This window comes from Rhodopseudomonas sp. AAP120 (genome assembly GCF_001295845.1).
Taxonomy (GTDB): Bacteria; Pseudomonadota; Alphaproteobacteria; order Rhizobiales; family Xanthobacteraceae; genus Rhodopseudomonas.
This window is the reverse complement of record NZ_LJIC01000129.1, coordinates 55185-101831: the sequence shown is the minus strand read 5'-3', so window position 1 is coordinate 101831 and position 46647 is coordinate 55185. Positions and strand designations below refer to the sequence as shown.

At 65.8% G+C, this 46647-nt stretch carries 41 protein-coding genes (1 of these 41 cut by a window edge); 22 read left to right on the top strand and 19 right to left on the bottom strand.

Features of this window, described 5'->3' with window-relative positions; translation table 11 throughout:
• Positions 1–85 precede the first annotated feature (85 nt).
• The gene (locus tag IP86_RS29460) at positions 86–1348 is read right to left on the bottom strand and encodes a cyclin-dependent kinase inhibitor 3 family protein (RefSeq protein WP_245290681.1); all 1263 of its coding nucleotides are present in this window, start codon (positions 1346–1348) and stop codon (positions 86–88) included.
• A gap of 266 nt (positions 1349–1614) precedes the next feature.
• Between IP86_RS29460 and IP86_RS20090 the strand changes: the two genes are divergently transcribed.
• Complete coding sequence (locus IP86_RS20090; RefSeq protein WP_054164207.1) at positions 1615–2265, top strand: hypothetical protein; 651 nt, start codon at positions 1615–1617, stop codon at positions 2263–2265.
• Between the two features lie 112 nt (positions 2266–2377).
• Here the strand turns inward: IP86_RS20090 and IP86_RS20085 are convergent, their stop codons facing one another.
• The 4 genes from IP86_RS20085 to IP86_RS28825 all read right to left on the bottom strand — a co-directional run bounded on the left by IP86_RS20085 (position 2378) and on the right by IP86_RS28825 (position 6238).
• A complete protein-coding gene (locus IP86_RS20085; protein ID WP_054164197.1) occupies positions 2378–2800 on the bottom strand; it encodes a type II toxin-antitoxin system VapC family toxin in 423 nt (140 codons plus the stop codon).
• A gap of 9 nt (positions 2801–2809) precedes the next feature.
• The gene (locus IP86_RS20080; protein ID WP_054164196.1) at positions 2810–3118 is read right to left on the bottom strand and encodes a type II toxin-antitoxin system Phd/YefM family antitoxin; all 309 of its coding nucleotides are present in this window, start codon (positions 3116–3118) and stop codon (positions 2810–2812) included.
• 265 nt (positions 3119–3383) lie between these two features.
• On the bottom strand, positions 3384–5096 hold the full coding sequence (locus IP86_RS20075; RefSeq protein WP_054164195.1) for an AIPR family protein: 1713 nt from the start codon (positions 5094–5096) through the stop codon (positions 3384–3386).
• Between the two features lie 287 nt (positions 5097–5383).
• A complete protein-coding gene (locus IP86_RS28825) occupies positions 5384–6238 on the bottom strand; it encodes a hypothetical protein (RefSeq protein ID WP_156332569.1) in 855 nt (284 codons plus the stop codon).
• 590 nt (positions 6239–6828) lie between these two features.
• On the opposite strand from IP86_RS28825, the gene IP86_RS20070 reads away from it, so the two are divergent.
• Positions 6829–7143 (top strand): hypothetical protein, encoded by a 315-nt coding sequence (locus tag IP86_RS20070; RefSeq protein WP_054164194.1) that lies wholly within the window; start codon positions 6829–6831, stop codon positions 7141–7143.
• Positions 7144–7444: 301 nt separating this feature from the next.
• Here IP86_RS20070 and IP86_RS20065 read toward each other — a convergent pair whose 3' ends face one another.
• The gene (locus IP86_RS20065; RefSeq protein ID WP_054164193.1) at positions 7445–8152 is read right to left on the bottom strand and encodes a DUF1013 domain-containing protein; all 708 of its coding nucleotides are present in this window, start codon (positions 8150–8152) and stop codon (positions 7445–7447) included.
• Positions 8153–8409: 257 nt separating this feature from the next.
• Here IP86_RS20065 and ispH point away from each other — a divergent pair, with 257 nt between their 5' ends.
• From ispH to rnhA, 3 genes are all read left to right on the top strand, one after another.
• On the top strand, positions 8410–9375 hold the full coding sequence (gene ispH, locus IP86_RS20060) for a 4-hydroxy-3-methylbut-2-enyl diphosphate reductase (protein WP_054164192.1): 966 nt from the start codon (positions 8410–8412) through the stop codon (positions 9373–9375).
• Between the two features lie 93 nt (positions 9376–9468).
• Complete coding sequence (locus tag IP86_RS20055; RefSeq protein WP_054164191.1) at positions 9469–10449, top strand: homoserine kinase; 981 nt, start codon at positions 9469–9471, stop codon at positions 10447–10449.
• On the top strand, positions 10446–10910 hold the full coding sequence (rnhA, locus tag IP86_RS20050; RefSeq protein WP_054164190.1) for a ribonuclease HI: 465 nt from the start codon (positions 10446–10448) through the stop codon (positions 10908–10910). The genes IP86_RS20055 and rnhA overlap by 4 nt, the downstream gene beginning before the upstream one ends.
• 147 nt (positions 10911–11057) lie before the next feature.
• Here the strand turns inward: rnhA and IP86_RS20045 are convergent, their stop codons facing one another.
• From IP86_RS20045 to IP86_RS20030, 4 genes are all read right to left on the bottom strand, one after another.
• Positions 11058–11543, bottom strand: a complete 486-nt coding sequence (locus IP86_RS20045) for a peroxiredoxin (RefSeq protein WP_054164189.1) — start codon at positions 11541–11543, stop codon at positions 11058–11060.
• A 270-nt stretch (positions 11544–11813) separates the two neighbouring features.
• Complete coding sequence (locus IP86_RS20040) at positions 11814–13502, bottom strand: long-chain fatty acid--CoA ligase (protein ID WP_054164188.1); 1689 nt, start codon at positions 13500–13502, stop codon at positions 11814–11816.
• A gap of 236 nt (positions 13503–13738) precedes the next feature.
• Positions 13739–15172 carry a D-alanyl-D-alanine carboxypeptidase family protein gene (locus IP86_RS20035; RefSeq protein ID WP_054164187.1) on the bottom strand — a complete coding sequence of 478 codons (1434 nt, stop codon included), beginning with the start codon at positions 15170–15172 and terminating at the stop codon, positions 13739–13741.
• Between the two features lie 170 nt (positions 15173–15342).
• The gene (locus tag IP86_RS20030) at positions 15343–17151 is read right to left on the bottom strand and encodes a glucan ABC transporter ATP-binding protein/ permease (RefSeq protein ID WP_054164186.1); all 1809 of its coding nucleotides are present in this window, start codon (positions 17149–17151) and stop codon (positions 15343–15345) included.
• A 414-nt stretch (positions 17152–17565) separates the two neighbouring features.
• On the opposite strand from IP86_RS20030, the gene IP86_RS20025 reads away from it, so the two are divergent.
• From IP86_RS20025 to IP86_RS19965, 13 genes are read left to right on the top strand one after another with little or no spacing between them, the layout of a single operon-like run.
• Positions 17566–17955, top strand: coding sequence for an NADH-quinone oxidoreductase subunit A (locus tag IP86_RS20025; RefSeq protein ID WP_054164185.1), 390 nt, complete (start codon positions 17566–17568; stop codon positions 17953–17955).
• Positions 17952–18569, top strand: a complete 618-nt coding sequence (locus IP86_RS20020; protein WP_054164184.1) for a NuoB/complex I 20 kDa subunit family protein — start codon at positions 17952–17954, stop codon at positions 18567–18569. The genes IP86_RS20025 and IP86_RS20020 overlap by 4 nt, the downstream gene beginning before the upstream one ends.
• Positions 18566–20311, top strand: coding sequence for an NADH-quinone oxidoreductase subunit C/D (nuoC, locus tag IP86_RS20015; RefSeq protein WP_054164183.1), 1746 nt, complete (start codon positions 18566–18568; stop codon positions 20309–20311). The genes IP86_RS20020 and nuoC overlap by 4 nt, the downstream gene beginning before the upstream one ends.
• Positions 20308–20793, top strand: a complete 486-nt coding sequence (gene nuoE / locus IP86_RS20010; protein WP_054164182.1) for an NADH-quinone oxidoreductase subunit NuoE — start codon at positions 20308–20310, stop codon at positions 20791–20793. Before nuoC ends, nuoE begins: the two co-directional genes overlap by 4 nt.
• A complete protein-coding gene (locus tag IP86_RS20005) occupies positions 20790–22076 on the top strand; it encodes a complex I 51 kDa subunit family protein (RefSeq protein WP_054164181.1) in 1287 nt (428 codons plus the stop codon). The genes nuoE and IP86_RS20005 overlap by 4 nt, the downstream gene beginning before the upstream one ends.
• A complete protein-coding gene (nuoG, locus tag IP86_RS20000) occupies positions 22073–24691 on the top strand; it encodes an NADH-quinone oxidoreductase subunit NuoG (protein ID WP_054164180.1) in 2619 nt (872 codons plus the stop codon). The genes IP86_RS20005 and nuoG overlap by 4 nt, the downstream gene beginning before the upstream one ends.
• Positions 24688–25647 (top strand): NADH-quinone oxidoreductase subunit NuoH, encoded by a 960-nt coding sequence (nuoH, locus tag IP86_RS19995; RefSeq protein ID WP_054164206.1) that lies wholly within the window; start codon positions 24688–24690, stop codon positions 25645–25647. Before nuoG ends, nuoH begins: the two co-directional genes overlap by 4 nt.
• Positions 25644–26165, top strand: coding sequence for an NADH-quinone oxidoreductase subunit NuoI (nuoI, locus tag IP86_RS19990; protein ID WP_054164179.1), 522 nt, complete (start codon positions 25644–25646; stop codon positions 26163–26165). The genes nuoH and nuoI overlap by 4 nt, the downstream gene beginning before the upstream one ends.
• Complete coding sequence (locus IP86_RS19985; protein ID WP_054164178.1) at positions 26162–26668, top strand: NADH-quinone oxidoreductase subunit J family protein; 507 nt, start codon at positions 26162–26164, stop codon at positions 26666–26668. The genes nuoI and IP86_RS19985 overlap by 4 nt, the downstream gene beginning before the upstream one ends.
• A complete protein-coding gene (nuoK, locus tag IP86_RS19980) occupies positions 26665–26973 on the top strand; it encodes an NADH-quinone oxidoreductase subunit NuoK (RefSeq protein WP_054164177.1) in 309 nt (102 codons plus the stop codon). Before IP86_RS19985 ends, nuoK begins: the two co-directional genes overlap by 4 nt.
• Positions 26974–26975: 2 nt before the next feature.
• Positions 26976–29045, top strand: a complete 2070-nt coding sequence (locus IP86_RS19975) for an NADH-quinone oxidoreductase subunit 5 family protein (RefSeq protein WP_054164176.1) — start codon at positions 26976–26978, stop codon at positions 29043–29045.
• Positions 29036–30478, top strand: coding sequence for a complex I subunit 4 family protein (locus IP86_RS19970; protein WP_054164175.1), 1443 nt, complete (start codon positions 29036–29038; stop codon positions 30476–30478). The genes IP86_RS19975 and IP86_RS19970 overlap by 10 nt, the downstream gene beginning before the upstream one ends.
• A gap of 10 nt (positions 30479–30488) precedes the next feature.
• Complete coding sequence (locus tag IP86_RS19965) at positions 30489–31847, top strand: NADH-quinone oxidoreductase subunit N (protein WP_054164174.1); 1359 nt, start codon at positions 30489–30491, stop codon at positions 31845–31847.
• A 61-nt stretch (positions 31848–31908) separates the two neighbouring features.
• Here the strand turns inward: IP86_RS19965 and IP86_RS19960 are convergent, their stop codons facing one another.
• The 8 genes from IP86_RS19960 to IP86_RS19925 form a co-directional block, all read right to left on the bottom strand.
• Positions 31909–32208 (bottom strand): hypothetical protein, encoded by a 300-nt coding sequence (locus IP86_RS19960; RefSeq protein ID WP_054164205.1) that lies wholly within the window; start codon positions 32206–32208, stop codon positions 31909–31911.
• Positions 32209–32274: 66 nt separating this feature from the next.
• The gene (locus IP86_RS19955; protein ID WP_054164173.1) at positions 32275–33582 is read right to left on the bottom strand and encodes an O-acetylhomoserine aminocarboxypropyltransferase/cysteine synthase family protein; all 1308 of its coding nucleotides are present in this window, start codon (positions 33580–33582) and stop codon (positions 32275–32277) included.
• A 391-nt stretch (positions 33583–33973) separates the two neighbouring features.
• Positions 33974–34663, bottom strand: a complete 690-nt coding sequence (locus tag IP86_RS19950) for a helix-turn-helix domain-containing protein (protein WP_054164172.1) — start codon at positions 34661–34663, stop codon at positions 33974–33976.
• 168 nt (positions 34664–34831) lie between these two features.
• Entirely contained in the window at positions 34832–35239 is a 408-nt protein-coding gene (locus IP86_RS19945) for a response regulator transcription factor (RefSeq protein ID WP_054164171.1), read from the bottom strand.
• Between the two features lie 87 nt (positions 35240–35326).
• On the bottom strand, positions 35327–35944 hold the full coding sequence (gene fixJ, locus IP86_RS19940; RefSeq protein ID WP_054164170.1) for a response regulator FixJ: 618 nt from the start codon (positions 35942–35944) through the stop codon (positions 35327–35329).
• Complete coding sequence (fixL, locus tag IP86_RS19935; RefSeq protein WP_054164169.1) at positions 35934–37463, bottom strand: sensor protein FixL; 1530 nt, start codon at positions 37461–37463, stop codon at positions 35934–35936. Before fixL ends, fixJ begins: the two co-directional genes overlap by 11 nt.
• Positions 37464–37618: 155 nt before the next feature.
• A complete protein-coding gene (locus IP86_RS19930) occupies positions 37619–38350 on the bottom strand; it encodes a CBS domain-containing protein (protein ID WP_054164168.1) in 732 nt (243 codons plus the stop codon).
• A 77-nt stretch (positions 38351–38427) separates the two neighbouring features.
• Positions 38428–39261: a universal stress protein gene (locus tag IP86_RS19925; RefSeq protein WP_054164167.1), complete on the bottom strand. Its 834-nt coding sequence runs from the start codon at positions 39259–39261 to the stop codon at positions 38428–38430.
• A 183-nt stretch (positions 39262–39444) separates the two neighbouring features.
• On the opposite strand from IP86_RS19925, the gene IP86_RS19920 reads away from it, so the two are divergent.
• Together IP86_RS19920 and IP86_RS19915 are read left to right on the top strand one after the other, a co-directional pair.
• On the top strand, positions 39445–40275 hold the full coding sequence (locus IP86_RS19920; RefSeq protein WP_054164166.1) for a universal stress protein: 831 nt from the start codon (positions 39445–39447) through the stop codon (positions 40273–40275).
• A gap of 259 nt (positions 40276–40534) precedes the next feature.
• Positions 40535–42301, top strand: a complete 1767-nt coding sequence (locus tag IP86_RS19915) for a PHA/PHB synthase family protein (RefSeq protein ID WP_054164204.1) — start codon at positions 40535–40537, stop codon at positions 42299–42301.
• Here the strand turns inward: IP86_RS19915 and IP86_RS19910 are convergent.
• Complete coding sequence (locus IP86_RS19910; protein WP_054164165.1) at positions 42283–43848, bottom strand: bifunctional aminoglycoside phosphotransferase/ATP-binding protein; 1566 nt, start codon at positions 43846–43848, stop codon at positions 42283–42285. The genes IP86_RS19915 and IP86_RS19910 overlap by 19 nt on opposite strands.
• Before the next feature lie 231 nt (positions 43849–44079).
• Here IP86_RS19910 and IP86_RS19905 point away from each other — a divergent pair, with 231 nt between their 5' ends.
• Complete coding sequence (locus IP86_RS19905; RefSeq protein WP_054164164.1) at positions 44080–44511, top strand: CBS domain-containing protein; 432 nt, start codon at positions 44080–44082, stop codon at positions 44509–44511.
• A 126-nt stretch (positions 44512–44637) separates the two neighbouring features.
• Positions 44638–46647, top strand: partial view of a bifunctional acetate--CoA ligase family protein/GNAT family N-acetyltransferase gene (locus IP86_RS19900; protein WP_054164163.1) — the 5' portion only. The gene runs 714 nt beyond the window's last position; only the first 2010 of its 2724 coding nucleotides appear in the window; it begins with the start codon at positions 44638–44640; its stop codon lies beyond the right edge, outside the window.

Genomic DNA, 46647 nt, shown 5'->3' with positions numbered 1-46647 from the left:
GAGTGCCCTCACCCGGATCGCTGCGCGATCCGACCTCTCCCGCAAGCGGGAGAGGTTGCGCCGTGCTCGGCGCGACCTTAGCCAACTACTCGATCGCCGTTGCCCGCTCCACCACGGCCTGCTGGGCGCGGGTTTCGATGGCGCCGCGGCCGCGGGCGGTGCGGACCTGGTTGATCGCCTCGGTCGGCGGCACGCCGAGTTCGACCAGCAGCCTTGCGGCGATCATGCCGGCGCGGCCGAGGCCGCCCTTGCAGTGCACGACGAGGTCGTTGCCGTCGCGCAGCTGCTGCCGGATGGCGCGGCCTTCGATCGCCCAGCGCCGTTCGAACTCCGCGGTCGGCGGGTGATAGTCCGGGATCGGCAGATGCAGCCAGCGCATCGCGCGGCGCTGCACCTCGTCGCCGAGTTGCGGCACGCGGAGCAGCGCCAGTTCGCTCGGCTCCACCAGCGTGATCACCAGAGTGGCGCCCCAATCCCGGATGGCGTCGAGATCGGCGCCGAGGTCGCGCGCCCAGCCGCCGGTCAGCGCGGTGGCGTCGTGCTTGCCGGGGCAGAAGGTGATGCCGATCCGGCCGTGCGCCGGGCTGGCGCGGACTTCGGCGATCTGCAGCGGATGTGTCGCGCTGGTGCGCAGCCCCGTCGGCCGCCGGCTGCGCGGCGCGCCGCCGACGCGCTGCGCCAGATCGTCGCGCCGCGCGATCAGCAGCGCGGTGGTCGCCAATGCGGCGGGCGTGTCGCCGAGTACCTCGGTCACGACCGCGCCGATCGCCGCGTCATCGAGCTTCGCCACCTTGGCGACCGAGGCGGCCAGCGCGTGCGGCGTCATGGCCCCGAACACGCTCGCCGCCACCGCATTGCTGCGCGGATCGCGCAGCGTGTCGAACTCGGTCGCGGACGGGCCGAAATCGCTCTTCGCCGCGCCGCGCGCCCGATACGCCAGCGCGCCGCCCTGGTCGATCCGCAGCACCGCGCCGCTGCGGGTCACCAGCACGTTGTCGAGATCGGCGCCCAGCACGTCGCGATTGCCGAGCCAGGCATCGACGGCGAAGTCCCGGCACACCGCCGCCGCAATGCCGGCATCCGGGCCGGACAGCGCTTCGCCGAGCGAGGCGCCGCGCACCACGGCGCTCGCCACCGCCAGCGTGCCGCCGCGCACCACCAGCTCGACCTCCGCCACCGCGGTGCCGGCCAGAAGGTACAGCCGGTTGGCCAGCAGCTCGTTGCGCGCATGGTGATCGCTCGGCGGCGTCTTGACGTACCAGGCCCGACCGTCGGCATCGGTCATCAGCGCCGCCGGCATCGACCCGGCCTGCCCGCCGATCACCACCCAGCCGGAAGCATCAAGCAAACCCGGATCTCCGCGCTGATCGACCGTCTCGCGTCATGCGATGCCGCGTCCCGCCATGCCCGGCATTGTCGCCGCCGCTCCGGCGATCTCCGTGAGCTGGATCAAACCGCCCGGGACAAGGCCGGCGAGGGGCTAGGCGCGGCCCGTTAACCCCTTCTTAATCTCCGTTAACCAAGCTCGGTTTGTTTCTGTATGTTTCCAAGCCTGCTGAGTCGCGCGCGGCGCTCCGGCAGATGAGCGATTTTATCGGAGGCGCGGATTGCGCCATGGCTGCGATTTCGTCCACGACCAATCAGATCTCGCCGGCCAACGAGCGGCTGTACGGTCTCAGCCGCCTGGTCGGTGAGTGGAAGGGCAAGTGGGCCGGCAACGGCCAGGATGTCGGCTTCAAGGTCGTCAGCATCCGCGGCGCCACCGCGCAGGTCGAATACACCCATCACGGCCGCACCGAGCGCGGCCTCGCCACCGTCAAGGGCGGCACGCTGACGTTCGGCAACGTCACGATCGGCAGCAAGGACGGCAAGACCGCCGCGCTGGTGTTCTCCGCCGGCGGCGGCAAGGCCAGCGCGTATTTGCAGAAGCAGCAGCCCGCGGGCGAGGCCAACATGCTGGTCGGCAGCTGGGGCGGTTCGTCGGACGATACCCAGGGCACGTCGAGCTTCCGCGTGCTGTCGGTCGACGGCAAGGAGGCGAAGGTCCGCACCACCATCAACGGCATCACCCGCGAAGGCACCGGCATCGTCTACAAGAACGTCATCATGTTCGGTCAGGCCCAGCTCTCCACCCAGGACGGCAAGAAGGGCACGATCATTGTCCAGTCCGGCCTGCGCTCCTTCGCCGTCCCGGCCACCAAGTATCCGCCGGCCGACGCCGCGGCGACGGCGACAACCTCGACGGGCGTCAACAAACTCGTATAGCAGCAGATCGCCGTCGCGACGCGTGCACGAAGCCACCCCAAGCCGCAGCGCACCCCCTCTCCCGCTTGCGGGAGAGGGCCGGGGTGAGGGCCACGGGGGGCAGGGAGTCCATTCAAATCCAAGGATCGATAACCGCGGCGCCGGCCCGCTTGAACTCGCTGGTGTCGCGCGTCACGACTGTCAGCCCATGATGTAGCGCGGTGGCGGCGATCAGCAGGTCCGGCTGCGAGAAAGTGTGGCGCGCCTTGCGCCCCTGCTCGGCGAGCAATCGCCACTTCAGCATCACGTCCTCTGACACCTCAAGCACCCGTTGATCGAACATTGGGCGCACGCGGTGGGTGAGCCAATTGTTCAAGTCGGCACGGCGGGACGCGTCGCCGATCTGCTCGATGCCGAAACGCAGCTCGGCCAGCGTGACGACGCTGACATAGAGCAAGTCGAGCGGCTGTGCCGAGACGAAGGCGACCACCTTGCGCTCCGGCTTCGGCCGGCGAAGCTCGGACAACACGTTGGTGTCGAGCAGCCAGCCGGCCACGACCAGCGTCTACAGGTCGACGTCGCGGACCGGCATCCGCGCGCGCTTCGGGGCCAGTTCAAGCTTGCGGTGCGGCGATGCCTGCATCGCTTCGACCAGCGCCGCGCCGCTACGGTTGCCGCTCAGCCGGCGATAATGGTCCGCCGCAACTACCACCACTTCGTCGCGGCCGTGCACGGTCACGACCTGCGGCCCTTCCTCGCGCGCCGACCGCACCACCTCGCTGAACCGCGCCTTGGCATCCTGGAGTTGCCAGCGGCCGGGCCGGGCCCGCGATGTGCGGGGGGGCGATGGAGGGGGCTGCTTCAATCTGGTCATACTGACCAGATTAGGCAGGCGGAGCGGATTTGCAAGGGGCCCAGCGAACTCCCCGAATGGCCGCAATCCCCCAAGCGCCAAGGTGCTGAAGGCCGTCTATCCCCAAGCCGCAGCGCGCTCCCTCTCCCGCTTGCGGGAGAGGGGGTGCCGCGGGGAGTGAGTGCATTCGGCTATCTTCGTGGGGCGAGTCAGCCGAAGGCGCAACGCGCCGATGCGTGCCGTCAATTAAGGAGGCGGATGAAGCTGCGCTCATTCGCCCTACGAGTTATCGACTCGTCCGAACCGCATCCTCGAAAACGACCTTGCTGTGCGATGGATTTTTGAACAGAACAGCCAGGAATTTGTCTGGAAATTCTCTCTCGATCGAGGCAGTCATTCGCGCGTGAACATCATTGCAGAGACGATAGATTGGCGCCGGATCGTTGATCTCGTTCCTGAAATCGCTGATTGTCTTCGACAATCGGTTCAAGCCGTACAGCCGAAAGACAGCGGCTGAGAGAATCCGGTTTCCATGAACAAGAACGCCCCACGACGGACCATCCTTCTTTGATGAACTCTTCTTTCTTCGTTCGATCCATCCATAGATGTGACGGTTCATGGCCGTTGCGTTAAAGGCACGAGCTCCGCTTGTCGAGGGGTTGTAGATCGCGCGGTACGGAGCTTTCTGAAGATCGTTGAAGAACTTCCCGATTCCGGTTTTTGCCTGCACTGCAAGAAGTGGATCGCCAGATGCGCATGCAAGAGCCACAGTGACTTCCATCAGTTCGCAGCTGCTTGCCGAAGGGCTAACCTCCTCGCTACGCAAGAACTGATAGTCAATGCCTTCGACCGCCATCTCCTCCTTGAGTCGCTTCTGCTCGGGGTCTTGCGCAACGAAATCTCGCGATTCTATTCGATTTTGAAGATTATTTGTGCGTGTAACCTCTTTCCCGAAGCCGGCAGGCGCTGATTCAAGGATGATCACTCGGATTGGTACTCTGACCAATCCGAGGTTTGTATCGTTCTCGATGCGTCCAAGGGAGCTGACAGTTTGGGCGCCGTTAACGATCGAGGCGCCTCGAAAACGAAACTGTCCGGCAGATTGAGTTGCGGCCTTGGCTGGGGCAACAATTGCTTCCTCCGCAATCAAGGTGATTCCATTATTGAAATACCAGAATTTCTCGGGCGAGTTGAGTGCGGTCTGTCGGATTTCATTGTTTACGTCGGTTCCTCCGAGCGAGTGACGAATATTGGAGACGACTAAGCTTTTCCCGTGGCGTTTCCACCACGTCTTAAGCTGGTACCCGTCTACAATACCAAAATACGCGACATATGGAGAATTGATGCGAGACCAATCAAGAATCTGTGCCTCAAGAGTGACGTGTCCTCCTTCTGGATCGCTTGCAAGGCGAGTATAGACTTCGCTTAAACCGAGGATTTCCCACGTGACCAGTTCGTGCGGATCAGCACCGTTGAGATCTGATAGCAGTCGTTCAAAATGCAAAGTACTCGGCTTCGCAAGTTGGCTCAGGCCGGTGGTGACGACTACCAGATGGACCGAAGTGCCGGGCGTATTGATTTGAGCGAAGATGTCTTGAAGGCTGGCGTGTAATCGATTGTGGAATGCATCGACACTCTGTTCGATCGCATCGCGGACACCAGTGACAAAGGTCCCAATATCTTTTGCCTCCGGCTCACCAGTGCCCGCGTTGATCCATTTCGACTGGACAAAGACGACGGATTGATCTGATGGATCAAAGTAGGCTGCGTCGATCCCGTTGTCGCCACTCCCATCCCATACTGACTCTGCGGCTAGTTTTGGTGTGCAGCCAGCGACCGTAGAAACGGCTAGGGCAGCCAAGCATCGCGTTAGTATCTTCTGATCTCGCTCCGCGTCTCGCGGGGAGATGTCAGAGACATTCAGGTGCGGCTCGAACAGTTCACGCAGTCGGGCTTTGATTTGATTCACCTTTAGTGATGACATTGCTAGGGATGACATTGCGCCTCACTCGATTTTCAAAGCTTCGATTGAAACGCTATCGGTGCATATATCGATCTTCAATTGTTAGTTGTGATGAGAAGTTGCAATCGACGACGGTATTCGCGGAGGCTTCAGCCACGCTTGCACGATGGTCGATGGATTGTGTTGCGCTTGCTGAGACCCGCTTCATTCGCTCAGCTGAGGTCAGTTCGTAGGGGCGGGTTAATCGAAGGCGTAATCCGTCAATGCGTCATTGATGAAAGTGGCGGATTTCGCGGCGCTAATCCGCTCTACGGGCTGGGAGCTCAGGCCTTCCGCTTCCCCGTGCCTTTGCGATTAATAGCGTCCACTACCTTGGCTCCACCGATCAGAGCACCGATAGCTGTTGTCGCAATCGTCATATTTGCTCCAGCCCACCCCAATGCAGCTACGCCGCCGACGAAGACGGGCAAGCGAATGGCCCAGTCGATGGCGTCGTGCCCGTTCTCTTTCCACCACTTGTCTAGTTCAATTCCAACTTTCGAAACAGTATTTTGGCTATCTTTGATCGAAATTGATCCATCCGCATTGGGTGATTGCCGTGACAACGATTTCGCAATTTGTTCGAATCCCTCTGCAAAAATTTGGAGTAGTTCGATTTGCTTTATCTGGTGTGCGCGAGTTTCCGGATGATTTGCTGGGGTTGATGAGATTTCGGCGATTTCTGTGCGCGCCAAATTCGCAAGCGAAACGGAGAGATTGTAAATTTCATGCCGACGTCGAGCTAGGGGTGAATCCTGCAGACTGTCGTCCGCTTCCATTTTCTTCCAATCAATGTCGTTATTATCAGCCTGAACTAGACGTTCATTCGAAATGTCTATCATGACCGTTAGCGCGGCCAAAAAGTTGCGCAGTTTCGGATTTCGCTTTTCACGTACTACTGTTGAAAAGAAACCAGGACCAAGACCCGCTCTGGCTGCTATCTCGGGATTGCCTATCCGAAGAACGAAAGATGCGTTCTTTGCGATTGCCCAAAATCGCTCAGCTTCATCAGGCCCGTAGAAGCCTCGCGATACCTTTGATCGTAAAGATTCCGCTTCTCGCCGCAGCTCTCGGACTCTTGCCACTTCATCTAGCTGGTCAGGTCTTAGAATAGCACTTCTACCGGTCTTATAATTCAATCGATGCTCCATCAGAATCGAACTGGTGTTCAGTGGATGGAATGGTAACAGGGCAGGAATCGGTCCCGACGAAGACGATACAATCAACGCTTGACTGGCCAAAGAGAGTGTTTATATTCCTAGTCACTCCGCCCCATCGAGGGGCGCGTTGCCGGGACGCTGGTCGTCGCGGGGCGGGGTGCGGCGCCTGCGGGCGTGGGGCAGACGTTGCCTCGCGCACTCGGGACGCTCTGGGTCGCCGTCCGGCCCCACTACGGGGGTCTGCCACTTGTTAGTTGCCTGGACGCGGCACAGGTGAACGGCGGGAAACCGCCGGGATCAAGCGGTGCGGAGTGCATCGCGCCTGTGCCCGGAAGCACGGCCCTGGAGCGAAAAATCGCCGCGGTGGAGCGTCGAAAGGCGTTCCGCGGGATCATCGGGCCGCCGTGTCGGCGCGAAGGTCCTGCGGCTAACTATCAGTTGCGCCTTTCGGCGCTCCGCCGCCCTCGGCTTGGGCGACGACCTCAGCGACAGCGCAGGACGGACGGCTGCGGCGCATCGGCGCCGGGCGACGCCACCGGCTGCGCGGCATCCAGCAACGGAGAGCGGCGATGACGAAGCGATATCCGAAACGGTTCGAGACCAGGGAGATGCGGCGGCAGCGCGAGACGGCGCTCGCCGACGCGGCCCGCGACGACGAGGTCGCGGAGGCCTGCCGGCGCGCGGTGCGACGCGGCACGGCGGTGCATGCGCGGGCCGAGCGGCATTGTCCGATGCGGGTGTGCCGCCGCGCGCGGGCCTGCGTCAGCGACAGCTTCGCCTGCCTGGCGCAGCTGCGCCGCCCGGTGCTGCCGCCGCTCGCCGAAGACCTCGCCGTCGACGCGCTGCATCAGCATCTGTGCGAGGAGGCGGAGGTGCGCAGGTGAGGGCGCAGGCGATGGGCGGGAGCGCGCTGCGAACCTACGCTGCGATCGGCGCGGAGGTGCCCCGTTCTCTGTCCGTCATCCTCCGCGAACGCGGAGGATCCAGTATCGCAGAGAGCCGGCGTTCAGCCGCGCGCGCTCTGGAATACTGGGTCGCCCGCCTGCGCGGGCGATGACGGTGGGGAGTGGGGCGGTGCGGCGAGCGAACCGCGAGGGTCGCGCGAGCTGGCGATGGGTTTCGCCGCGCTCAACCCATCCTGCGGAGTGGCGCCTCGCGCTGTGGGAGAGGCGCCAGGGCGCCCGCTCAGAAGCCTTCTTCGTCCTCGTCGTCGTGCTTCTTGCCGCCGATGGTCTTGAGCTTGGCGAACACGGCGTCGACGTTGAGGTCGTCTTCGCTCTTGCCCGAAGACGGCTCGTATTCGTCCTTGCGGGTGGTCTCGGAGGCCGGCAGCAGGGTCGCGCCGCCATATTGCTGGTCGGCAGGCTTCTCCTTGGCGGCGCGCTGCACCTCGAAGTCGAGGTCGAGCTGCGAGCACAGGCCGAGCGTCACCGGGTCCATCGGCGTCAGCGTCGCGGCGTTCCAGTGCGTGCGGTCACGCACAGAGGCGATCGTGGTCTTGGTGGTGCCGACCAGACGCATGATCTGGGCGTCCTTGAGTTCCGGATGATTGCGCACCAGCCACAGGATCGCGCTCGGGCGCTCATGGCGACGCGACACCGGGGTGTAGCGCGGGCCCTTCTTCTTGGCGGCCTGCGGCAGCACCACCTTGCTCTCGGCGAGCTTGAGGCGGTATTCCGGGTCCTTCTCGCCCTTCTCGATCTCGTCGCGGGTGAGCTGGCCGGTCGAAATCGGGTCCATGCCCTTGATGCCCTGGGCGGCGTCGCCGTCGGCGATCGCCTGGATCTCCAGCGGGTGCATCTTGGTGAAGTCGGCGACCTGGTCGAACGACAACGCCGTGTTGTCGAGCAGCCAGACGGCGGTGGCCTTCGGCATCAGCGGTGCGTTGCTCATGGCAAATCTCCTTTGTCCCTTGCCCCTGGGACTTCTGAGGCAAGGCGGGTCATCGGCGATGACGGGAATTGGCGCTTATATATGCTGCCTGAGGCGATACGCGCAATGGTCCTGCTAAAGTGCAGCCGCCAACGGCCTTGACAGGACCGCAATGCCGTCCCAATTCCTTGACCAAGACGAAACACTCGCAACGCCCCGAGGTGTTGCCGGTGGCCGCCGCCGGCGGCATGTGGGCAAGCTTCCCGGATCGCGTAAAAATGCTGGCCAAACCGCCTCTGAAGATCGTGCTTTGCTCGCCGCGCGGCTTCTGCGCCGGGGTGGTGCGGGCGATCGACACCGTCGAGCGTGCGCTGGCGCTCTATGGCGCCCCGGTCTATGTCCGGCACGAGATCGTCCACAATAAATACGTGGTGGACAGCCTGCGCGCCAAGGGCGCGATTTTCGTCGAGGAACTCGAGGAAATTCCGGCCACCTCGGCGCCGGTGGTGTTCTCGGCCCATGGCGTGCCGAAGTCGGTGCCGGAAGACGCCATCAAGCGCAATTTCTTCTCGGTGGACGCCACCTGCCCGCTGGTCACCAAGGTGCACCGCGAGGCGGCGATCCATTTCAAGCGCGGCCGCGAGATCCTCTTGATCGGCCATTCGCATCATCCGGAAGTGGTCGGCACGCTCGGCCAGCTGCCGGCCGGCGCGGTGACGCTGATCGAGACCGCGGCGGATGCCGCCAGCTTCACCCCGAAGGACCCGAACAATCTCGCCTTCGTGACCCAGACCACTCTGTCGATCGACGATACCGCCGGGATCGTGGCGATCCTGCGCGACCGCTTCCCGAACATCTCCGGGCCGCACAAGGAAGACATCTGCTACGCCACCACCAACCGCCAGGCGGCGGTGAAGAAGGTGGCGCCGGTGGTCGACGCCATGATCGTGGTCGGCGCGCCGAATTCGTCGAACTCGCAGCGGCTGCGCGAAGTCGCCGAGCGCGAGGGCTGCAGGGTGTCGGTGCTGGCGCAGCGCGCCTCCGATATCGACTGGGCGCAGTTCGAGGGTATCACCAGCCTCGGCCTCACCGCCGGCGCCTCGGCCCCCGAGGTGATCGTCGAGGAGATCATGGGTGCCTTTGCCGAGCGTTTCGAACTCAGCGTCGAGACGGTGTCGGCCGCCGAGGAGAACGAGTTCTTCCCGCTGCCGCGCGTGCTGCGCCCGGACGCCGCCGCCGAGTAGCGGCGTTTGGCGGGGAGGGGCCTGGCCGCCCTTTCATTGCCGGCCGCATTGGTCTACCAAACCGCCACGATTCCTCGCTGACCAGGACACGCCATGGCGGTCTACACCGACGTCGCCGCCGACGACCTCGCCGATTTTCTCGCGTCCTACGACATCGGCGACCTGCTGTCCTACAATGGCATCGCCGAGGGCGTCGAGAACTCCAACTTCCTGCTGCACACCTCGCGCGGCAACTACATCCTGACGCTGTACGAGAAGCGCGTCGCCTCCGACGACCTGCCGTATTTCCTGTCGCTGATGGCACATCTCGCCGCGCGCGGCGTCAGCTGCCCGCAGCCGGAAAAGGCCCGCGACGGCACGATCTGCGGCACGCTGTCCGGCCGGCCGGCGGTGATCATCAATTTCCTCGAAGGTGTCTGGCCGCGCCGTCCGACCGTCGTGCACTGCGCCGGCGTCGGCGAGGCGCTGGCCCGGATGCATCTCGCCGGTCTCGATTTTCCGCATTTTCGCAGCAACCCGCTGTCGGTCTCCGGCTGGCGGCCGCTGTTCAACATGGCGGCGTCGCGGGCCGACGAAATCCAGCCCGGGCTGCGCGATTTCATCGCCGCCGAGCTTTCGCATCTCGAGGGTTGCTGGCCGCAGCAATTGCCGACCGGCGTGATCCATGCCGATCTGTTTCCCGACAACGTCTTCTTCATCGGCGACCAATTGTCCGGGCTGATCGACTTCCCGTTCTCGTGCAACGACATCCTGGCCTACGACGTGGCGATCTGCCTGAACGCCTGGTGCTTCGAGCCGGACCTCGCCTTCAACGCCACCAAGGCGCGGGCGCTGCTCAGCGCCTATCAGCGCGCCCGGCCGCTGAGCCAGGCCGAGCAGGCCGCGCTGCCGCTGCTGGCCCGCGGCGCCGCGCTGCGCTTCCTGCTGACCCGGCTGGTGGACTATCTCGACGTGCCGGAAGGCGCGCTGGTCAAGCCGAAAGATCCGCTGGAATACGTCCGCAAGCTGCGCTTCCAGCAAACTGTCGCCACCATCCGCGATTACGGTGTCGAAGCTGCGGGAGCGGTGGCATGAGCGACGAGGCCAAGCCGGTCATCATCCACACCGACGGCGCCTGCTCGGGCAACCCCGGCCCCGGGGGGTGGGGGGCCATCCTGAAATTCGGCGACGTCGAAAAAGAGCTCAAAGGCGGCGAGCCGCAAACGACAAACAATCGCATGGAGCTGCTTGCGGCGATCTCGGCGCTCGAAGCGCTGACGCGGCCGTGCACGGTGGATCTCTATACCGACAGCCAATACGTCAAGAACGGTATCGGCAGCTGGATCCACAATTGGAAGCGCAACGGCTGGAAGACTGCCGACAAGAAGCCGGTCAAGAACGTCGACCTCTGGCAACGCCTCGACGCCGCACTGAAGAGCCACAGCATTCGCTGGCACTGGGTCAAAGGCCACGCCGGCCACGCGGAAAACGAGCGAGCCGATCAGCTGGCGCGGGATGGGCTGGCGGAAAACCGGATGAAGGCGCGGGTGAGGTAACAGGGTCCTCATGGTGAGGAGGCGCGTAGCGCCGTGTCGAACCATGAGCTGGTAGTCCGCCGTGCTCTCGGCCATCCTTCGAGACGCCCGACTCCGCTCTGCGAGCGAAGCCGGGCTCCTCAGGATGAGGTCAGGGCGCGTAACTAATTAGAGCTGCCCGAGCAGCGTGTCGCCGCCGGAGACTTCGACCTTGCCGGGGTTCGGCTCGAGGTTGAGAGTTTTCACCACGCCGTCGTCGACCACCATCGAATAGCGCAGCGAACGGGTGCCGAGGCCGAAGCCCGAACCGTCCATTTCCATGCCGATCGCCTTGGTGAATTCGGCATTGCCGTCGGCCAGGAAGATCGCTTCGTCGCGCTGGTCGGTGTCACGCTTCCAGGCGTTCATCACGAAGGCGTCGTTGACCGAGACGATCGCGATGGTGTCGACGCCCTTGTCCTTGATCGCATAGGCGTTGAGGAAGATGCTCGGCACGTGCATCTTGTGGCAGGTTCCGGTGTAAGCGCCGGGCACGGCGAACAGCGCGACCTTCTTGCCCTTGAAGATGTCGTCGGTGGTCTTGGTCTGAACTCCGTCCTCGGTCATGACGCGGAACGTCGCGCCGGGCAAACGGTCGCCAACCTTTATGGTCATCTGTCTCTCCCTGAAAAGGTGCGACCGGTTCTAGCCCGCGGCAATGACACTGACAATATTCGGGCGGCTGCGGGCGCGACGGTCTCGCCTCAAGGTCTGGCTATCAAGGGAGAGACCTCTGCCTCAAAGTTCGTCATTCCGGGGCGCTCGCACTTGGCGAGCGAACCCGGAATCTCGCCCTTTCGGAGAAGCATCATCGCGGAGCGCTCCGAGATTCCGGGCTCGCGAGCTACGCTCGCGCCCGGAATGACGTGCCCGAGGCTGACAGCGTCAAGCCGCGGCCTGACCCTTCTTCTCGTCGCGCAACTCACGGCGCAGGATCTTGCCGACATTGGTCTTCGGCAAGGTGGTGCGGAATTCGATCTTGCGCGGCACCTTGTAGTTCGTCAGCTCGGTGTGACAGAATTTGATGATGTCCTCGGCGGTGACATCGGGATCTTTCTTCACCACGAACGCCTTGACGGATTCGCCGGTGCGCTCGTCCGGAATGCCGATCACGGCGCATTCCAGCACGCCGGGATGGCTGGCGATCACTTCCTCGACCTCGTTCGGATAGACGTTGAAGCCGGAGACCAGGATCATGTCCTTCTTGCGATCGACGATCTTGGTGAAGCCATCAGGGCTCATGATGCCGACGTCGCCGGTGCGGAAATAACCGTCGGCGGTCATCACCAAAGCGGTTTCGTCCGGGCGGTTCCAATAGCCCGACATCACCTGCGGGCCCTTGGCGCAGATTTCGCCGGCGGTGCCGAACGGCACTTCCTTGCCCTCGTCGTCGCGGATCGACAGATAGGTCGACGGCACCGGAATTCCGATGGTGCCGTTGAACTCGGTGACGGTCGCGGGGTTGCAGGTCAGCACCGGCGCGGTTTCCGACAGGCCGTAGCCTTCGGCGATCGGGCAGCCGGTCATCTTCAGCCAGGATTCGGCGACCGGCCGCTGCACCGCCATGCCGCCGCCGTTCGAGATCTTCAGCTTGGAGAAGTCCAGCTTGTCGAAGCCCGGCGCGTGCAGCAGGCCGTTGTACAGCGTGTTGACGGCGGGGAAGCTGTTGACCTGATACTTCGACAGTTCCTTGATGAAGCCGGGAATGTCGCGCGGGTTGGGGATCAGCAGGTTAACGCCGCCGGCGCGCATGCCGAGCAGGTAGCAGGCGGTCAGCGCGAAGATATGATACAACGGCAGCGCGCAGACGATGAACAGCTGATCGACCTTCGGCGGCTTGTCCAGCGCCGGCTGCAGCCAGGCGTCGTTCTGCAGGACGTTGGCCACCACGTTGCTGTGCAGCAGCGTCGCGCCCTTGGACACGCCCGTCGTGCCGCCGGTGTATTGCAGGAAGGCGACGTCACTCGGGCCGATCACGGGCTTGGTGAATGTCTGGTTGCGCCCCGCCGAGACCGCGTCGTTGTAGCTGACGGCGCCCGGCAGCGAATAGGCCGGGACCATCTTCTTCACTTTGCGGACGACGAGATTGACGATCACGCCCTTGAAGCCGAGCAGGTCGCCCATGGTGGCGACGATGATGTGCTTGACGGGCGTCCTGGCGATCACCTGCTCGACGGTGTGGGCGAAATTCTCCAGCACGATGATGGCTTCGGCGCCCGAGTCCTTGAGCTGGTGCTCGAGCTCGCGCGGCGTATAAAGCGGGTTGACGTTGACGACGGCGAAGCCGGCGCGCAGCACGGCGGCGATCGCCACCGGATATTGCAGCACGTTGGGCATCATCAGCGCGACGCGCGCGCCCTTCTGCAGACCCTTGCCCTGCAGATAGGCGCCGAGCGCCACCGACATCTCGTCGAGTTCGCGATAGGTGATGGCCTTGTCCATGCAGATGAAGGCCTTGCGGTCACGGAAGCTCTTGAAGCTCTCTTCGAACAGTTCGACCAGCGATGGGTAGCGCGTGACGTCGATGTCTGCCGGCACGCCCGGCGGGTAGTGCTTGAGCCAGATCCGCTCCATGGTCTTTTCCTCACATCGCCGGAAGCGCGAAGCCCCGCGTTATTGATTGTTACACATCGCCCTGCCGCGGCGAATTGGCCGAAAGGCGCGGCAAGTCGGGGCTGTCGAGTGCCAGCCACATACTACTGAGCGAGTATTGGGGGAAGCGCCGGCCGAACGCAAGCTGACCGGCCGCCGCACGCAGCCGGCCGTCAAGCGAAGTTAACACCGGACGGCAGCGGCCGATCCGCGCAGCCTCAGGTGCCCGGCTTGGCCTCGCTGGTGGCATTCGCAGCCGGCTTCGCGGCCGCCTTCGGCTTGGGCTTGGCGGCCGGCTTGTCGGCTCCGGCCTCGGGCTTGGTGCTGGCGTGCTTGGGCGCCGCGGGCTTCGCCGCAGCCGGCTTGGTGGCGGACTTGGGCTTGGCGGTGTCCTTGGGCTTGGTGGTATCAATCGTCACCGAGGTCCGCCCGTTCGATTTCTCGCCGGTGGCGGCCTCCTTGGACTCTGCCGCGGGCTTGGCGCCCTTCTTCTTCGCGGTCTTCTTCTTTTTGCCTTCGGCAGCCTGCTGATCGGCATCCTGTGCGGCGGCGGCAATCAGGGCTGCGCCGGTTCGGGTCGGGCCGGTGTAGACTTGGATCGGTTCGGTCGGGGCAGGTGCAGCGGCGATCATGTCGACCGGGCGCAGCGCTGGCGGCGAGAACATCGACAGCGCGGTTTCCCCGGCGGCGATCACGCCGGCGACCTGCTCGTCCTCGTCGCTGGCTGGGCGCTTGCGCTTGGGACCGCACATCTCGTCGCGCAGGTTCGGCGGGGTGGCGTCGATCGGCGCGAGATTGTCGACGGTGCCGAGTGAAGGCGTCAGCCATGCCAGCGTGTTGGCGGAGAAGCCGCGCTCCAGCAGTTGTGCCGCTTTCACGGCGCGGTCCTGGCCGGAGTTGGCGCCGAGCACGACCGCGATCAGTCGCCGGCCGTTACGGGTGGCGCTGGCGACCAGGTTATAGCCCGAGGCGCAAATGAACCCGGTCTTGAAGCCGTCCGCGCCGGGATAGCGGCCGATCAGCTTGTTGAAGTTATACGTCACGCGCTTGCCGAACCGGATCGCCGGAATGTGGACGAAGTACTCGTATTCCGGCAGGTCGCGGATCACCGCGCGGGCCAGGATCGCCAGGTCCCGCGCAGAGGTGACCTGACCGTCGGCGGGCAGGCCGTTCGGATTGACGTAGTGGGTCTGCGTCATGCCGAGCCGCTGCGCGGTGGCATTCATCATTTCCGAGAAGCCGTCGATCGAGCCGCCGACGCCTTCGGCCAGCACCACGGCCATGTCGTTGGCCGACTTCACCATCATCATCTTCAGGGCGTTGTCGACGGTGAGTTGCGTGCCGGGACGGAAGCCCATCTTGGAGGGCGACTGCGACGCGGCGACCGGCGAAACCGTCAGCAGCGAGTCGAGCGTGAGCCGACCTTCCTTCACCGCCTTCAGCGTGACATAGGCGGTCATGATCTTGGTGACTGACGCCGGATACCACGGATAGGTGGCGTTCTCCGCCTGCAACACCTTGCCGGTGTCGGCTTCGATCAGCAGCAGCGCCTCGGCGGAGGCCAGCCGCGGCAACGCCGTCAGCCCGAGCAGGGTGGCGAGGAGGATCCAGAACAGCGATGATCTGCGAGGCTGCGCGGTGAAGAAAGGCACTATCCGATTCCGGTCCTTTGAGATCCGTCCGAGGCAGACGAAGTCTTTACGGGTTGACGTTCGGGTTCAGGCGTTGGCCCAGCAGACCCGACCCTATACCGGCTTGTGCTCGTCGAACAGAGCTAGGCGGCGGTTAATCGGGGATGAAAGGGGCCGAAATTCGGCGGTGCTCAGAGCTGGGAAGCATTGTCGCCGGCGACGGTTGCGACAGCGGCCCGCGCGTCCTCCTGCACCATGAACTGTGCCCGCGCGAGCTCAGCGAAGTGGCCCCGCTGCGCCACCAGTTCTTCGAAGGTTCCGCTTTCGATCACCTTTCCGTTCTCGAAGACGAGAATGCGGGTGGCGTGGCGGATCGTGGACAGCCGGTGCGCGATGACGAAGGTGGTGCGGCCTTTCATCAGCTCGTCGAGGGCGAGGTTGACCTTGGCCTCGGTCACTGCATCGAGGGCCGAGGTCGCCTCGTCGAGGATCAGGATCGGCGGATCCTTGAGCAAGGCGCGGGCGATCGACAGCCGCTGGCGTTCTCCACCCGACAGCATCCGGCCGCGCTCGCCCGCGTTCGTGTCGAAGCCGAGTTCGCTGCGCTCGATGAAGTGCAAGGCCTGCGCGCGCTCGGCAGCCTGGCGAAGTTCCGCGTCGGTCGCATCGGGCTTGCCGACGCGCAGGTTGTCGGCGATCGAGCGGTTGAACAGCAGCGCCTCCTGGAACACCACGCCGATGTTGCGGCGGAGTCCGGCCAGCGTCAGGCCGCGCACATCCATGCCGTCGATCTTCACCGTGCCGGACTGCGGATCGAAGGCGCGATGCAGCAGCGCGATCGCGGTGGATTTGCCGGCGCCGGTGGCGCCGACCAGCGCGATGGTCTGGCCCGGCAGCGCGGTCAGCGTCAGGTCCTCGACCGCCGGGCGCTTGCCGTCGTAGGAGAACGAGACGTGGTCGAACTCGACCAGTCCGGTGAGACGGCCTGGATCGATGGCGTCAGGCCGGTCACGCACCGCCGGCACGGCATCGAACACGCCGATGAATTCCTGCAGCCGCGGTGCTTCCATCATCAGATTGTTGATGAAGCTCACCACCTGCTCGAGCCGCTGGATCAGCAGCGTGGCGAACGACACGAACATCACGATCTCGCCGACGCTGGTGAGCCCCTGCTGATTGAGCCAGATGCCGAGCGCGAAGATCGCCAGCACCGTGATGGTGGTCGAGGCGCGGGTGATCACGGTGACCAGCGCCCACCACGACAGCACCGGCATCTGCGCGGCAAGCAGCTTGTCGGCGACGAAGCGCAGCCCCTGCACCTCGGCATCGATCCGCACGAAGCTCTGCACCAGCGCGACGTTGCCGAGCGCGTCGGAGGCGCGGGCGGAGAGGTCGCTGTACTGCTCCTCGACCTCGTTCTGCATGCCGTAGGTCTTGCGCACCACCAGCGTCGTCAGCACCGTGAACACGCCGCACAGCACGAACAGCAGCAGCGCCAGCCGCCAGTTGATGTATAGCGACAGCGGCAGCAGCACGAGCAGCGACAGCACCGCTGCGAAGTGCTCGCGGAAGAAGCCGAGCCAGACCCGCCACAGCGCGTCGGTGCCCTGCAGCATCACCTTCATCAGCCGGCCCGAATGGGTGCCGGTGTGGAAGGTCAGCGGCAATTGCAGAATGTGCTCGAAATAGCTGGTGAGGATCACCTGGCGCTGGCGATGCGCCAGCCGGTCGGCATGCAGCGCGACGGCGGCCGAGCAGACGATGGTGAACAGGCCGAACGAGGCCCAGGCGGCGAGCAGCGGCCACGGCGAGCGCGTCTCCGGCACCAGTGCGCCGGTGGCCAGGTTGCCGCTCATGACGTCGACGATCCGGCCGAACAGCACCGGCTCGGCGAACTGCGCGACCGCCAGCAACAGATTGGCGATCGCCAGGATCCAGCCGAGCCGCGCCTCCTTGCCGAGCAGACCGAGCACGCGGGTGTAGAGACGTAGCAGCGACATCGACCGCCCCCGAACGATGAAACGCTAGGATTAGATGATTTGCCGCGGCGGCGGAATGTGCGTCGGCGGACTGAAAAGCGGGGCTGACACGGAACGGGCTCCCTGAAGACGGTCTCGGCCGGCCGTCGCGCAGGGCGGCATGGTGCCGCAGCCGCTCCGGAAAATCGATTCGAAGGCCGCCGAAACCACCTCCAGACGACCTGGAAACGCCCACGCAACAGGCCTTTGGTGCAGCTTATACCGCAGGTCAAGCTGCGGAAATCAAAATGGGATTTCTCCCATGCCCGGCCCCGGACCTTGATCGGCGTCAACGGTGCTTGACGACCTGGGTGACATGGTGACGATGCATGAACGTTCAGGGTCCTGCCGGATTCGGAGCGCGCGTGCTTCCTGTCGCCTCGAGGAGCCCCGCCGGTGATTGACCTGATCTTCCCGATCAACCCGGATGCTGCACTCGCCATTCACGTCGCGCTGTCGGCTGGTATCGTTGCGGCGATCATGCTGGTGGCGGCTTGGCTGCGCGAGAAGCGCTCCGGCGCGCGTGCCGACGTGCCGTACGAGGGCGGCGTGCTGCCGGCCGCGCCGCAGCAGGGGCCAGTCAATGCGCCGTACTTTCTGATCGCGGCGCTGTTCGTCATCTTCGACATGGAAGCCGCGATCCTGTTCGCTTGGGCGGTGGCGGCGCGCGACACCGGCTGGCTCGGCCTGATCGAGGCCGCGGTGTTCATCGGCGTGCTGCTGTTGGCGCTGGTCTATCTGTGGGCGGACGGCGCGCTCGACTGGCACAAGGAGCGCAAGCGATGACGCTCACGCCGAACCCGCCCGCCGAGCCTGTCTCGGTCGAAGAGCATATGGCGCTGTCGAGCCTGTTCACCACGCTCGAGGATCTCACCGCGTGGTCGCGCAAGCACAGCCTGTGGCCGTTCAATTTCGGGCTGTCGTGCTGCTACGTCGAGCAGGTCACGGTGCTGACTCCGGTCTATGACCAGGCGCGGTTCGGCGCCGAAGTGATCCGCGCTTCGCCGCGGCAGGCCGATCTCTTGGTCGTCTCCGGCACGGTGTTTCACAAGATGGCGGCGCCGCTGCTGCGGCTCTACGAGCAGATGCGGGCGCCGCGCTGGGTGATCGCGATGGGCGCCTGCGCCTGCTCGGGCGGCATGTACGACATCTATTCGGTGGTGCAGGGCGTCGACCGCTTCATCCCGGTCGACGTCTATATCCCCGGCTGCCCGCCGCGGCCGGAGGCGATGCTCGATGCGCTGATCATGCTGCAACAACAGATCGGCAGCGAGCGGCGTCCGCTCGGCGTCACCGTCGGCAACACCGCCGGCCTCGGCTTTGACGCGCCCCGCCGCCGCGACCAGCGTCGCGACGAGCGCATGGCGCAGACCCTTCTCGATCCGCCGGAGCGATTGTGAGCACGTCGAACCTCGTCGGCGAACTCAGCGCGCGGTTTGGAGACGCAGTGCTGGGCGAGCAGGTCACGCGTGACGCTTTCCCGACGGTGTGGATCCGTCCGGAGGCGACGATCGCCGTGCATCGTTACTTGAAGGACGAGATCGAACGCCCGTTCAAGATGCTGGTCGACCTCTGGGCGATCGACGAAACCGCGCGAAAATATCGCGACGGCCAGCCGCCGAGCGGTATCACCATCGCCAGCCATCTGCTGTCGCACGACCGCAACGCCGACATCCGGATCAAGACGCCGCTCGACGCGGAGTATCCGCGCGCCAAGTCGATCGGCACGGTGTTCCCTAACGCGCTGTGGTACGAGCGCGAAGCCTACGACATGTTCGGCGTCGAGTTCGAGCTGCAGCCGCACTCGAACCGCATCCTGCTGCCGCCCGGGTGGGAAGGCCATCCGATGCGCAAGACCCAGCCGGGTCGTGCCACCGAGCGGCCGCTGTTCAACATGACAGCGGCGCTGTTTGACGCCAAGGAGCACGCGCTCGCCGCCGACCCGGAGAAATTCGGCCTGCCGACGCATCGCGACGGCGTCGAACTGATGATCCTGAACTACGGGCCGCACTCGATGGCGACCCACGGCGTGTTCCGTATCGTGCTGGCGCTCGACGGCGAGGAGATCGTCGCGGCGCGGCCGGACATCGGCTTCCACCATCGCGGCGCCGAGAAGATGGCCGAGCGCCAGACCTGGCACAACTTCCTGCCCTACACCGACCGCGTCGATTATCTGGGCGGGGTGATGGGCGAGATGCCTTACTTGCAGGCGGTCGAGAAGGCTTGCGGCATCACGCCGCCGGATCGTGCGCTGACGGTGCGGATCATGCTGTCGGAAATGTTCCGCATCATGAATCACCTGTTGTTCTACGGCACGATGGCGCAGGACACCGGGGCGATGTCGCCGGTGTTCTACATGTTCACGGACCGCGAGCGCGGCTATCGCGTGATCGAGTCGATCACCGGCGCGCGGATGCATCCCGGTTACTTCCGCATCGGCGGGCTGTCGATGGATCTGCCGGAAGGCTGGGACAAACTCGTCCGCGAATTCCTCGACTGGATGCCGGCGCGGCTCGACGATTACGAAGGCATGGTGCTGCGTAACGAAATCTTCCGCGCCCGCACCAAGGGGATTGCGGCTTACGACACCGCGATGGCGCACGACTGGGGCGTGAGCGGGCCGGGGCTGCGCGCGACGGGCCAGGCCTGGGACGTGCGCAAGGCACGGCCTTACGGCGGCTTCGAGCATTTCGATTTCGAGATTCCGACCGGCCACAACGGCGATTGCTACGACCGCACGGTGGTGCGGGTCGAGGAGATCCGGCAGTCGCTGAGGATCATCCGGCAGTGCGTCGACAACATGCCATCCGGCCCGATCAAGGCCGACCATCCGCTGACCACGCCGCCGCCGCGCGAGCGAATGCTGCACGACATCGAGACCATGATCCATCATTTCGTCGGCGCCAGCTGGGGACCGGTGCTGCCGCCCGGCGAGACCACCGGGCAGGTCGAAACGGTGCGCGGGCTGACGCAGTTCGCGCTGATCTCCGACGGCGAGCCGTCGAGCTATCGCACCCGGATTCGCACGCCGTCGTTCCCGCATCTGCAGATGATCTCCGCGGTGGCGCCCGGCATGATGGTGGCCGACCTCGTCGCCTATCTCGGCAGCATCGACTACGTGATGTCGGACGTCGACCGATGAGCCTCAGCCCCCCGATCAAGATGGCGATCACCCAGGCCGCCGCCGCCCACGGCGGCAAGGCCGCGATGCTCGACGCGCTCAAGCTGGTGCAGGAAGCCGAAGGCTGGGTGTCGGACGAGCATCTGGCCGAGGCCGCGCGCACGCTCGGCGTCACCACCGCCGAGATCGAAAGCCTCGCAACCTTCTACAGCCAGATCTTCCGGCGCCCGGTCGGCGACACCGTGATCCTGCTGTGCGATGGCCTGAGCTGCTATCTGTGCGGCGGCGACGCCGTGCGTGATGCGGTGATGAGCAAACTCGGAATCGGATTCGGCGAAACCACGCCGGACGGCAAGTTCACGCTGATCAACATCTGCTGCGTCGGCGGCTGCGACCGCGCGCCGGTGGCGCTGGTCGGACCGGAGCGCAAGCTGGTCGGCCCGCTGACGCCGGACGATCTCGACGCTCTGATTGGTGGCCAGGCGATCGGAGGTGCGCGATGAGCGACAAGCCGCTCACCGGTCGCGCCCGCGCCGATCGCCAGCCGCACAGCCTTGCCGCCTGGCGCGGGCTCGGCGGTTATGCGGCGGCGTCGCAGGCGCTGAAGCGCCACAGTCCCGAGGCGATCATCGCGATGGTCGAGGCCGCTGGCCTGCGTGGCCGCGGCGGCGCCGGTTTTCCGACCGCCAACAAATGGCGCTTCATGCGCAGCGGCGCCGAGAAGGCCGGGCCGGGCCCGCGCTATCTGTGCGTCAACGGCGACGAGACCGAGCCCGGCTCGTTCAAGGACCGCCTGCTGATGGAGGCGCTGCCGCATCAACTGATCGAGGGCGCGCTGATTGCCGCCTATGCGATCGGCGCCACCGAAGTGATCATTCTGGTGCGCGACGAGTATCGCGCCGCTGCAGCCGCGCTGAGCCGCGCGATCGCCCAGGCCGAAGGCGCTGGTCTGCTCGGCCGTGACATCCTCGGCTCGGGCTTCGACCTGACGATGCGGGTCCACGCTTCGGCCGGCCGCTACATCGTCGGCGAAGAGACCGCGCTGATCGCGGCGCTGGAAGGCGAACGCCCGGTGCCGCGGCATCGGCCGCCTTATCCTGCGGTGAGCGGGCTATGGGGACGGCCGACCACGGTCAACAATGTCGAGACGCTGTCGGCGGTGCCGTCGATTATCGAGAACGGCGCCGACTGGTATCGCTCGCTGGCGCGGAGCGAAGAAGGCGGCACCAAGCTCTACGGCGTCTCTGGCTGCGTCGCACGCCCGCAATTGATCGAAGCGCCGATGGGCACGACCGCACGCGAGCTGCTTGAGCTGTGCGGCGGCATCCGCAATGGGCGTTCGCTGTTCGCCTTCCAGCCCGGCGGTGGCGCCACGGCGTTTCTCGAGACCGCCGATCTCGACGTCCCGCTCGACTTCGCGCACACCAAGAAGGCCGGCAGTTCGCTCGGCACCGGCGCGGTGATCGTGCTCGACGATCACGCCTGTCCGGTGGCGGCGATCGGCCGGCACATGCGGTTCTATGCCCGCGAGAGCTGCGGCCTGTGCACGCCGTGCCGCGACGGCCTGCCGTGGGTGACGAAGCTGCTCGACACTCTGGAAGCCGGCAACGGCACCCGCGCCGATATCGACGTGCTGCAACAGCACGTCGCGCTTTCTGGTCCGTCCGGCCGCTCCTATTGCGATCTCAACACCGGCGCGCTGACGCCGCTGCGCAGCGGCCTCGAACGCTTCGGCGATATCTTCAATGCCCATCTGGCGGGCGATTGTCCGGTGGGCCGCGCATGACCAGGAAGCTCGACATCGACGGCCGCATCATCGAGGCCAAGGACGGCGAGGATCTGCTGTCGGCGTGCCTGACGCATGGCATCGACGTGCCGTATTTCTGCTGGCACGGCGCGCTCGGCTCGGTCGGCGCCTGCCGGCAGTGCGCCGTGAAGGTCTATGCCGGACCGGACGACACCGAAGGCCGCATCGTCATGAGTTGCATGACGCCGGTGGCCGATGTCGAACGCGTCTCGGTCAGTGATCCCGAGGCGGTGGCATTTCGGGCGCAGGTGATCGAGTGGCTCATGGTCAACCATCCGCACGATTGCCCGGTGTGCGAAGAGGCCGGCTCGTGCCATTTGCAGGATATGACGATCGCGACCGGCCATCACGATCGACGCTACAAGTTTACCAAGCGCACGCATCGCAATCAGGATCTCGGCCCGCTGCTGACGCACGAGATGAACCGCTGCATCGCCTGCTATCGCTGCACACGGTTCTATCGCGACTACGCTGGCGGCCGCGATCTCGACGCCTTCGGCGCGCACGACAACGTGTATTTCGGCCGCGCCGAGGACGGCGCGCTGGAGAGCCCGTTCGGCGGCAACCTCGCCGAAGTCTGTCCGACCGGCGTGTTCAACGACAAGGGCTGGTCGCAGGACTACGCCCGCAAATGGGACATGCGGGCCGCGCCGTCCATCTGTCCGCATTGCGCGCTGGGCTGCAACATCCTGGTCGACCAGCGCGGTGGGCGGGTACGGCGGGTGCAGAACCGTTATCACGGCGCGCTCAACGGCTATTTCATCTGCGATCGCGGCCGCTACGGCCCGCTGCACGTCGTCTCGGATCAGCGGCTGAGCCAGCCGCTGCTGCAGGGGGAGCCCGCGACCGAACACGACGCCTGCGCGGCCGCGCATGCCGCGGTGGCCGAGGGCGCGATCGGCATCGGCTCGCCGCGCGCCTCGCTCGAGGCCAACTACGCGCTGCAGCGGCTGGTCGGGCCGGAGCGGTTCTTCGCTGGCGTCTCGGATGCCGAGGCACAACTGGTGCGGCGGATCGTCGAAATCATCCGCGCCGGGCCGGCCAAGGTGGCGTCGCTGGTCGAGGTCGAGCGGGCCGATGCGGTGCTGGTGCTGGGCGAGGACCTGACCAATGCGTCGCCGCGCCTCGCGCTGGCGCTGCGCCAGACCGCGCGCGGCGCGGAGCGCGACCTTGCCGCGCAAAAAGGCGTGCCGCAATGGCTCGATCCGGCGGTGCGCACCGCCGGCGAAGGCCGCCGCTCGCCGATCATGCTGGCAACGCCGCTCGCTGATGCGCTCGACGATATCGCCACATTGGCGCTGCGGCGCGATCCGCTGGCAATCGCGACATTCGGGGCCGCTGTCGCCACTGCGCTTGGTGGCAACGCCAGCGCCGATGCCGAGGCACAGCGCGTCGCCGAAATTCTCGCCGTCGCGAAGCGGCCGCTGATTATCGCCGGCTGCTCCCTGATGTCAGCGGCGATCGTCGAAGCAGCTGCGGCGGTCGCTGCGGCGCTCGGCACCAAGGCGCAGATCATGCTGCTGCCGCCGGAGGCCAACAGCATCGGCCTGGCGTTGCTCGGTGGCGACGGCATCGAGAGCGCCGCGGCGCTGCTCGAGCGCGGTGCCGCCAAAACCGCGATCGTGCTCGAAGCCGATTTGTTCGACCGCGCCCCGCGCGCCAGCGTGGAGCGGCTGTTCACAGCCGCCAAAGCGGTCGTCGCGCTGGACGCAGTGGCGAGCGAGACCACGGCGCGCGCTTCAGTTGCGCTGCCGGTCGCCGCCTTCACCGAATGCACCGGCACTTACGTCAACTACGAAGGCCGCGCCCAGCGCTTCATCGCCGCGCTGCCGCCCTCGGAGACGGCGCCGTCGTCGTGGCGACGGCTCGACGCATTTGGCGCCGGCGACTGGCACGGCCTCGATGCGCTGATCGGCGACCTGATCGTCGAGCGGCCCGATCTGGTCGGCGTCGCCGATGGTGCGCCGGATGCGGATTTCATGATGGCCGACGGCCAGGTGACGCGCGCGCCGCGGCCGTATTCGGGCCGTACCGCGGACGATCGTGCCGGGCAGTTCGCCGATGCGGCGCCGCCGATCGATCCGGATTCGCCGCTGACCTTCGGCATCAAGGGCGCGCGCGGCACCAAAGTGCCGCCGTCGCTGATCACCAGCTACAAGACCTCCGGACAGCACTCGGCCAACAATGTCGCCCGATTCGTCGAAGAGATCGGCGGCCCGCTGCGCGGCGGCGATCCGGGCGCGATGTTGCTGAAGGCGGGCGAGGCATCCTTGCCGGACGTCGTGTCGGCAGAGCCGGCGAAAGGCGAGGGCCTGCTGCTGATCCCGCTCCACGACGCCTTCACCGGCTTCGATCTGAGCCGCGCCAGCGCGTTGCTCACGGCTCGGCGGCCCGGGCCTCGCGTGCTGCTGCATCCCGACGACGCCGCGATGCAGCGTCTTGCGGATGGCGCGGCCGTGCTGATCGACGGCGAGCCATGCGCCGCGCCGGTTTCGCTCGATGCCTCCGTGCCGCGCGGCTGCGTCGCGATCAGCGCCGGCGTGCTCGTGCCGCGCGGGCCGCTGCGCCGCGTCAAGGTGGAGCCGGCGTCATGATCGGGATGATCATCACCGCGACCATTTCGGTGACGCTGATCATGGCGCTGCTGGTCATCGCCGGCACCTTCACCTGGGTGGAGCGGCGGCTGCTCGGCTTCGTGCAGGAGCGCTACGGCCCGAACCGCGTCGGGCCTTTCGGTTCGCTGCAATGGGTCGCCGACACGGTGAAGATCCTCACCAAGGAAGACGTGCCGCCGCCCGGCGCCGACAAGATCACCTACCTTCTCGCACCCGCCGTCGCCGCGACTCCGGTGCTGATCGGCTTCGGCGTGGTGGCGATCGGCGACGGCATCGCGCTGGCGCCGGTCGATGTCGGGGTGCTGTTTCTGCTCGGCATGCTGGGGCTCACCGCCTATGCGGTGCTGCTCGGCGCCTGGGCGTCGCACAACCGCTTCTCGCTGATGGGCGGCATGCGCGCCGCCGCGCAGATGCTGGCCTATGAGGTGTTCCTCGGCCTGTCGCTGATGGGCGTGGTGATGCTGGCCGGCTCGCTGTCGATGAGCGAGATCGTCGAGGCGCAGCGTGGCGCCTGGTTCGTGCTGCTGCAGCCGCTCGGCGCGGCGCTGTTCACCATCGCCGGCGTCGCCGCCGCGCATCGGCTGCCGTTCGATCTGCCCGAATCCGAAAACGACCTCGTCGCCGGCTTCATCACCGAATACACCGGCATGTCGTTCGGCCTGTTCTTCCTCGGCGAATATCTCGCGGTGCTGCTGGTGTCGGCGCTGGCGGTGACGCTGTTCTTCGGCGGCTGGCTTGGGCCGTGGTTGCCCGGGCCGGTGTGGTTCGGCCTCAAGACCGGCATCATCGCGGTCGCCTTCGTCTGGCTGCGTGCGACGCTGCCGCGGCCGCGTTACGATCAGTTGCTGAGCTTCGCCTGGAAGATCGCGCTGCCGCTGTCGCTGCTCAATCTGCTGCTCACCGGCATCGTCGTGGTGGCGAGGAGCGCGTCATGATCGGATTCGGATGGCTCGAAGCGCTGCTCCGCGTCGGACGCAAGCTGTTCGTCAAGCCGGAGACGCAGCTCTATCCGGAAGAGAAGCCGAAGCTGTATCCGCGGATGCGCGGCCGCATCGTGCTGACGCGCGATCCGGATGGGCAGGAGCGCTGCGTCGCCTGCAATCTGTGCGCGGCGGTGTGCCCTGTCGGCTGCATCGATCTGGCCAAAGCCGTCGCCGACGACGGCCGTTGGTACCCTGAACATTTCCGCATCAATTTTGCGCGCTGCATCTTCTGCGGCTTCTGCGAGGAGGCGTGCCCGACCGCGGCGATCCAGCTGACGCCGGATTTCGAGCTCGGCGAGTGGCGGCGCGATGCGCTGGTGTACGAGAAGCACGATCTGCTGATTGCCGGCGAGGGCAAGGTGCGGGGCTATCGCTACTGGTCGGTGGCCGGCAAGGCGATCGCCGGCAAGGACAAGGGTGAGGCCGAGCACGAAGCGCCGCCGGTCGATCTGAAGGGGCTGCTGCCATGAGCCTCTTGCTCGCGCTCTATGCCGGCGCCTTTGCGCTCGTGTCCGCCGGGCTCGCAGTGACGCGGCCCAATGCGGTGCACGCGCTGCTGTATCTGGTGGTGACGCTGCTGGCGTTGGCGGTGTGCTTCTTCGCGCTCGGCGCGGCTTTCGCGGCAGTGCTGCTGATCATGATCTATGCGGGCGCGATCGTGGTGCTGTTCGTGTTCGTGGTGATGACGCTGCCGACTTCGCCCGAGGCGAGCGCGCGCGAACGGCTGGCGCTGCGCGGCGCCTGGCCGCTGCCGCTGGCGATGGCGGTGCTGGTGGTTGCGCCGTTCGTGTTCGGGCAGTTCGGCATCGCCGCCGACACCGCCGCCGCGCCGGTGTCGGCGCAGCAGGTCGGAAGGCTGCTGTTCGGGCCGTGGGCAGTGGCGATCGAACTCGCCTCGCTGCTGCTGCTCGCCGGCCTGATCGGCGTCCGCCATATCGGCCGCAGCGATCGCGCATCGGGGAAGCGCCCATGACCGGCTCCGATCTGATCGGCTTGATGATCCTCGCCGCTGGCCTGTTCGCCATCGGCGTGTTCGGCGTGCTGGCGCGGCGCGGCATCCTGTTTCAGCTGGTCGCGCTGGAGGTCGCGCTCAGCGGCCCGGCGCTCGCCTTCGTGGCGGCCGGTGCGTATCACGCCGATCCGCAAGGGCAGGGCATGTTCATTCTGGTGCTGACGCTCGCCGCCGCCGAGGTCGCGGTCGGACTGGCGCTGCTGCTGCGCATCCGCCGCATCGCCGGCAGCGACGACAGCGACGCCATCAGCGGCCTGAAGGGGTGAGCATGGCGCAGCTGCTTCCCTTCGTCCCTGTGCCGGCGCTGCTCGGCTTCATCGTGCTGTCGCTGTTGCCGGTCGCGCTGCCGCGCGCTGCGGTGATCGCGCTCGGCGTCGGCGCTGCGGTGCTGCCGGCGTTGCTGTTCGCCCCGGTGGCGCTGTCCTGCAGCGATGGCGGCTGCGTCGCCGGCGCGGTGGTGCCGATCCTGTCGATCGATACCGGAGTGTTCGTCGCGCAAATCGCGATGTCGATGGACCCGCTCAGCATGGTCACCGGCGGCACCGTGGTGCTGGTCGGCGCGCTGGTGCTGATCTATTCGGGCGCCTACATGGCGTCCGAGCCGCTTCCGGATTTACGCCGCTTCTTTGCGGTGATGAACCTGTTCTTGGCCGGGATGCTGGCAGTGGTGTTCGCCGCCGACGTCATCCTGCTGTTCCTCGGCTGGGAAACCATCGGCCTGTGCAGCTTCATGCTGATCGCGTTCTACGACCGGCTGCCCAAGGCGGTCGCCGCAGGCCGCAAGGCGCTGATCACCACCCGTGTCGCCGACAGCCTGCTGCTCGCCGGTCTGATGATGCTGTTCCTGTCCGCCGGCACGACGCGGCTCGACGGCATGCTGGCGGCGGTGCCGGGCATCGATCCGTGGCGGCTTGGACCGATCGCCGGGCTGATCGCTCTCGGTGCGCTGGGCAAGTCGGCGCAGATCCCGTTTCACACCTGGCTGCCGAGCGCGATGGCCGGCCCGACGCCGGTGTCGGCACTGCTGCATTCGGCCACGATGGTGGCGGCCGGCGTCATCCTGCTGGCGCGGCTGGCGCCGCTGTTCGCCGCCGCGCCGGAAATCTCCGCGATGGTGGCGATGCTCGGCATCCTCACCGCGGCGCTCGGCGCGCTGGTCGCGCTGATCCAGACCGACGTTAAGAAGCTGCTGGCGTTCTCGACCATGAGCCAGATCGGCTTCATGGTGCTGGCGCTGGGGCTCGGCGCGCCGGCGGTGGCGCTGGCGCACTTCGCCATCCATGCGGCGTTCAAGTCGCTGCTGTTCCTCAGCGCCGGCGTGATGAGCCACGCGGCCGGCGGCTCGACCGCGATCGCGGCGCTGCGCGGCTCGCGCTATCGCCAGCCGCTGGCGTTCTGGAGCTTTGCCATCGGCGCGGCGTCGCTCGCGGGCCTGCCGGTGATCACCGCCGGCTGGTACTCGAAGGAGGCGGTGCTCGCTGCGGTGTGGAGCAGCGGACCGTGGGGCGTGCCGCTCTGGCTGCTTGCCGCCAGCGCGGCGGTGCTGACCGGCGCCTATGCATTCCGGGTCGTGTTCGTTGCCGCGGGCGAAACCGCCGATATGGCCGCGCCGCCCTGGGGCGGCCTGCCGGTGGTGCTGCCGCTCGCGGTGCTGACCTTCCTCGCCGTCGCCGGCGGCCTGTCCGTGGGTGTGCTGATCGACTTCACCGGCGGCGCGCCGGAACACATTCCGCTGCTGCCTGCGCTGCTCGGCGCTGCCGCGCCCGTCCTCGGCGTGCTGCTGGCGCGCTGGCTGGTGCGGCATCCGCCGGTGCTGGAGCGCTGGGCGCGTCGGCTGCGCCACCTCCGCGTCTTCCGCGTCGACGTGCTTTACTACTTCTATTTTGTCCGCCGTTTCCGTCGCGTCGCCACTGTGCTCGGCAATGCGGAGGGCACCGAGGCCGTGGCGGATGCGGTGCTGCTGCGGCGCGGCGGCGTCGACGTGCCCGGGCTGGTGACCGACGATCCGCTCGGCCGCGGCGCCGGCCAGGTCCGCGGCATTCGCACCGATCTGATCACCCGCGCGACCGACGGCCAGACGCCGGTGGTGCGGATGGTGGCCGGCGATCCGGTCGGCCGCTTGTTGATCGTGGTGGCCCGGCTGTTCGTCGGGTTCTTCGTGGCGCGGTTCAATCCGGATCGGATCGATCGTGCTTGGTTGGGGCTGGCCGGCGGCGTCGGAGCCGCCTGGGGCTATGCGCGGCGGCTGCAGACCGGCCGCGTGCGCGACCAGACCTTGTGGGTGGCGGTCGGCTGCGCCGCCCTTCTGCTCTACGCGTGGGGGACGTCATGGCGCTGATCGCGCTCATCCTGCTGCCGACCATCGGCGGCCTTGTCGCATTCCTGGTCGCCGGCAAAGGCGAGCGCGAGCGCTGGGTCGCAATCGCGACTTTTGCGCTAATGCTGTTGTTGCTGATCGGGATCGTCGCCGGCGCGCCCGAAGGACGTTGGTACGCCAAGGTCAGCTATCCGTGGGTGCCGTCGTTCGGCATCGCGCTCGACTTCGCGCTGGACGGATTGTCCGCGGCGCTGATCGCGATCGCGGCCGGGCTCGGCATCATCTCGGTGATGGCGTCGTGGTCGGAGATCCGCACGCAGTCGGGCCTGTTTCACGCCAGCCTGTGCTGGACCGTGGCGGCGACCGTCGGCGTGTTCGTCTCGTTCGACCTTTTGATCTTCGCGTTTTTCTGGGAAGCGATGCTGGTGCCGGCCTTCATGCTGATCGCGGTGTGGGGCCACGTCGACAAGGAAGGCGCGGCGCTGAAATTCCTGATCTTCAACGCGGTCGCCGGCTTCGGCCTGCTGGCGGCGTCGTTTGCGCTGGCGGCGATGGCCGATCACATGACGTTCAGCGCCTTCGAACTGGCCGAGATGAAGCTCTCCACCTCGGTCCAGGTGTGGATGCTGCTCGGCTTCTCGCTCGCCTTCATGGTCAAGCTGTCGGTGCCGCCGTTCCACGCCTGGCTGCCCGAAGCGCACACGCTGGCGCCGACCGCCGGCTCGATCCTGCTCGCCGGCATTCTGCTGAAGACCGGCGCCTACGGCTTGTTCCGCTTCGCTCCCATGCTGTTTCCGCAAGGTCTCGCCGCGGTCGCGCCCTATGGCATCGCGCTCGGCGCCGCCGGCGCGCTGTATGGAGGCCTCGTTGCTTGCGGACAGAACGACGCCAAGCGGCTGGTCGCCTACACGTCGATCGCCCACATGTCGATCGTGCTGATGGGCATCGCCGCCGGCGTGCACTACGCGCTCGCCGGTGCGGCGGTCGAGATGATCGCGCATTCGTTCTCCGCCTCGGCGCTGTTCCTGCTGATCGGCGCGCTGTACGAGCGCACCCACACGCGCGACCTGCGCCAGCTCGGCGGATTGCAGCAGAGCGCGCCGCGCTTCGCCGCGGCGTTCGCGCTGTTCTGCTCGGCGCTGCTGGCGCTGCCCGGCACGGCGAATTTCGTCGGCGAGGCGCTGGTGGTGGTCGGCATCTTCCAGGTCAACTGGGTGTTCGCGCTGCTGGCGCTGTCGACGCTCGTCGTGTCGGTGATCTATGCGACTCGGCTGCTCAAGGGACTGGTGTTCGGCGCGGCGCAGCCGAAGGCGCCGCTCGCCGATCTGAGTTGGCGCGAGTATTGGCCGGTGCTGGTGATGAGCGCGGCGACGCTGATCATCGGACTGTATCCGCAGAGCCTGCTGGCTCTGCTCGAGCCGGCCATCAAAGCCGCGCTGACGCAGACGCCGTGATCGCCGCATCATGACCGCAGCCCAGTTCGCCGCGCTTTCGCCGCTCATCGCGCTGGCCGTCGCCGCCATCGCGGCGATGATGCTGGTGCCGTTGGCGCGGCTCGAAGCCGGGCAGGCCGCGGCGGCGGCCGGCCTTGCTGCGGCTGCGGCGCTGGTGCTGCTCCGCGTCGGCGCGCCGGCGGCGCCGATAGGGGCGCTGTTCACCGACGATGCGATCGCGCGGTTCGGCATCGTCTATATTTGTCTGGCCTCGCTCGGCGCGCTGGTGTTCCTGCGCGCCGGCCACCCGGCCAAGGAAGCTCCGTCGCTGCTGGTCTTGGTCGCGATCGGCGCGGTGACACTGGCGGGCGCAGGCCACGCCGCGACGCTGTTTCTCGGCATCGAGATCGTCAGCCTGTCGCTGATCGCATTGTTCGCGTTCCGGCTGTCGCGGCAGGGGCTGGAGGCGGCTTACAAGTTTCTGGTGATGAGCGGACTGGCGTCATCGGCGCTGCTGCTCGGCATCGCGCTGATCTATGCGGAGACCGGCGCGCTCGATTTCGCCGGCTGGACTGGCCAGGGCGCGCTGGCAGCGCTCGGCACCGCGCTGCTGCTCGCCGGCCTCGGCTTCAAGTTCTCGCTGGTGCCGTTCCACATGTGGACACCCGACGCGTTCGAGGCGTCGCCCTCGAGCGCCGCGGCGCTAGCTGGCGTCGTGTCGAAAGCCGCGATGACCATCGTGATCCTGCGGCTGGTGCTCACCGCGCATCTGCCCGAGCCGGTGTGGAGCAGCGGCCTCGCCGCGCTTGGCGCCGCCTCGGTGCTCGCCGGCAATCTGCTGGCGCTGGGCCAGCCGCAACTACCGCGCATGCTCGGCTATTCGACCATCGCGCATTCGGGCTATGTGGCGCTGATCCTGGCGTCGGGACAGCCGCTGGCCGGTGAGGCGGCGCTGTTCTATCTCGGCGCCTACGCGCCGGCGATGCTGGCCGCGCTGTGTGTCGCCGGGCTGCTCGGCCGCGCCCCGACGCTGCCGGATCTGCATGGACTTGTGAAGCGCCGTCCACTGGAAGCGATCGCACTGTCGCTGTCGATGCTGTCGCTCGCCGGCCTGCCGGCCGCCGGTGGCTTCATCGCCAAGCTGTATTTGCTACGCGTGCTGGTCGACGGCGGATTGTGGACGCTGCTGGCCATCGTGGTCGCCGGCTCGTCGCTGGGCTTCTACTACTACGCGCGCTTTTTCACCGCGCCCCTGGTCGGGCAGAGCCATGAGGAGTCCGAGCCGCTGTCCGCGCTCGACCGTGGTTTGCTGATGGTTTGTTGCGCGCTGATCATCCTGTTCGGCGTTGCACCGATGACGCTGATGGCCCTCATTCCGTCTCCTTCGTAGCGTGGGCTGTGCGCAACGAGGCCCACGCGCTCCGCGCCTTTGCCCACCCTACAAAGGACGTCTATCCGGCGCCGACGGAACTTGCCCCCGCGTCTTTCATCGCGGCTTTGATCACGCTGGCGTCGCCGCCGGAGACCGAGACTTCGATAACGTCGTTCAGCTCCGGATCGCCGTGCTTGTCCTCACCAGGATGACCGCTTTCGCGATCGGCGCCGGCCGGTTTGGTGCCGGCGCTGTTGTCCTGGCCCCGGGCCTGCACGACGACCTGTTTGCGGTCGACGCCGTGTTCCTGCACCAACCGCTCGACCGCGAGTTCGGCGGCGCGTCTGGTTGAAAACGCGCCCGTGATCTTCTGCTGCATGTCGCCTCCGGAATGCCGTTCGAAACCTTTGTCGAGCGACAACCGGAGGCAAGCAGCGAGGTTCCGTTACGCGGCTCGGGCGAGACGTCCCGCCGCAAGGCCGCGTTCCAGATCGACGATGATGTCGTCGATATGCTCGAGGCCGATCGACAGCCGGACATAGCCGTCCGACACGCCGGTCGCGAGTTGGTCTTCGGTGGACAGCTGCGAGTGCGTGGTCGAGGCCGGGTGGATGGCGAGGCTGCGGGCATCGCCGATATTGGCGACGTGATACAAGAGCTGCAGCGCATCGATGAATTTGCGCCCGGCCTCCAAGCCGCCGGCGAGTTCGAAGCCGACCAGGCCGCCGAATTTGCCCTTCAGGTAACGATCCGCGCGTTCGTGGGCGACGCCGGTCTGCTTGGAGGGGTGGATCACCTTGACGACTTCCGGCCGCTTTTCGAGATAGTCGGCGACCGCCTGGGCGTTCTGGACGTGACGCTCGATCCGCAGCGGCAGAGTTTCCAGTCCCTGCAGGATCTGGAACGCGTTGAACGGCGACAGCGCGGCGCCGAGGTCGCGCAGCAGCGTGGTCCGTGCCTTGATGATATAGGCGATCGGGCCCAGCGGCTTCACCGCTTCGACCCAGACGGCGCCGTGATAGCTCGGGTCCGGGGTGTTCAGGGCGGGCTGGCGCTGCGGGAACTTCTCCCAGTCGAAATTGCCGCCGTCGACGATCAGACCGCCGATCGAGGTGCCGTGGCCGCCGAGATATTTGGTTGCCGAGTACACGACGACGGCGGCACCGTGTTCGAGCGGCTTCACCAGCAGCGGCGCCGCAGTGTTATCGACGATCAGCGGGATGCCGTGCTTGCGGCCGATCGCGGCGACTTCGGCGATCGGAAACACCGCCAGCTTGGGGTTGGGCAAGGTCTCGGCATAGTAGGCGCGGGTGCGGTCGTCCGTCGCGCGTTCGAACGCCTCGGGATCGGACGGATCGACAAAGCGCACTTCGATGCCCTGGTCCTTCAGCGTGTTGGCGAACAGATTCCAGGTGCCGCCATACAGGTCAGTCGAACTGACGACGTTGTCACCGGCGCGGGCGAGGTTCTGCAGCGACAGGGCGGACGCGGCCTGGCCGGAGGCGACAGTGAGCGCCGCGACGCCGCCTTCCAGCGCGGCGATTCGCTTCTCCAGCACGTCGGTCGTCGGGTTGCCGATGCGGGTGTAGATGTTGCCGAGCTCCTTCAGCGCGAACAGGTTCGCGGCGTGCTCGGTGTTGTTGAACTGATACGAGGTGGTCTGGAAGATCGGCACCGCGACCGAGCCGGTCGACGGATCGGCGCGCCAGCCGGCATGCAGCGCGAGGGTCTCGGGGTGAAGTTTCTCGGTCATAGCAAAAATCCCTGCGACGATGAAAGGCGAACCGCCGCCGCGTCCTGGCCATATACGGCCAGCGCAAAGGTTCGCCGGGACGGCCATCAGGTCGGGCCGGGGAAGCCAAGTCAATCAAGTTTGGGAAATAAAAATCTGCGAGCTGGCGAAATGCGTAGGCGCAACGCGTTCGTTCTCTTAAGAAATGGCCCGAGAAGGAAAAATTTTCTGACGTGGCCGGACGGCAAAGACCCGCCGCGCCGTGGTCACGTGGGTTGTCTGCAGGGGGCGTGGGCCTTGCTTTGCTCAGCCGCCCAACGAGCTCAGCCCTCTCTTACCGGTCCTCCAAACGAAAAGTGCCGACCCTGCGAGCCGGCACTCTCGATCCGATCCGATCCGATGGGTGGACGCGTTACGCGTCCAAGTTACGCAGCTGCTGGCGGTTGCGCAGTTCGATCTGGCGGGCGCCGGAGAAGCCGAGGATGCCCTGGCTCTGCAGCTGCGACAGCGCGCGCGACACGGTCTCGAGGGTGAGGCCGAGATAGTCGCCGATGTCGCGGCGGCACATCGGCAGCGCCATCATGCCGGCGACGGCGAGGCGGCGATCCATCTCGAGCAGGAAGTTGGCGACCCGCTCCATCGCATTCTTGCGGCCGAGCAGCAGCATGTGATCTTCGGCGTGGCGCAGCTCGCCGGCGGTCATCGACCACAGGCTGCGGGCGACATGGACGTCGGTGGCGGCGGCCTGTTCCAGGCTGCGGCGCTTCAGCAGGCGAACGGTGGTGTCGACGATGGCTTCCGCGGTGAGGCGATGGGTCGGTCCCGACTCCAGCCCGAACACGTCACCGGGGAGATAGAAGGCGCCGATCTGGCGGCGGCCGTCGGAGAGAAGCTTGTAGCTGCGGACCGCACCCGACACGACCTGATAGACGTATTCGGAAGGCTCGTCCTCGCCGTAGATCTCCTCTTCCTTCTTGTAGGTGAACTCGGAGGCGATCAGGCCGGCGTGACCGGTGGTTGCAAAAAACTGATCAGCCGGGGAACGGGAGGGGTCAACCGGAGCCTTTGCGACGGTCGGGGCCCTGAGCGACTGGTTCAGCATCTTGCCATCTCCTGCGGGTATCGGGATCGGATGGCGTGGTTGTAGTGAAGATTTCCGAGGCCGAATATTTCGCCCCATATCTTAAGGTGGGTTCCCTAAGGGGTTTTACGGAGACGATGGCCGTCCACCACTTCCGCCTACTGAGCAATATCAACGGTTTAGGTGAAGTCAAAGACCCGGCGTACAGAGCGGCGCGCCGTCATTCTTGAGCGCGCCGCGGATATGAAACACCAGGCTCTCTTCGAGATGCGGCTTCAGCACGACATGGCGTACGCCGACGGCCGCGGCGCGGCTCGAAATGCTCTCGTCCGGATAGCCGGTGATCATCACGACGGGACAGGCGACCTTGCGGTCGCGCAACTTTTGCGCGAGGTCGATGCCGTTCATGCCGGGCATCTTGTAGTCCACGACGATGCAATCCGCGCGTCCGTCGTCGAGCGAGTCGAGCAGCGCCGGCCCGCTGCGAAACGTACGAACTTCGAATCCGTCGGTTTCCAGCAGGAATCGCAGCGATCCGAGGACGCCCTGATCGTCGTCGACGACGTAGACAACAATTTTTGAGGGCGCGCAGGTCATTACTTGCTTCCTACGCACCCGGTCCAGCGAACAATTTTCTCATAGCCGGAACGATAATCGCCGCCCGGCGACGTGGGTTGATCTGCCTCAATCCTTGATCACGCCACCGCGCATCGCCATTCGGACGAGTTCCGACAGGCTCGAGGCTTGCATCTTGGTCATCACGTTGGCGCGATAGACCTCGATGGTGCGGGGACTGATGTCGAACTCGCGTGCGATCACCTTGTTCGACATGCCGGCGATCAGTCCGTCCATGACCTGGCGTTCGCGCGGGCTCAACGACTGGACGCGCGCGACGATATCCTGTGATACGGCCTCACTCCTGGCTTCGTCGCCGGCCTGCTTCAACGAGGTTTCGATCAGGCCGATCAGGCGATCGTCGTCGAACGGCTTTTCGATGAAGTCGATCGCACCGAGCTTCATGGCTTCCACCGCGAGCGGCACGTCGCCATGGCCGGTCATGATCACCACCGGCAGCCGGCTGCGGCCGGCTTTCAGCCGCTTCAACAGATCCAGCCCGTCGATCCCCGGCATCCGGACGTCGGACAGCACGCAGCCGAAGGCGATGTTGGCCATCGCATCGAGAAACGACGCGGCGGATTCGAACAGGCGGACCTCGTAATCGGCGGAGGTGAGCAGGAAATCGATCGACTCCCGCATCGCCTGATCGTCGTCGATCACATAGACAATGCCCTTACGCGCCATCGCTCACGTCCTCGCCCGGCGCAATCGGCAGCGTGAAACGAAAAGTCGCGCCGCCCGCGCTGTTGGTCTCCGCCCACATCCGCCCGCCATGGGCTTCGATGATCGAGCGACTGATCGACAGTCCAACGCCCATTCCGGTGTCCTTGGTGGTGAAAAAGGTCTGAAAAAGCTTTGCCTTGACGTCGTCCGGGATGCCGCTGCCGGTGTCCGAAACGGTCACTTCAATCATGTCGTCGGCGACCCGCGCATTCGACGCCGACAATTCCTTTCGCGGCGAGTTCGCCATCGCCTCGAGCGCGTTGCGGAACAAATTGACCAGCACCTGCTGGATCTGGACGCGGTCGACCAGTACCAGATCGTTGGCGGGGTTCATTTGGAAGCGCAGCACCACACCCTGTTCGCGCGCGCCGGTGAGACCGAGCGCGCCCGCTTCCTCGACCAGCTTGGCGAGACTCTCGACCCGCTTCTCGGATTCGCCGCGGGCCACGAAGTCGCGCAGCCGGCGGATGATCTGGCCGGCGCGCAGCGCCTGCTCGGCGGCGCGCTCCATCGCGTTCTCGATCTTGGCCGTGTTCGGATCGCGGCTCGCAGCGAGCAGCCGCCGCGACCCTTTCATGTAGTTGCTGATGGCCGACAGCGGCTGATTGAGCTCGTGCGCGAGTGCAGACGCCATTTCGCCCATCGCGGTGAGGCGCGAGACGTGGACGAGTTCGGCCTGCAATTCGTGCAGCCGGGCCTGGGTCTGCTGATACTCGGTGAGATCGCGAATGAAGCCGGTGAAGTAGCGCTCGCCGCCGGACTCCATCTCGCCGATCGACAGATGGATCGGGAAGGTCGTGCCGTCCTTGCGCTGGCCGGTGACAATGCGGCCGATGCCGATGATGTGGCGTTCGCCGGTGGAGTTGTAGCGGGTGATGTAGTTGTCGTGGCGGGTGGCGTCCGGGCGGGGCATCAGGATGCTGATGTTTTGGCCGATCGCTTCCCGCTCGGTCAGTCCGAACATCCGCTCGGCGGCGCTGGAGAAGAACCGCATGATGCCGCGGCCGTCGATCAGGATCATCGCGTCCGGCACGGTGTCGAGGATCGAGCGGAGCTGGCTCTGCTGCAGCCGAAGCTCCTGTTCGAGCACCTTCTGCTGGTCGACGTCGAGCACGATGCCGCAGAGATAGCCGGCGCCGCCGTCCTCCCTGATCAGGCCGCCGCGCGAGCGCAGCCAGTGGCTCGCCTGGCCGCGGTCCACGACGCGGTACATGATATCGAGGTTTTCGCCGTTATCGATCGAGCGCTGCATCGCCTGCGCGACGCGGTCACGATCCTCCGGATCGATCAGCGACAGAAACGCGTCAAAGTCGACCGGAGCATCCGGGGCGACGCCGAACAGGCGTCTGGCCGTCACCGACCACACCAATTCCCGCGTGGCGAGATTGAGCTCCCAACTCCCCACGCCGTATTGATCGATGCCTTGCTGCAGCCGCCGGTCGCGCGCAAGGTCCTCCGATGATTGGGCTAGAACGGTCACGCGCTACCTTCGCAACTCATAGGATTGGTCTTATCATATAGGTGTTCTGATCCGCAACGGACGCTGCAGTCAGCAAAAAACCGACACGGCAAACTGTCGGTTTGCCGCATCGGTCAATGGTGTCAAGCCCTTGCTCGCCCGAAGGCGTGCGAATGTCAGATCGTCTTCTTGGCGGAGCGGTCGTCTTCCGGCGAATTGAGATAAAAGCCCGACATGGTATCGACCCAGCACAGGTGGTCGTGCACCTCCTTGACGCCGCAGACATTCTCGGCGACCACGATCACCGCCTGGCGCGAACTCTCTTCGGTGATCACGCCGTTGAGATGCACGACGCCGTTGCGCACCACCACGCTCAGCCCGAACGGACGCCAGTCGTTGCGCTCGATTTCGGCGATGATCCGGTCCCGGATCTTGTCGTCAGCGGCGGACGGGTCCGGCGCCTGACGGGCGAGTTCGGCGACCGCGCGCAGCAGGTTCTTGCGCGTGACGATCCCGACCAGACGGTCGCCCTGCATCACCGGCAGCCGCTTGACGTGGTGCTTCTCCATCGTCCGGACGATCGTCTCGACCGACGTGTCCCCGGTGATCGTGTGAGGATGATGGGTCATCACCTCGCCGACCTTGCGCCCGTGCTCATGGACGAAGTCGTCCGCGCAGGTGCTCGGACCGAGCAGCAGCCGTAGCCAGCGGTTGCGCTTGCGCTGTGTGCCGAGTTCGGCGCGGCGGATGAAGTCGCCTTCCGAGATGATGCCGATCAGCCGTCCGTCGGCATCCACCACCGGCAGGCCGCTGACGTGGTGCTGCAGCATCGCGTTGGCGGCATCGACGATCGAAGCCTCGGGGCTGATCGTCACCACTGGCGATGTCATGATCTGGTCTGCGCGCATATCCGTATCCCCTCCGGCACATCGGTGCCGCCTTGATCGAAGTCCGTTCGCCCGTTTGCGATCGCTGCGGACGCAGCTCAGTGCGAAATCAGCGCCGGCAGCGTCAGCGACTTGAAGATGCCGCGGGTGACACCACCGAGAATGAACTCCCGCAGCCGCGAATGACCGTAGCCGCCCATCACCAGCAGGTCGGCTCCACAGTCGGACGCCATCGACAGGATGGTGTTGTGGACGTTGGTCGGCGGCGCGGTGAAGTGGTGGGCGGTGGCGGCGAGGTCGTGGCGCATCAGATGGGCCAGCAGCGCCTTGGTCGTCGCTTGGCCGACGTCATCCTCGTCCTCGTTCACCGCCAACACGTCGATCGTCTTGGCCCGGCGCAGGAACGGCATCGCGTCGTGCACGGCGCGGGCAGCCGGGCGGCCGCCGTCCCAGCACACCAGCACGCGGTCGAGATTCAGCGGTCCCTTGTGGATATACGGCACCATCAACATCGGCTTGCCCGAGTTGAACAGAATGCTTTCCGGCAGCGGATCCTGATGGCCGGGCTTGGCGCGATCGGGCTGCGGCACGATGCTGAGGTCGTACAGCCGCGAGATCTCCGAAAGCGATTCGTTGGCGAGCACCGGCGTGTCGCAGACGCTGCGTGCGCCGTGGGTGACGGCCGCGGCGCGGGCTGCGATCTCGAACTGGTCGAGCCGCGCGGCGGCGTCGTCATTGTCGGTGTTGTACTGATTGACAGCGGCGTAGTAGGCGGTCGAAGCACCGACCACGATCGCCGGATTGATCGGCTGATAGGTGCAGACGATGCCGTCCAGATGAGCGTCGAAGGTCTTGGCGACCGAAACAGCGCAGTCGATGATTCCGTCTGCCGGCCGGTCCGCCGGAATGTGCACGACGACATCGTTCAGCATGGCAGTGGTCTCCGGATCGCACGTGCGGCGATTTGTGGTCCGGAATATATCCGCCTGAGGCCGCTGCACTTTGATCTAGCTCATCGTGTCGATATGCCCGCTGCCCGAACATGGCTCGCCTGCAGCAAGGAGGCGCCCGGTCAGGACGATTAGTTCGGGCGACCAGTCCAAAGGGAGGTTCCGATGACGTATTCGACGGTCATGGTCGCGCTGCAATGCGACCAGCCGAATGCGTATGCGCTCGGGGTCGCCGCAGAGTTGGCGGAGCGGTTCGAGGCGCGGCTGATCGGCGTCGCGGCGTCCGACCTCAGCCCGCCGCTGTATTATACCTCGGGAGATCAGGCCGACCGGCTGCTCGAACAGGGGATCAGCACGATCCGGCAGCGGCTCGCCGATCTGGAGACCGAGTTCCGCGAGGCGATGCGCGGCCGTGCCCGCGAACTGCAATGGCGCTCGGCGATCGGCCAGCCGGCCAAGTACATCGTGCAGCAAGCCCGGGCAGCCGACGTCGTCGTGGCCGGCGCAGCCGATCGCGGGGCGTTGACCGACCCGTTCACCGTCGCCGATCCGGCCGATCTCGTGATGCGGATCGGACGCCCGTTGCTGGCGGTGCCGGCCGGGGTCTGTCGGGTCGATCTGTCGAGCGTGATGGTCGCGTGGAAGGACAATCCGGAAGCGCGTCGCGCTATCGTCGACGCTCTGCCGCTGCTGCGCCAGGCCAGCCATGTCACCGTGGTCGAGATCGTCGAGGAGGACGGTGACCGGGCCGAGGCGCTGGCGGGCATCCACGACGTCGTCGACTGGCTGTCCCGGCATCATATCCATGCGGTGGGCGACGTGCCCGCCGAGGCCGGTGAGGTCGCCGCAAGGCTCGACAAAGTCGCCGACCACATCGGCGCCGGCGCTGTCATTGCGGGGGCCTATGGTCACTCCCGGTTTCGGGAGTGGATTCTCGGCGGCGTCACCCAGCATCTTCTTGAACAATCCGCCCGGTGTGTGTTCCTCGCCCGGTGAGCGATCCGCAGCCTCGGAGATCGGCTCCGTCCAATCCCGCATTGATCGTCATCAACGCCTCTTCGGCAGCGGCTGCCAGGCTGAGGACCGACGCATCGCGACGCAAGCTTAACCATCAGACAAATCGCTGCGATCCGCCGTCCTGTGACGACGCTATGACAGCTTCGTCATCCTATCTGTCGATGAAGTCGCGCTGCCGCGGGGAAGCGGCCGGCGATACCTTCCAGTGCCACCCGAGGCGCACCCAGAAGAGGCGATGATGCTGCAGAACCAAGCCCCAGGGCTTCCCGCCAACGTCGAGTCGCCGCAGGCAGCCGCGCATGCGCGCGCCAGGGACAGCGATCGCGGTCTGCATGCGACCTTGGCGCCGCTGACAGGCGGATTGTCGCCCACCGCGCTGCTGCTGGCCTATGCGGACTGGCTGTCGCATCTGTTCTGGTCGCCGGCGCGTCGTCTCGAACTCGCCCATGATGCGTTGCGCCGCGCCTCGCGTGTGACGGAGGCGGCGCTGTTTCCCGTCGCACCATGGTCGTTGATCGCGCCCCAGGCACAGGACCGGCGGTTCAGCGCACCGGAATGGCAGCAACCGCCGTTCAACCTGATGGCGCAGAGCTTCCTGCTCGCCGAGGAATGGTGGCACGCGGCCACCACCGGCAATCGCGGCGTGTCGAGGCAGAACGAGAAGATCGTCGAGTTCGCGACGCGCCAGATGCTGGACGTATTCGCACCGTCGAACTTTCCGGGTACGAACCCGGAGGTGATCCAGAAGACGCTGGCGTCCGGCGGCGGCAATATCACGGCCGGCCTGCATAATTGGTGGGAAGATCTGCTGCACGCCGTGTCGCGCGAGCCGGAGCCGAACCCCGACTTCAAGGTCGGCCGGGATGTCGCCGTGACGCCGGGCAAGGTGGTGTACAGCAACGACCTGATCGAACTGATCCAGTACGCCCCGGCCACCGCAGAGGTCCGGCCGGAGCCGGTTCTGATCGTGCCGGCGTGGATCATGAAGTACTACATCCTCGATCTGTCGCCGCACAACTCGCTGGTCAGGTACCTCACCGAACAGGGCTTCACCGTATTCATGGTGTCGTGGCGCAACCCGACCGAGAAGGAGCGCGACGTCTCGCTGGAGGATTATCGCCGGCTCGGCGTGATGGCTGCGCTCGATGCGGTCGGCGCCATCGTACCGGGTCAGCGGATTCATGCCGCCGGCTATTGCCTCGGCGGCACGCTGCTGTCGATCGCCGCGGCGGCGATGTCGCGCGACGGCGACGATCGGCTGAAGTCCATCACGCTGTTCGCCGCGCAGACCGACTTCACCGAGGCCGGCGAGCTCACGCTGTTCATCAACGAGAGCCAGGTCGCCTTCCTCGAAGACATGATGTGGAAACGCGGCGTGCTCGACACCAGCCAGATGGCCGGTGCCTTTCAGATCCTTCGCTCCAACGACCTGATCTGGTCGCGAATGGTGCGCGACTATCTGATGGGCGAGCGGTTCCCGCCCAACGACCTTATGGCGTGGAATGCCGATGCGACCCGGATGCCCTATCGGATGCATTCGGAATATCTGCGCAAGCTGTTCCTCGACAACGATCTCGCCGAAGGCCACTACGTGGTCGACGGCAAGCCGATCGCGCTGTCGGACATCCACACGCCGATCTTCGTGGTCGGTACCGTGCGCGATCACGTCGCGCCTTGGCGCTCGACCTACAAGATCCATCTGCTGGCGGATGCCGAGATCACCTTCTGCCTCACCGGCGGCGGCCACAATGCCGGCATCGTCTCGCCGCCGTCGCCGAAAGCTCACGGCTATCAGGTCATGGTCAAGGAAGCCGATGGTCCCTATGTCGGACCGGACGTCTGGCTCGCCGAAGCGCCGCACGCCGAAGGCTCGTGGTGGACCGAATGGGCGAATTGGCTCGCGGGTCGATCGGGCGCCCCGGTGTCGCCGCCGCGGATGGGGCTGCCGGATGCGAACGCTGCCGCACTACCGGATGCGCCAGGGAGTTACGTGCTGCAGACCTGATCGACGAGCCGCAGTGCCGCCAGGGCACGTATCAGGGTTTTGTCCGGTGAGCCGGACGCATCGATCGTCGTCCAGCCGATGTCGCCCTGCTCATAGGCCTGCTGCTGCCGCACGATGTCGGGTGTAGCGTCGGACGCGTCGCCGATCCGGTGAGCGACACGATCGAGCCGGGTCTTCACGTCGGCGACAAGATAGAGCCCGGAAATCTCGACGTCCTGATCCCGGGCGACGGCTTCGATCGCGGCGCGTTCTTCCTGCCTGGAGAATACGGCGTCGACGATCACCGAACAGCCTTGCGCCAGGATGTGCGCGGCGCGCTCGCCAAGAATTCGATACACGTCGGCGGTCGCGTCTCGCGAATAGCCGGCCTGCGGCAGCCGCTCGGTGTCGGCGACCCCGAAGAGCCGCTTTCGGATCACATCCGAACGTAGCACCACCGCGCCGGGCAGAGGCGGAACGCGGCCCGATAGCCCCCGGGCAAGCACCGACTTTCCGGTGCCTGAGAGGCCGCCCACTGCGATGAGGCGGGGGTGCGGCGGCGCGATCAGTCGCTCGGCGAGAGCAAAATAGGACATGGCGATTTGCCGGTTGCTGCGCTCCGTTGCAACGTCCAGGGCCGGTCGCGACAGCATCACCTTGGCGCGGACGGCGGCGCGGAGCGACATCAACAGCGGCAGGGCCCGCAGCCCTTCTGCATGGGCCTCGTCGCCGACCGCGAGATAACGGTTCAGCACTCCGGCCGCTGCGTCGCAGCGATCGTGCTGGATCAGATCCATCAGCGGGAAAGCAAGATCATAGAGCAGGTCGACCGAAGCGAAGACTGGGTCGAACTCGATCGCATCGAACAGCACGGGCTTGCCGTCGATCAGTACGATGTTCGCCAAATGCAGGTCGCCGTGGCACCACCTGACAAATCCCTGCGCGCCGCGCTGTTCGAGCAACGGGCGGATTCGCTCGAAGGCGGAGCGACTGGCACGATCCAGCGCCGCGACGCGGTCGGGCGGGAAGCCGCCGGCGATGAAAGAGCTGGTGTTGTCGGCAAGGATCGGGAGCAGCGATGCCACCCACGTCGCCGTGTCGGCTTTCGGCGCCGAACGATGCGAAGCCTCGATCGCATCCGCAATGGCGTCGGCGAGGGCCGGCGCGAGCGGTTGCTCCCGGGTGAGACGGTCGATCGTGCGGCTTTCGTCGAACCGCTGCATCTCGACGGCCCATTCGACCGGTTCGCCGTTGCCTCCGATTTCGAATGCGCCGTTCGCAGCGCGCGTGATCGGCACCACGCGGCGATAGATTTGCGGCGCGAAGCGGCGATTGATCTCGAGCTCCTGCTCGCAGGCGGCCTTGCGGCGCGCCAGCGTCGAATAGTCGAGAAACGGGAACCGCACTGCGCGCTTGATCTTCAGCGCGCGATCCCCGGACAAGAACACGACGGCGCCGTGGGTATCGATCCGGGTGGCGGACGCACCGTCGTGCGTTGTCGCTTCCGCGACAAATCGGAACACCTGCTCCTGCCTTGAGCGTTCGGAGGCGGGGATCGGATCGTCCATGGGGATGTTCGGGAACCTACGTATTGTCCGGAATTGGATCAGTGGTGCAGGTCGGTCGGACGGATTTGTTGCAAGGATAACAAGAGGTCCGGGAAAACGGAGGGTGATTGACCTTAATCAATTCAATTCCGCAAAGCTGCGGTCAATTTGCCCGAAAGGGCGATTAGCAGGTGCCTCGATACGCGTAGCCTGCGCCCTCGGACTAACGTTGCGGGCGATTGGAATCTGCTCTTGTACAAGTTTCTCGAGGCCACCGTTGCCGACCACATGACGCGCTCGGTGAAATCCGTATCGCGGGAAATGACGATGCGCGAGCTGGAAGACCAGTTCGAGCGCGACGACTACAATGCCTATCCGGTCGTGGAGAACGCCCGCGCCATTGGACTGGTGACGAAGTACGATTTTCTCAATTGCTTCGCGTTCCATCCGACCCAGATGTTGCCTCACTATGACGATCTGATGAATCGGACCGTCGGCGACATCATGACGCCCGACTTCATCTATGTTCATGCCGACACCAAGCTGACGCGGGTTCTGCAATTGATGGTCGAGCACCAGACCCGCAGCATTCCGGTGTTGGAAGACGACCGCAAGCTGGAGGGCATCATCTCCCGCGAGGACGTGATCAGGGCGCTGGCGAGCTTCACCAAGGCTGCGCCCTAGTCGCGCGGCGCTGAGCCGCGGCGACCGGAATTGGAATCGGGCGCGTATTTGTACTACACAGTCGGCGGGCGCCGGGACACGATGCATCCACGGACATAGGCCTCCGGTGCCCGGTGCCGAGGTGAGATGTCGACCTATCGATTAAGCAATCTCCTGGCGCCCGCTGCGGTGGCGGTGATCGGAGCCAGTCCGCGCCCGGCGTCGCTCGGCCGCGCCGTCCTCGAAAATCTGCGCAGCGCCGGTTTCAAGGGTGAGATCGGCGTGGTCAACCCGCGCTATCCCGAGATCGGAGGGTTCAAGACCGTCCGCACGCTCGCGGAGCTGCCATTCGTTCCGGATCTGGTCGTGATCACTGCGCCGTCGCGTTCGGTGGCGAAGATCGTCGGCGATGCCGGCGAACGCGGCGTCGCCGGTGCGATCATCATCAGCGCCGAAATGGGGCGGGGCAAAGGCTCCTACGCCGAAGCGGCCAATGTTGCGGCGCGCAAATCGGGCATCCGGTTGCTCGGGCCGAACTGCCTCGGCCTGATGGTGCCGGCTTCCAATCTCAATGCCAGCTTCGCGGCTCACATGCCGCGGCGCGGCCATCTCGCGCTGATCTCACAGTCCGGTGCGATCGCGGCCGGCATGGTGGATTGGGCGGCCGTCAAGGATATCGGCTTCTCGGGGATCGTGTCGATCGGCGACCAGCTCGACGTCGATATCGCCGACATGCTCGACTACTATGCGGCCGATCTCGAAACCCGCGCCATCCTGCTCTACATCGAGGCCATCACCGACGCGCGCAAATTCATGTCGGCCGCTCGCGCCGCAGCGCGCGTCAAGCCCGTGGTGGTGGTGAAGTCGGGCCGTCTCGCACACGGCGCTCAAGCGGCCGCGACCCACACCGGGGCGTTCGCCGGCGCCGACGCAGTGTACGATGCCGCCTTCCGCCGCGCTGGCATGCTGCGGGTGTTCGATCTGCGCGAATTGTTCGACTGCGCCGAGACGCTCGGTCGAGTCAGCGCGCCGCGTGGCAAGCGGGTCGCGATCCTCACCAATGGCGGCGGCATCGGTGTGCTGGCCGTCGATCGGTTGGCCGAACTGGGCGGCATTCCGGCGACGCTCTCCAAGGATGTCTGCGACAAGCTCAACGCGACGATGCCGCCGAGTTGGTCGGGTTCCAATCCGGTCGATATCACCGGGGATGCCGATGCCGAGCGCTACGCGACCGCGCTGTCGACGTTGCTGGCCGACCCCGATAACGACGCGGTTCTGGTGATGAACGTGCAGACCGCGATGGCGTCGCCGAGCGAGATCGCCAAATCGGTGATCCGGCTGGTCGGCGAGGAGCGGGTGCGCCGCACCTTCTTCAAGCCGGTGTTCGCGGTCTGGGTCGGCGCTGAAGAATTCGTCACCCATGCGTTCGATGCCGCCGGGATTCCGAACTACCCGACAGAGGACGATGCGGTCCGCAGCATCATGAATCTGGTGCGTTATCGCGAGGCGGCGCAACTTCTCACCGAGGTGCCGCCGAGCCTGCCCAAGGAGTTCGATCCCGATACAGAGGCGGCCCGGCTGGTGATCGAGAAGGCGCTGGCGGAGGGCCGCTCGTGGCTCGATCCGATCGAGGTCGGGGCGCTGTTCGCCGCCTATCAGATCCCGATGGTGCCGACGCTCGCGGCGCCGAATGCGGATGCGGCGGTGGCCTGGGCCGAGCCGTTTCTGGCCCAGGGCGTGACCGTGGTGGTCAAGGTGATGTCGCGCGACATCACCCACAAGTCCGATGTCGGCGGGGTGGTGCTGAACCTTACCAGCGTCGAGGCGGTGCGTTCCGCGGTGGTCGATATCCTGGACCGCGCCGCGAGGCTGCGGCCGAAGGCGCGGATCGAGGGCGTCATCGTGCAGCCGATGATCATCCGCCGCAAGGCGCGCGAGCTCACCGTCGGCATCGCCGACGATCCGACGTTCGGGCCGGTGATCGCCTTCGGCCACGGCGGCACCGCCGTCGAGATCATCGACGATCGCTCGCTGGCGCTGCCGCCGCTCGATCTGCCGCTCGCCAATTCGCTGATCGCCCGCACCCGCGTCTCCAAGCTGCTGCAGGCCTATCGCGATGTGCCGGCGGTCAAGGACGGTGCGGTGGCTCTGACGCTG

Excerpts from the sequence above, each read along its gene's own strand:
- IP86_RS20090 (WP_054164207.1), top strand. The coding sequence starts at position 1,615 with ATGGCTGCGATTTCGTCCACGACCAATCAGATCTCGCCGGCCAACGAG.
- IP86_RS20080 (WP_054164196.1), bottom strand. The coding sequence starts at position 3,118 with ATGACCAGATTGAAGCAGCCCCCTCCATCGCCCCCCCGCACATCGCGG.
- IP86_RS20075 (WP_054164195.1), bottom strand. The coding sequence starts at position 5,096 with ATGTCATCCCTAGCAATGTCATCACTAAAGGTGAATCAAATCAAAGCC.
- IP86_RS20070 (WP_054164194.1), top strand. The coding sequence starts at position 6,829 with ATGACGAAGCGATATCCGAAACGGTTCGAGACCAGGGAGATGCGGCGG.
- IP86_RS20065 (WP_054164193.1), bottom strand. The coding sequence starts at position 8,152 with ATGAGCAACGCACCGCTGATGCCGAAGGCCACCGCCGTCTGGCTGCTC.
- ispH (WP_054164192.1), top strand. The coding sequence starts at position 8,410 with ATGCTGGCCAAACCGCCTCTGAAGATCGTGCTTTGCTCGCCGCGCGGC.
- IP86_RS20055 (WP_054164191.1), top strand. The coding sequence starts at position 9,469 with ATGGCGGTCTACACCGACGTCGCCGCCGACGACCTCGCCGATTTTCTC.
- rnhA (WP_054164190.1), top strand. The coding sequence starts at position 10,446 with ATGAGCGACGAGGCCAAGCCGGTCATCATCCACACCGACGGCGCCTGC.
- IP86_RS20045 (WP_054164189.1), bottom strand. The coding sequence starts at position 11,543 with ATGACCATAAAGGTTGGCGACCGTTTGCCCGGCGCGACGTTCCGCGTC.
- IP86_RS20040 (WP_054164188.1), bottom strand. The coding sequence starts at position 13,502 with ATGGAGCGGATCTGGCTCAAGCACTACCCGCCGGGCGTGCCGGCAGAC.
- IP86_RS20030 (WP_054164186.1), bottom strand. The coding sequence starts at position 17,151 with ATGTCGCTGCTACGTCTCTACACCCGCGTGCTCGGTCTGCTCGGCAAG.
- IP86_RS20020 (WP_054164184.1), top strand. The coding sequence starts at position 17,952 with ATGACGCTCACGCCGAACCCGCCCGCCGAGCCTGTCTCGGTCGAAGAG.
- nuoE (WP_054164182.1), top strand. The coding sequence starts at position 20,308 with ATGAGCCTCAGCCCCCCGATCAAGATGGCGATCACCCAGGCCGCCGCC.
- IP86_RS20005 (WP_054164181.1), top strand. The coding sequence starts at position 20,790 with ATGAGCGACAAGCCGCTCACCGGTCGCGCCCGCGCCGATCGCCAGCCG.
- nuoG (WP_054164180.1), top strand. The coding sequence starts at position 22,073 with ATGACCAGGAAGCTCGACATCGACGGCCGCATCATCGAGGCCAAGGAC.
- nuoH (WP_054164206.1), top strand. The coding sequence starts at position 24,688 with ATGATCGGGATGATCATCACCGCGACCATTTCGGTGACGCTGATCATG.
- nuoI (WP_054164179.1), top strand. The coding sequence starts at position 25,644 with ATGATCGGATTCGGATGGCTCGAAGCGCTGCTCCGCGTCGGACGCAAG.
- IP86_RS19985 (WP_054164178.1), top strand. The coding sequence starts at position 26,162 with ATGAGCCTCTTGCTCGCGCTCTATGCCGGCGCCTTTGCGCTCGTGTCC.
- nuoK (WP_054164177.1), top strand. The coding sequence starts at position 26,665 with ATGACCGGCTCCGATCTGATCGGCTTGATGATCCTCGCCGCTGGCCTG.
- IP86_RS19975 (WP_054164176.1), top strand. The coding sequence starts at position 26,976 with ATGGCGCAGCTGCTTCCCTTCGTCCCTGTGCCGGCGCTGCTCGGCTTC.
- IP86_RS19970 (WP_054164175.1), top strand. The coding sequence starts at position 29,036 with ATGGCGCTGATCGCGCTCATCCTGCTGCCGACCATCGGCGGCCTTGTC.
- IP86_RS19965 (WP_054164174.1), top strand. The coding sequence starts at position 30,489 with ATGACCGCAGCCCAGTTCGCCGCGCTTTCGCCGCTCATCGCGCTGGCC.
- IP86_RS19960 (WP_054164205.1), bottom strand. The coding sequence starts at position 32,208 with ATGCAGCAGAAGATCACGGGCGCGTTTTCAACCAGACGCGCCGCCGAA.
- IP86_RS19955 (WP_054164173.1), bottom strand. The coding sequence starts at position 33,582 with ATGACCGAGAAACTTCACCCCGAGACCCTCGCGCTGCATGCCGGCTGG.
- IP86_RS19950 (WP_054164172.1), bottom strand. The coding sequence starts at position 34,663 with ATGCTGAACCAGTCGCTCAGGGCCCCGACCGTCGCAAAGGCTCCGGTT.
- IP86_RS19945 (WP_054164171.1), bottom strand. The coding sequence starts at position 35,239 with ATGACCTGCGCGCCCTCAAAAATTGTTGTCTACGTCGTCGACGACGAT.
- fixJ (WP_054164170.1), bottom strand. The coding sequence starts at position 35,944 with ATGGCGCGTAAGGGCATTGTCTATGTGATCGACGACGATCAGGCGATG.
- IP86_RS19930 (WP_054164168.1), bottom strand. The coding sequence starts at position 38,350 with ATGCGCGCAGACCAGATCATGACATCGCCAGTGGTGACGATCAGCCCC.
- IP86_RS19925 (WP_054164167.1), bottom strand. The coding sequence starts at position 39,261 with ATGCTGAACGATGTCGTCGTGCACATTCCGGCGGACCGGCCGGCAGAC.
- IP86_RS19920 (WP_054164166.1), top strand. The coding sequence starts at position 39,445 with ATGACGTATTCGACGGTCATGGTCGCGCTGCAATGCGACCAGCCGAAT.
- IP86_RS19915 (WP_054164204.1), top strand. The coding sequence starts at position 40,535 with ATGCTGCAGAACCAAGCCCCAGGGCTTCCCGCCAACGTCGAGTCGCCG.
- IP86_RS19910 (WP_054164165.1), bottom strand. The coding sequence starts at position 43,848 with ATGGACGATCCGATCCCCGCCTCCGAACGCTCAAGGCAGGAGCAGGTG.